Origin of the sequence: Streptomyces malaysiensis subsp. samsunensis (assembly GCF_024519315.1) — a bacterium.
Classification (GTDB): Bacteria; Actinomycetota; Actinomycetes; order Streptomycetales; family Streptomycetaceae; genus Streptomyces; species Streptomyces malaysiensis.
On the sequence record NZ_JANIIC010000014.1, the window covers coordinates 1 to 57,671 of the forward strand.

At 71.7% G+C, this 57,671-nt stretch carries 44 protein-coding genes, 3 pseudogenes and 1 riboswitch (1 of these 48 running past the window's edge); of the genes and pseudogenes, 15 read left to right on the top strand and 32 right to left on the bottom strand.

Going from position 1 to position 57,671, the window contains the following annotated elements; all coding sequences use genetic code 11:
* Positions 1–250 precede the first annotated feature (250 nt).
* The 3 genes from NQU54_RS14220 to NQU54_RS14230 all read right to left on the bottom strand — a co-directional run bounded on the left by NQU54_RS14220 (position 251) and on the right by NQU54_RS14230 (position 4,932).
* Positions 251–1,552 carry a M50 family metallopeptidase gene (locus tag NQU54_RS14220; protein ID WP_093703128.1) on the bottom strand — a complete coding sequence of 434 codons (1,302 nt, stop codon included), beginning with the start codon at positions 1,550–1,552 and terminating at the stop codon, positions 251–253.
* Positions 1,549–2,811: a 1-deoxy-D-xylulose-5-phosphate reductoisomerase gene (gene dxr, locus NQU54_RS14225; RefSeq protein ID WP_257631390.1), complete on the bottom strand. Its 1,263-nt coding sequence runs from the start codon at positions 2,809–2,811 to the stop codon at positions 1,549–1,551. Before dxr ends, NQU54_RS14220 begins: the two co-directional genes overlap by 4 nt.
* A 186-nt stretch (positions 2,812–2,997) precedes the next feature.
* Entirely contained in the window at positions 2,998–4,932 is a 1,935-nt protein-coding gene (locus NQU54_RS14230) for an acyl-CoA dehydrogenase family protein (RefSeq protein WP_257631391.1), read from the bottom strand.
* Positions 4,933–5,221: 289 nt separating this feature from the next.
* On the opposite strand from NQU54_RS14230, the gene NQU54_RS14235 reads away from it, so the two are divergent.
* Positions 5,222–6,238 (top strand): LacI family DNA-binding transcriptional regulator, encoded by a 1,017-nt coding sequence (locus NQU54_RS14235; protein WP_257631483.1) that lies wholly within the window; start codon positions 5,222–5,224, stop codon positions 6,236–6,238.
* A 94-nt stretch (positions 6,239–6,332) separates the two neighbouring features.
* Here the strand turns inward: NQU54_RS14235 and NQU54_RS14240 are convergent.
* Positions 6,333–7,034: pseudogene (locus NQU54_RS14240) on the bottom strand (glycoside hydrolase family 12 protein).
* 13 nt (positions 7,035–7,047) lie between these two features.
* Entirely contained in the window at positions 7,048–7,353 is a 306-nt protein-coding gene (locus tag NQU54_RS14245) for a Beta-galactosidase C-terminal domain (RefSeq protein ID WP_372505875.1), read from the bottom strand.
* Here NQU54_RS14245 and NQU54_RS14250 point away from each other — a divergent pair.
* Positions 7,286–8,583, top strand: a pseudogene (locus NQU54_RS14250) (glycoside hydrolase family 3 N-terminal domain-containing protein); the annotation flags it as partial. The gene NQU54_RS14245 and the pseudogene NQU54_RS14250 overlap by 68 nt on opposite strands.
* A gap of 125 nt (positions 8,584–8,708) precedes the next feature.
* Positions 8,709–8,882, top strand: a complete 174-nt coding sequence (locus NQU54_RS14255) for a carbohydrate-binding protein (RefSeq protein ID WP_441005744.1) — start codon at positions 8,709–8,711, stop codon at positions 8,880–8,882.
* An 85-nt stretch (positions 8,883–8,967) separates the two neighbouring features.
* On the opposite strand, the gene NQU54_RS14260 is transcribed toward NQU54_RS14255, so the two are convergent.
* The 3 genes from NQU54_RS14260 to NQU54_RS14270 form a co-directional block, all read right to left on the bottom strand.
* Positions 8,968–10,428 (bottom strand): aldehyde dehydrogenase family protein, encoded by a 1,461-nt coding sequence (locus NQU54_RS14260; protein WP_257631392.1) that lies wholly within the window; start codon positions 10,426–10,428, stop codon positions 8,968–8,970.
* 289 nt (positions 10,429–10,717) lie between these two features.
* On the bottom strand, positions 10,718–12,481 hold the full coding sequence (locus tag NQU54_RS14265; protein ID WP_257631393.1) for a PucR family transcriptional regulator: 1,764 nt from the start codon (positions 12,479–12,481) through the stop codon (positions 10,718–10,720).
* Between the two features lie 219 nt (positions 12,482–12,700).
* Positions 12,701–14,869: a type IV secretory system conjugative DNA transfer family protein gene (locus NQU54_RS14270; protein ID WP_257631394.1), complete on the bottom strand. Its 2,169-nt coding sequence runs from the start codon at positions 14,867–14,869 to the stop codon at positions 12,701–12,703.
* A gap of 373 nt (positions 14,870–15,242) precedes the next feature.
* Here NQU54_RS14270 and gabT point away from each other — a divergent pair, with 373 nt between their 5' ends.
* Together gabT and NQU54_RS14280 are read left to right on the top strand one after the other, a co-directional pair.
* Positions 15,243–16,592: a 4-aminobutyrate--2-oxoglutarate transaminase gene (gabT, locus tag NQU54_RS14275; protein WP_257631395.1), complete on the top strand. Its 1,350-nt coding sequence runs from the start codon at positions 15,243–15,245 to the stop codon at positions 16,590–16,592.
* A gap of 102 nt (positions 16,593–16,694) precedes the next feature.
* The gene (locus NQU54_RS14280) at positions 16,695–17,630 is read left to right on the top strand and encodes a phosphatase PAP2 family protein (RefSeq protein WP_257631396.1); all 936 of its coding nucleotides are present in this window, start codon (positions 16,695–16,697) and stop codon (positions 17,628–17,630) included.
* A gap of 59 nt (positions 17,631–17,689) precedes the next feature.
* On the opposite strand, the gene NQU54_RS14285 is transcribed toward NQU54_RS14280, so the two are convergent.
* From NQU54_RS14285 to NQU54_RS49285, 7 genes are all read right to left on the bottom strand, one after another.
* Positions 17,690–19,138, bottom strand: coding sequence for an NAD(P)/FAD-dependent oxidoreductase (locus tag NQU54_RS14285; RefSeq protein WP_257631397.1), 1,449 nt, complete (start codon positions 19,136–19,138; stop codon positions 17,690–17,692).
* Between the two features lie 5 nt (positions 19,139–19,143).
* Positions 19,144–19,941, bottom strand: coding sequence for an ABC transporter permease (locus tag NQU54_RS14290; protein WP_257631398.1), 798 nt, complete (start codon positions 19,939–19,941; stop codon positions 19,144–19,146).
* Entirely contained in the window at positions 19,938–20,993 is a 1,056-nt protein-coding gene (locus NQU54_RS14295) for an ABC transporter permease (RefSeq protein ID WP_257631399.1), read from the bottom strand. The genes NQU54_RS14290 and NQU54_RS14295 overlap by 4 nt, the downstream gene beginning before the upstream one ends.
* A complete protein-coding gene (locus NQU54_RS14300; protein WP_257631400.1) occupies positions 20,990–22,141 on the bottom strand; it encodes an ABC transporter ATP-binding protein in 1,152 nt (383 codons plus the stop codon). Before NQU54_RS14300 ends, NQU54_RS14295 begins: the two co-directional genes overlap by 4 nt.
* 21 nt (positions 22,142–22,162) lie before the next feature.
* Positions 22,163–23,410 carry a polyamine ABC transporter substrate-binding protein gene (locus NQU54_RS14305; protein ID WP_257631401.1) on the bottom strand — a complete coding sequence of 416 codons (1,248 nt, stop codon included), beginning with the start codon at positions 23,408–23,410 and terminating at the stop codon, positions 22,163–22,165.
* A gap of 66 nt (positions 23,411–23,476) precedes the next feature.
* Entirely contained in the window at positions 23,477–24,997 is a 1,521-nt protein-coding gene (locus NQU54_RS14310) for a gamma-aminobutyraldehyde dehydrogenase (protein WP_257631402.1), read from the bottom strand.
* A 330-nt stretch (positions 24,998–25,327) separates the two neighbouring features.
* Positions 25,328–26,233, bottom strand: a complete 906-nt coding sequence (locus NQU54_RS49285) for a DUF4190 domain-containing protein (protein ID WP_306278716.1) — start codon at positions 26,231–26,233, stop codon at positions 25,328–25,330.
* Positions 26,234–26,470: 237 nt separating this feature from the next.
* Here NQU54_RS49285 and NQU54_RS14320 point away from each other — a divergent pair, with 237 nt between their 5' ends.
* Together NQU54_RS14320 and NQU54_RS14325 are read left to right on the top strand one after the other, a co-directional pair.
* Entirely contained in the window at positions 26,471–27,493 is a 1,023-nt protein-coding gene (locus tag NQU54_RS14320) for an adenosine deaminase (protein ID WP_099015096.1), read from the top strand.
* Entirely contained in the window at positions 27,490–28,179 is a 690-nt protein-coding gene (locus NQU54_RS14325) for a glycerophosphodiester phosphodiesterase (RefSeq protein WP_257631403.1), read from the top strand. Before NQU54_RS14320 ends, NQU54_RS14325 begins: the two co-directional genes overlap by 4 nt.
* 150 nt (positions 28,180–28,329) lie before the next feature.
* On the opposite strand, the gene NQU54_RS14330 is transcribed toward NQU54_RS14325, so the two are convergent.
* On the bottom strand, positions 28,330–29,619 hold the full coding sequence (locus NQU54_RS14330; protein ID WP_257631404.1) for a hypothetical protein: 1,290 nt from the start codon (positions 29,617–29,619) through the stop codon (positions 28,330–28,332).
* A 77-nt stretch (positions 29,620–29,696) separates the two neighbouring features.
* Positions 29,697–31,148: an aminobutyraldehyde dehydrogenase gene (locus tag NQU54_RS14335; protein WP_167503522.1), complete on the bottom strand. Its 1,452-nt coding sequence runs from the start codon at positions 31,146–31,148 to the stop codon at positions 29,697–29,699.
* Between the two features lie 178 nt (positions 31,149–31,326).
* On the opposite strand from NQU54_RS14335, the gene NQU54_RS14340 reads away from it, so the two are divergent.
* Positions 31,327–31,800, top strand: coding sequence for an Lrp/AsnC family transcriptional regulator (locus NQU54_RS14340; RefSeq protein WP_069866389.1), 474 nt, complete (start codon positions 31,327–31,329; stop codon positions 31,798–31,800).
* Positions 31,801–31,802: 2 nt separating this feature from the next.
* The gene (locus NQU54_RS14345; protein ID WP_069866391.1) at positions 31,803–33,164 is read left to right on the top strand and encodes an aspartate aminotransferase family protein; all 1,362 of its coding nucleotides are present in this window, start codon (positions 31,803–31,805) and stop codon (positions 33,162–33,164) included.
* A 381-nt stretch (positions 33,165–33,545) separates the two neighbouring features.
* On the opposite strand, the gene NQU54_RS14350 is transcribed toward NQU54_RS14345, so the two are convergent.
* Positions 33,546–35,132 (bottom strand): PucR family transcriptional regulator, encoded by a 1,587-nt coding sequence (locus NQU54_RS14350; RefSeq protein ID WP_257631405.1) that lies wholly within the window; start codon positions 35,130–35,132, stop codon positions 33,546–33,548.
* Between the two features lie 228 nt (positions 35,133–35,360).
* Here NQU54_RS14350 and NQU54_RS14355 point away from each other — a divergent pair, with 228 nt between their 5' ends.
* The 5 genes from NQU54_RS14355 to NQU54_RS14375 all read left to right on the top strand — a co-directional run bounded on the left by NQU54_RS14355 (position 35,361) and on the right by NQU54_RS14375 (position 41,904).
* The gene (locus NQU54_RS14355; protein ID WP_257631406.1) at positions 35,361–36,836 is read left to right on the top strand and encodes a sodium:solute symporter family protein; all 1,476 of its coding nucleotides are present in this window, start codon (positions 35,361–35,363) and stop codon (positions 36,834–36,836) included.
* Positions 36,837–36,891: 55 nt separating this feature from the next.
* Positions 36,892–38,568: a thiamine pyrophosphate-binding protein gene (locus NQU54_RS14360; protein ID WP_257631407.1), complete on the top strand. Its 1,677-nt coding sequence runs from the start codon at positions 36,892–36,894 to the stop codon at positions 38,566–38,568.
* Positions 38,569–38,737: 169 nt separating this feature from the next.
* Positions 38,738–39,463, top strand: a complete 726-nt coding sequence (locus tag NQU54_RS14365) for an ABC transporter ATP-binding protein (protein WP_257631408.1) — start codon at positions 38,738–38,740, stop codon at positions 39,461–39,463.
* Positions 39,445–40,701 (top strand): hypothetical protein, encoded by a 1,257-nt coding sequence (locus NQU54_RS14370; protein ID WP_257631409.1) that lies wholly within the window; start codon positions 39,445–39,447, stop codon positions 40,699–40,701. Before NQU54_RS14365 ends, NQU54_RS14370 begins: the two co-directional genes overlap by 19 nt.
* Positions 40,702–40,806: 105 nt before the next feature.
* Positions 40,807–41,904 (top strand): LOG family protein, encoded by a 1,098-nt coding sequence (locus NQU54_RS14375; protein ID WP_257631410.1) that lies wholly within the window; start codon positions 40,807–40,809, stop codon positions 41,902–41,904.
* A gap of 131 nt (positions 41,905–42,035) precedes the next feature.
* On the opposite strand, the gene NQU54_RS14380 is transcribed toward NQU54_RS14375, so the two are convergent.
* The 9 genes from NQU54_RS14380 to rpsB all read right to left on the bottom strand — a co-directional run bounded on the left by NQU54_RS14380 (position 42,036) and on the right by rpsB (position 51,866).
* Positions 42,036–43,073, bottom strand: coding sequence for an ABC transporter ATP-binding protein (locus NQU54_RS14380; protein ID WP_257631411.1), 1,038 nt, complete (start codon positions 43,071–43,073; stop codon positions 42,036–42,038).
* Positions 43,074–44,687: an ABC transporter permease gene (locus tag NQU54_RS14385; RefSeq protein WP_257631486.1), complete on the bottom strand. Its 1,614-nt coding sequence runs from the start codon at positions 44,685–44,687 to the stop codon at positions 43,074–43,076.
* A gap of 104 nt (positions 44,688–44,791) precedes the next feature.
* On the bottom strand, positions 44,792–45,865 hold the full coding sequence (locus tag NQU54_RS14390) for a thiamine ABC transporter substrate-binding protein (RefSeq protein WP_257631412.1): 1,074 nt from the start codon (positions 45,863–45,865) through the stop codon (positions 44,792–44,794).
* A riboswitch (TPP riboswitch) is annotated at positions 45,861–45,965 on the bottom strand. Its footprint overlaps the gene before it by 5 nt.
* A gap of 73 nt (positions 45,966–46,038) precedes the next feature.
* Positions 46,039–47,145 (bottom strand): dual-specificity RNA methyltransferase RlmN, encoded by a 1,107-nt coding sequence (gene rlmN, locus NQU54_RS14395; protein WP_257631413.1) that lies wholly within the window; start codon positions 47,143–47,145, stop codon positions 46,039–46,041.
* Between the two features lie 72 nt (positions 47,146–47,217).
* A complete protein-coding gene (locus NQU54_RS14400; protein WP_257631414.1) occupies positions 47,218–48,396 on the bottom strand; it encodes a phosphatidate cytidylyltransferase in 1,179 nt (392 codons plus the stop codon).
* Positions 48,396–48,953, bottom strand: coding sequence for a ribosome recycling factor (frr, locus tag NQU54_RS14405; RefSeq protein ID WP_030834259.1), 558 nt, complete (start codon positions 48,951–48,953; stop codon positions 48,396–48,398). Before frr ends, NQU54_RS14400 begins: the two co-directional genes overlap by 1 nt.
* 104 nt (positions 48,954–49,057) lie before the next feature.
* Positions 49,058–49,840, bottom strand: coding sequence for a UMP kinase (gene pyrH / locus NQU54_RS14410; RefSeq protein WP_069866413.1), 783 nt, complete (start codon positions 49,838–49,840; stop codon positions 49,058–49,060).
* A gap of 155 nt (positions 49,841–49,995) precedes the next feature.
* Positions 49,996–50,832: a translation elongation factor Ts gene (gene tsf, locus NQU54_RS14415; protein ID WP_069866415.1), complete on the bottom strand. Its 837-nt coding sequence runs from the start codon at positions 50,830–50,832 to the stop codon at positions 49,996–49,998.
* Positions 50,833–50,942: 110 nt separating this feature from the next.
* Positions 50,943–51,866 carry a 30S ribosomal protein S2 gene (gene rpsB, locus NQU54_RS14420; protein WP_257631415.1) on the bottom strand — a complete coding sequence of 308 codons (924 nt, stop codon included), beginning with the start codon at positions 51,864–51,866 and terminating at the stop codon, positions 50,943–50,945.
* Between the two features lie 388 nt (positions 51,867–52,254).
* Here rpsB and NQU54_RS14425 point away from each other — a divergent pair.
* Positions 52,255–52,782 (top strand): annotated as a pseudogene (locus NQU54_RS14425) (peptidoglycan DD-metalloendopeptidase family protein); the annotation flags it as partial.
* A 47-nt stretch (positions 52,783–52,829) separates the two neighbouring features.
* Here the strand turns inward: NQU54_RS14425 and NQU54_RS50080 are convergent.
* From NQU54_RS50080 to NQU54_RS14445, 5 genes are all read right to left on the bottom strand, one after another.
* Positions 52,830–52,982 carry a hypothetical protein gene (locus NQU54_RS50080; protein WP_372505878.1) on the bottom strand — a complete coding sequence of 51 codons (153 nt, stop codon included), beginning with the start codon at positions 52,980–52,982 and terminating at the stop codon, positions 52,830–52,832.
* Positions 52,983–53,181: 199 nt separating this feature from the next.
* On the bottom strand, positions 53,182–53,721 hold the full coding sequence (locus NQU54_RS14430) for a TetR/AcrR family transcriptional regulator (RefSeq protein ID WP_257631487.1): 540 nt from the start codon (positions 53,719–53,721) through the stop codon (positions 53,182–53,184).
* Between the two features lie 93 nt (positions 53,722–53,814).
* Positions 53,815–54,648, bottom strand: a complete 834-nt coding sequence (gene whiG, locus NQU54_RS14435) for an RNA polymerase sigma factor WhiG (RefSeq protein ID WP_257631416.1) — start codon at positions 54,646–54,648, stop codon at positions 53,815–53,817.
* Between the two features lie 129 nt (positions 54,649–54,777).
* Entirely contained in the window at positions 54,778–56,190 is a 1,413-nt protein-coding gene (gene dprA / locus NQU54_RS14440; RefSeq protein WP_257631417.1) for a DNA-processing protein DprA, read from the bottom strand.
* Positions 56,190–57,671: the 3' portion of a YifB family Mg chelatase-like AAA ATPase gene (locus NQU54_RS14445; RefSeq protein WP_257631418.1), read on the bottom strand. It continues 141 nt past the right edge of the window; only the last 1,482 of its 1,623 coding nucleotides appear in the window; its start codon lies off the right edge, out of view; its stop codon occupies positions 56,190–56,192. Before NQU54_RS14445 ends, dprA begins: the two co-directional genes overlap by 1 nt.

Genomic DNA, 57,671 nt, shown 5'->3' on the forward strand with positions numbered 1-57,671 from the left:
TCGGCGCATCGCCACCCACGGGTACCGACCCCACCTGGATTTTCCGGCTGACCCTGCGCTCGGCGAGCTTGGCCGGTACGGACGGCATTCCTAGCGAAATCGCAGTCATCTGGTTCGTAACCCCAAGAAGGTGTGTGAGTTGCCGGAGATCAGCGGACTCCGATCTCCGAGATTACGTCACCGGCCATGGCGTGGGCACACCCCGCTCCTGAAGTCCACCCAAAGGTGAACTTCAGGACATCTCATGTCGTCAGGAGATTTTCACGGGGTTCACGACGTCCGCCACCAGGACGAGAAGGGTGAAGCAGATGAAAACTCCGGCGATCACGTACGCGACCGGCATCATCTTGGCGACGTCGAACGGGCCGGGGTCGGGCCGCCGGACCAGCCGGGCGGCATGGCGGCGGATGGCCTCCCACAGCGCGCCCGCGATATGGCCGCCGTCCAGCGGCAGCAGCGGAAGCATATTGAACAGGAACAGCGAGAGGTTGAACCCGGCGACCAGGAAGAGCATGGTCGCGATCCGCTGGGAGGGCGGGATGTCGAGGTTGGCGACCTCGCCGCCGACCCGGGCCGCGCCCACGACACCCATCGGGGAGTCCGCCTTGCGCTCGGCGTCCCCGAAGGCCGCGTTCCACAGGTCCGGGATCTTGGAGGGCAGGGCGATCATGGAGTCGATGCCGTCCTGGACCATGTTGCCCATACGGTCCACGGACTGCCCGAAGGACTGCTGGACCACGCCGTTGGCCGGGGTGAAGCCGAGGAAGCCGGCGGTGACGAACTCGCCCTCGACATAGCCGCCGTTACCGTCGGACTTGGCGACCTGGTTCTCTATGAGGTTGGCGTGCAGGGTCTTGCGGACGCCGTCCCGCTCGACGGTGATCGTGGCGGGGCCGGTGGTCCGGCGGATGTCCTGCTGGAGCGCGCCCCAGTCCGGGGTGCGGTGCCCGTTGAAGGCGACGATCTTGTCCCTGGGCTGGAGACCGGCGGCCTTGGCCGGGGAGTCCTTGGCGCCCTTGGGGCACTTGTCGGTGGAGGACGAGGCCGCGACCACGCACTGGGAGACCGTGCCCACACTGGTGGTCTGGGTGTTGACGCCGAAGCTCATCATCACCCCGACGAAGATCGCCACCGCGAGGATCAGGTTCATGAACGGCCCGGCGAACATCACGATCACGCGCTTCCACGGCTTGCGCGTGTAGAAGAGCCGCTTGTCGTCGCCGGGCTGGAGCTCCTCGAACGCGGCCGACCGGGCGTCCTCGATCATGCCGCGCCACGGAGAGGTGGAGCGGGCGGTGATCTTGCCGTCGTCACCCGGCGGGAACATCCCGATCATGCGGATATAGCCGCCGAGCGGGACCGCCTTGATGCCGTACTCGGTCTCGCCCTTCTTCCGGGAGAAGATCGTCGGGCCGAAGCCGACCATGTACTGCGGCACCCGGATACCGAAGAGCTTGGCCGTGGAGAGATGGCCCAGTTCATGCCAGGCGATGGAGATCAGCAGGCCGACGGCGAACACCACTATGCCGAGGACCGTCATCAGTGTCGTCATGCGCGATCCTCCGGGGTCGCCTTCGCCGCTCGGGCGGCCAGTTCCGTTGCGCGGGCGCGGGCCCATGTCTCGGCCTCGAGGACGTCCGCGACGGTGAGCCGGGTTCCCACGGCGGGGGTGCCGTGTTCGGCCACCACCTCGGCGACCGTATCGACGATTCCGTTGAAGGGCAGCTTTCCGTCAAGGAAGGCGTCCACACACTCCTCGTTCGCCGCGTTGAAAACGGCCGGGGCGGTGCCGCCGAGGTCGCCGACCTGGCGGGCGAGCCCGACCGAGGGGAACGCCTCGGTGTCGAGGGGGAAGAATTCCCAGGTGTGGGCCTTGGTCCAGTCGCAGCCGGGCGCGGCGTCCGGCACCCGCTCGGGCCAGCCGAGGCCGAGCGCGATGGGCATCCGCATATCGGGTGGGCTCGCCTGGGCGAGCGTCGAGCCATCGGTGAATTCAACCATCGAGTGGATATACGACTGGGGGTGGACCACCACCTCAATCCGTTCGAAGGGAATGTCGTACAGCAGATGGGCCTCGATGACCTCGAGGCCCTTGTTGACAAGGGTCGCGGAGTTGATCGTGACCACCGGGCCCATGTCCCACGTGGGGTGGGCCAGCGCCTGCTCCGGGGTGACCGAGGCCAGCTCCCGCTTCGTCCGGCCGCGGAACGGACCGCCGGAGGCGGTGACGACCAGCTTGCGGACCTCTTCGCGGGCGCCGCCGAGCAGCGCCTGGAAGAGCGCGGAGTGCTCGGAGTCGACGGGGACGATCTGACCGGGCTTGGCGACCGCCTTGACCAGGGGGCCGCCGACGATGAGCGATTCCTTGTTGGCCAGCGCCAGCACCCGGCCCGCCTCCAGGGCGGCCAGGGTCGGCGCCAGGCCGATGGAGCCGGTGATGCCGTTGAGCACGGTGTGGCACTGGGAGCGGGCGAGTTCGGTGGCCGCGTCGGGCCCCGCCAGGATCTCGGGGAGCGGCTCACCGGCGCCGTAGAGCGCGCTCAGCGCCTCGCGCACCTCGGGCACCGCCTCCGGACGGGCGACCGCGACCCTGTCCACCCGCAGCCGGTGGGCCTGCTCGGCGAGGAGCCCGGCCCGGCCCCCGGCGGCGGACAGGCCGGTCACGCGGAAGCGGTCGGGGTTGCGCAGCACCACGTCGATGGCCTGGGTGCCGATCGAACCGGTGGAGCCCAGGATCACGATGTCGCGCACGCTCGCCGCGGCGGTGGCCGCCGGATAGCGCAGATGCGGGTCAGCCAGGGATTCCGTCATTCCCCCATTGTGGCGGCAAGGGGTGACGGCTCGGTGACAAGCCCCGGGATCCGGCGATCGCGGGCCCCAGCGGCTGCTCAGCGCATGTTCCGGCGGCTCCTCCGCGGCTCTCCGGGCTCCTCGTCGGTTCCTCCGCGACTTCTCGGTGGCTCCTCTGCGACTTCTCGGTGGTTCCTCGCTGGTTCCTCAGCGGATGGGGCGGTGGACGTTCTGTTTGTCGGTCGGGCCGGGGGTGGCGTCGGCGATCCAGGGGCCGTCGCCGCTGGGGTCGAGAACGCCCTGCTCGAGCCATTCGTACGCCCCGGAGAGCACCCCGGAGACCACCTTGCGGTCAAGGTCGTCGGTGTTGGTCCACAGCCGTGCGAAGAGCTCGTCGGCGCGGATCCTGGCCTGCCGGCAGAACACATCGGCCAGCTGATAGGCGGCGGCGCCGTGGTCACCGCGGGAGCGCAGCATCTCGGCCCGTACACAGGCCGCGCTCATCGCGAACAGCTCCGCGCCGATGTCCACGATCCGGCTGAGGAAGCCCTGTTTGGTCTCCATCCGGCCCTGCCAGCGGGACATGGCGTAGAACGTGGAGCGGGCCAGCTTGCGGGCCGAGCGCTCCACATAGCGCAGATGCGGTGAGAGGTCCCGATGCCCCGCCGGGTGGAATTCGGGGTAGGCGCCGGGCAGTTGGCCGGGCCCGGTGAGCAGACCGGGCAGCCAGCGGGCGTAGAAGCCGCCGGCCTTGGCGGCCGCCTTGCCCTTGTCCTGGAGGGACTTGTCGGGGTCGATGAGATCGCCTGCCACCGACAGATGGGCGTCCACGGCCTCGCGGGCGATGAGGAGATGCATGATCTCGGTCGAGCCCTCGAAGATCCGGTTGATGCGCAGATCGCGCAGCATCTGCTCGGCGGGGACGGCCCGCTCCCCGCGGGCGGCCAGCGAGGCCGCGGTCTCATAGCCCCGGCCGCCGCGGATCTGGACCAGTTCGTCGGCCATCAGCCAGGCCATCTCGCTGCCGTAGAGCTTGGCGAGCGCGGCCTCGATGCGGATGTCGTTGCGCTCCTCGTCGGCCATCTGGGAGGCGAGGTCGATGACGGCCTCCAGGGCGAAGGTGGTCGCCGCGATGAAGGAGATCTTGGTGCCGACGGCCTCGTGCTCGGCGATGGGCTTGCCCCACTGCTCACGGGCGGCGGACCATTCGCGGGCGATCTTCAGACACCACTTACCGGCGCCCGCGCACATCGCGGGCAGCGACAGCCGTCCGGTGTTGAGCGTGGTCAGCGCGATCTTGAGCCCCGCGCCCTCGGGGCCGATCCGGTTGGCGGCCGGGACCCGGACCCGGTGGAAGCGGGTGACGCCGTTCTCCAGGCCGCGCAGCCCCATGAAAGCGTTGCGGTTCTCGACGGTGACGCCTTCGGAGGCGGTCTCGACGACGAAGGCGGTGATGCCGCCCTTACGGCCCTCGGAGCGCGGCACCCGGGCCATCACCACCAGCAGGTCGGCGACCACTCCGTTGGTGGTCCACAGCTTGACGCCGTCCAGGAGGTAGTCGTCGCCGTCCGGCACGGCGGTGGTGGCCAGCCGGGCCGGGTCGGAGCCCACGTCCGGCTCGGTGAGCAGGAAGGCCGAGATGTCGGTGCGGGCGCAGCGCGGCAGGAAGAGGTCCTTCTGCTCCTGGGTGCCGAAGAGCTTCAGCGGCTGCGGTACGCCGATGGACTGGTGGGCGGAGAGCAGGGCGCCGATCGCCGGGCTGATGGAGCCGGCCAGGGCCAGGGCCTTGTTGTAGTAGACCTGGGTGAGGCCGAGGCCGCCGTACTTGGTGTCGATCTTCATGCCGAGCGCGCCGAGTTCCTTGAGCCCCTTGATGGTCTCGTCGGGGATCCGCGCCTCGCGCTCGATACGGGCGGCGTCGACCCGGGTCTCGCAGAACTCGCGGAGCTTGGCGAGGAAGGTCTCACCGCGGCGCACATCGTCCGGGGCGGGGGCGGGGTGCGGATGGATCAGATCGAGTCGGAAGCGGCCGAGGAAGAGCTCCTTGGCGAAGCTGGGCTTGTGCCATAGCTGTTCGCGTGCGGCCTCGGCGACCTGGCGGGCTTCACGCTCGGACACCGGCCTGACGGAGGATGCGGTCATCGGTGCTCCCTTGCCGCGAATGACGATCTCGTGACATTACCGGCACGTACCGCTGCCAGTGTGCATCCGGTCCGACGGGACGGCAAAGCGGGAGGACGCCGGGATCCGGAAGTTGGCGCGAGATTGCCGCGGGAGCGGGCACCGGAAGGCATAGGCCGGGCGTCGAAGCGCTTCGACGACTATGGACACCCCTGCGCTATGGGTTTACCGTCAATCCACATGGCCAGCGGAAAGAGACTCGGCCATGCGTCGAAGCGCTTCACAATCCCATCGGATGGAGTCAGCCCGCATGGTCACCCTCGCCGAGGTCGCCCGCCACGCCGGAGTCTCCGCCAGCACGGTGAGCTACGTCCTCAGCGGCAAGCGGTCGATCTCCGCTCCCACCCGCGAACGCGTCGAGCACAGCATCAAGGAGCTCGGCTACCACCCCAACGCCGGAGCCCGCGCGCTGGCCAGCAGCCGCTCCAACATCATCGCGCTCATGGTGCCACTGCGGACCGATATGTATGTGCCGGTCATGATGGAGATCGCCATCGCGGTCGCCACCACCGCACGCTCCCACGGCTATGACGTCCTGCTGCTCACCGGCGAGGAGGGCCCGGCGGCGGTGCGCCGGGTGACCGGCAGCGGGCTCGCCGACGCCATGATCGTGATGGATGTGGAGCTGGAGGACGAGCGGCTGCCACTGCTGCACGCGGCCCGCCAGCCCACCGTACTGATCGGGCTGCCCGCCGACACCGTCGGCCTGACCTGCGTCGATCTGGACTTCACCGCCACCGGTGCACTGTGCGCCGAACATCTGGCGGAGCTCGGCCACCGTGAGATCGCCGTCGTCGGCGAGGCCCCGGCCGTCTACGAGCGCCACACCGGCTTCGCCGAGCGGACCCTGGAGGGGCTGCGCCGCCGCGCCGGTGAACTGGGGGTGCGGCTGCTGCACCGGGCGTGCGAGGGCAGCTACGAGTCCATGGACGGCACCCTCTCCCGGATCTTCGACGAGCGGCCCGGCACCACCGCCTTCGTGGTGCAGAACGAGGCGGCCATCGATCCGCTGCTCAGCCTGTTGCGCCGGCAGGGGCGCGCGGTCCCCGAGGACGTCTCGGTGGTCGCCGTCTGCCCCGAGCAGGTGGCCACCCAGGCGTCGGTGCGGCTCACCTCGGTGGCCATCCCCGCGCAGGAGATGGGGCGGCGCGCCGTGGAGCTGGCGGTGGCGAAGCTGGCGGGCGGCGCCCCCGAGGAGCAGGTGACCCTGCTCGCCCCGGAGCTGACCGTACGGTCCAGCTCGGGCCGGGCGCCCGGCGCGCCTTGACCCCGCCCCCGCGCCCGCCGTTCCCAGGCGGTGTACCCGGTGGCGTACTCGGTGACGTACCGCCGCCGTGCGGGACGGCGGCGGTACGCGGGCGTCAGCTCGCGTTCACCCCGAAGCTGTTGGTCCGGAAGTCCAGACCGCCGGACGAGGAGGTGATCTCATAGCCGAACTGGACGTCGCCGATGGTCACATCGCCGAACCAGCCCTTGGTGTTCTTGATCCAGTTCACGATGGGCTTGATGTCCACGGAGCCGGAGGTGGAGTTCGAGGTGCGGATGAACGAGAAGACCTCGTTGGCGCCGTTGCTGCCCTTGTAGACGCTCCAGGTATGGCCGCCGAGGGTGACATCGCCCTGGGCGGTGCCGAGCGGGCCGACCGGGCCGGTCTTGTTGACCCAGAGCATGATCTCGTAGTCGTAGTTGGTGTCCCAGATGTCGTACGAGGTGTTGTACGCGCCCGAGGACGGCACCGTGACGTTGTAGCTGCTGGTCAGGGTGGAGATGGCGCTGATCTACCTACCGACGACCTTCTTCGCGTTGGGGTAGGACTTGATACCGCCGGTGTTCGGGTGGTCGGCCCACACTCCCCAGTCGCTGTAGGAGTTGGCCCAGATGGTCTGGGATCCGGCGCCGGAGCCCCAGATGTTGTTGTAGAGGGTGTAGCCGCCGTTGGACCAGGTGCCCCACTGATCCGAGGAGGACCAGGTGGCGGCCTGGGCGGGGGCGGCGGCGAAGCCGATCAGCGCGAGTAACGCGATCAGCGGGGTCAGGAAGAGCGTTCGAGCGGCTCGTTGCACGGGACCTTCCCTTTCAGATGGCGGATTCGGGCGGAGCCAGGACCATGACCGCGAAGCGGTCCAGCCGGACGCCGGTGTGGTGCGTACGCCCGGTGAGCAGATCCGTCCGCGGGGACGGAAGGGGGACGGCCGCCGGGGTGCGGCCGTGGTTGAGGAGGAAGGGATACGGGCCGCGCCGCACCGCCTCGACGCCTTCGGGGAGTCCGGGCAGCGCGGGGGCCGGCCCCGCCTCCCGCCGGGGCGCACCGCGCTGGCGCACCGCGCCCGTCCTCAAGCACTGGCTGGCGCACAACAACGAGACCGACCGGGACACCACCACCTCCTCCTCGGTCCGGCCGCGAGTACTGCACGAATACGATCTGGCGGCCTTCCGCGGGGCGGTGCGGGCGGGTGCGGTGGCCGGGGTGATGCCCGCGTACAACCTGGTCAACGGGCGGCCCAACCATGTCTCCCCGTATTTGCGCGAGCAGCTGCGCACCTGGACCGACCAGGAGCTGGTGGTCTGCTCCGACGCGGGCGCTCCGTCCAATCTGGTCGACTCCGAGCACTACTTCGACACCCATGAGGAGGCCATCGCCGCGGCCCTGCGGGCGGGGGTGGACAGCTTCACCGACCACGACCAGGACGTGTCGAAGACGATCGCACGGGTGCGGGGCGCCCTGGAGCGCGGGCTGATCGACGCGTCGACGGTGGACACGGCGGTGCGGCGGCTGCTGACGATGCGGTGTGCGCTGGGCGAGTTCGACGAGGCCACCGGTGGGTCGGGGAAGGGCTTCGGCGGGCCGGGGCCGGGGGCGGGCGCGTCGGCGGATGGCTCCGGCGGCGCGACGGAGGGATCGGGGCACGGCTTCGACGGCGCCTTCGACACGCCCGCCCATCGCGCCCTCGCCCTGGGGGCCGCCGAACAGGCCGTGGTCCTGCTCACCAACGACGGTCTGCTGCCGCTCTCCGAGAGCGCCGTACGCACCCTCGCCGTCGTCGGTCCACTCGCCGACGAGTGCAAGCTGGACTGGTACAGCGGCAGTCTGATCCGCCGCAGTTCGCCGCGCGAGGCGCTGGCCGAGCGGCTCGGCGCGGACCTGGTGGTGTTCGCGGAGGGCCCGGACACCGTACGGCTGCGTGCGGCGGCCGGTTGGGTGCGGGTGCCGGACGCGGCGGCGGGGGACGGGGGCTCGGAGGAGGGTTCGCTCGACCCCGCGCATCCGGCGGGCCGTACCGATCTGCCGCCGCTCACCGTGGGCGACACCCCCACCGAGCTGTCCCTGGCCGACTGGGGCGGCGGTGTGCTCACCCTGCGCGCGCCCTCCGGGCGCTATCTGACCGTGGCCGAGGACCGCTTCGTCCGCGCGACGGCCGAGCGGCCCGGGGGCTGGGTGGTCCAGGAGACGTTCACGCTCGAAGCGCACCGCGACGGACACCTCCTCAGACACTTGGGGACCGGTGGCTACGTCTGTGTCGCCGCGGGCGGGCTGAAGGTTGCCGAGCGTGACAGCGGCGAGGAGGGGCCGTCTTCCGGCTGGAGGTCGTCGAGCGTGGCGAGGACGCGGTGCCTGCCGTGCCGACGCGGTCGGCCGCCTGCTCTTCCGCGTCTGCGACTTCGGCGCGGGGGCCACGTCCCTGACCGTCGAGGCCGCGAACGCCCCGGCCGGGGCGGGGGACGGTGCAACGGTCGCGGTGCATCTGGCCGACGGCACCGCGCTGGCCACCGCCGTCCCGCCCACCGGCGGCCCCTACGCCTACACCACGGTCCGCGCCGATCTGCCCACGCCGCCGGCCGGAGTGCGGGACCTGCACCTCACGCTGCGCGGCGGCGGTCTGAGACTGGCCCGTCTCGGCTTCTCCGGTTGAGGGTCCGGAGCGGCCGGGACGGGTCTCGCCCATGCGTCGGGCCCCGCCGTGGGGGCGGGGCCCGGCCGGGGACCGGCGGGGTGGCTCAGAGGTCGAGGCCGGTGAGGACCATGACCCGCTCGTAGGTGTAGTCCTCCATCGCGTACCGCACGCCCTCGCGGCCGACACCGGACCGCTTGGCGCCGCCGTACGGCATCTGGTCGGCGCGGTACGAGGGCACATCGCCGACGATCACGCCACCGACCTCCAGCGCGCGGTGGGCGCGGAAGGCGGTTTGCACCTCGCGGGTGAAGACGCCCGCCTGGAGGCCGTACTTGGAGTCGTTGACGGTCGCGAACGCCTCGTTCTCATCCGTCACCTTGTGCAGGGTGAGCACCGGGCCGAAGATCTCCTCGCAGGAGACGGCGACATCCGCGGGGACGTCCGCGAGCACGGTCGGGGCGTAGCCGGAGCCCTCGCGCTTGCCGCCGGTCAGCACCCTCGCACCGGCCCGGACGGCCTCGTCGACCCAGGACTCGACGCGCTTGGCGGCGTCCTCGCTGATCAGCGGGCCGACATCGGTGGCGTCATCGGTCGGGTCGCCGGTGACCTGCGCCTCGACGGCCGCGACGATCTTCGGCACCAGCTCCTCGTAGACGGACGCGTCCGCGATCACCCGCTGTACGGAGATGCAGGACTGTCCGCCCTGGTAGTTGGAGAACGTGCCGATGCGGGTGGCCGCCCAGTCGAGGTCGGCGCCGGAGGAGTAGTCCGACAGGACGACCGCGGCGCCGTTGCCGCCGAGCTCCAGGGTGCAGTGCTTGAGCGGCACCGACTCCTTGATCGTGTAGCCGACCTTCTCCGAACCGGTGAAGGAGATGACCGGCAGCCGCTCGTCCTGGACCAGCGCGGGCATCCGGTCGTTGGGCACCGTAAGGACGCTCCAGGAGCCCGCCGGGAGCTCGGTCTCGGCCAGCAGCTCGCCGAGGATCAGCGCGGACAGCGGGGTCGCGGGCGCCGGCTTGAGGATGATCGGCGTACCGACGGCGATCGCCGGGGCGACCTTGTGGGCACTCAGGTTCAGCGGGAAGTTGAACGGCGAGATGCCGAGGACGGTGCCGCGCGGGAAGCGGCGGGTCAGCGCGAGCCGCCCGGTGCCACCGGCGTCGGTGTCCAGCCGCTGGGCCTCCCCGCTGTTGAACCGGCGGGCCTCCTCGGCGGCGAACCGGAAGACGGAGACGGCGCGGCCGACCTCACCGCGCGCCCACTTGATCGGCTTGCCGTTCTCGTCCGAGATCAGCCGGGCGATCTCCTCGCCGCGCTCGGCGATACGGCGCGACACATGGTCCAGCGCGGCGGCCCGGACATGGGCGGGAGTCGCGGCGAACTCCTCGCGCACCGCGTCGGCCGCGGCGACGGCCTCCTCGATCTGCGCGTCGGTGGGGACGCTCACCACGCCGACGCGGCGGCCGTCCCAGGGCGAGGTGACCTCGATCGTGCTCTCGCCCGTCGCCTCGCGGCCGGCGAGCCAGAACGCATGGGTGACAGCTTCGTTTGTGTCTGGCACAGCGGATCCCGACCCTTCTGAAGTGGTATCTCTCCTTCCACCGTAGGCGCGCCCGGCCCGCTCGGCGTTTGTCCGAGGCGTAGCAGTCGAGGCCGCACGCGCTCCGCTATGGCGTGCCCGGTTCGGGAGAGACCGTGCCCGATTCGGGAGAGACGGGGACGAGGTGGTCGGGTCGGGGGTGAGGTGGTTGGGGGCGAGGTGGCCGGGGGCGGGCGGGGCGAGGTGGCCGGGATGTGGTGGCCGGAGCCGGGCGGCGCGAGGCGGTCGGCTGGTGGCGGAGGTGCGCGTTTCAGGCCGAGGTGCCGGAGGCCGTGGCCTTGAGGGCGAGCCACAGCTCCATGCGGACGTCCGGGTCGTCCAGGGAGCGGCCCAGGATCTCCTCGACGCGGCGCATCCGGTAGCGCAGGGTGTGCCGGTGGACGCCGAGGTCGGCGGCGGCCGCGTCCCATTGGCCATGCCGGGAGAGCCAGGCGCGCAGCGAGGCGACCAGATCGCCCCGGCCGGTGGCGTCGTGCTCGTGCAGGGCGCGCAGCATGCCGTCGGCGAACGCCCTGACGGCGTCGTCGGCGAGCAGGGGCAGTACGGAACCCGCCGCGACCTGCTCATGTTCGACCAGCATCCGGCCGCGGCGGCGCGCCACCGACAGCGCCTGCTCCGCCTGGCGGTAGGCGGCCGCGGCGGCGATGGGGCCCGCGGGGGCGGACAGCCCGATGACGAGCTCGTCACCGCTGGGCGCGGCGGCGGTGCGGCCGCGGGGGCGGGCCTTGGTGCCGCGGCGGCCCTCGACGGTCCGGGCGTGCTCGGCGCATGCCGTGACCGCCGCCCCGCCGTCGGGGGCCAGCACGATGAGCCGCCCACCGTCGGGGACGACCAGCACGGACTCGCCGGTGCGGGCCGCGGCCGCCTCCATGATGTCGATGAGCGTGGCGAGGGGGTCGCACGCCTCGGCTTCGCCCGCGGCCGTGCCGGCGCTCGTGCTCGCGGTTGTGGTCGTTGCGGCTTCCGTGGGGGCCTCGTCCGCGGCGGAGGGCGCGGCGTGGGGCTGCTGGGCCGCGCCGCCGCCGGACGGCACCTCGGCGACCAGCATCCGGAACGGCGCGTCGAGCAGCCCGCCGTACAGCCGCCCGGCGACCGCCCGGGCATGGTCGGGTTCGCCCGCGAGCAGCATCCTCAGCACGGCGCCGCCGAGCCGCTGCTCGGCGTCCTGTAGGGCGCGGGAGCGCTCGGTGGTCAGGGTCAGCAGCGCGACCGCGGAGTGCACGGCGTAGCGCTCGGCGGTGCCCAGCGGCGCGCCGGTACCGACCGCGAGCACACCGCGGATGCGGCGCCCGGTGCCCAGCGACTGGAGCTCCACCCGGTCGGCGACGGCCGTGTCCTCGGCCGGTTCGGCGCCCGCGGCCCCGGCCGCGCAACCCCCGCCGACCACGATGCTCGCGGGGCCGGGGCGGGAGCGCAGCCGTTCGACGTCGGCGGTAAGGCGAGCGGCGCGGCGGGCGGCCCAGTCGGGGGCGGCGGCGACCACGGAGCCGGAGGCGTCGTAGAGCGCGGCCCAGCCGTCGAGGTGGGCGGCGAGCCGGGCGAGCAGCGCGGTGGGCCCCTCGGCGCCGATGGCGGCGCGGGTCAGCTCGCGCTGCGCCTCGAACCCGGCGGTCACGGCCCGGTACTGGTCGGCGGCTATGGCCGCGGAGACGGCCTTGCTGATGGCGATGAAGGGGGTGGGGCGGGGCACGCCGATCAGCGGCAGCCCCTCCTCCTTGGCCGCCGCGGCGAGCGCGGGCGGCACCTCGGCGTACTTGACGCCGAGCGCGAAGCCGAGCCCGACCACACCCGCGCCCACCAGCCGCCGCACATAGCGACTCATCTCCTCCGGGTCGTCGGCCTCGATCTGCATCGCGGTGATCAGGAGCAGTTCGCCGCCATCCATATAGGGCACGGGGTCGGCGAGCTCGCTCACATGCGCCCAGCGCACGGGCGTCTCCAACCGGTCTTCGCCCGCGAGAACGGACAGCTTGAGACCGGGGTGGCGGACCAGTGAGGCGAGCGTGGGAGGCATGGCACCTTCGATGCGAATGCGACGACTTCACCGTCCCGTATGAACGGCTACTGCCGATTCTGCCTCAATGGAGGAATACGCGGAATTGACGGCCTGATTTCGCCATCGGTCTGGCCGTGACGCTGCGGTTCCGGTTGCCCCGGCCGCCGGTGAACGGGGCAACCGGGGCGGGACACCCAACCACGACGAACAGGACGAACGGGACGACCGGGCATCAGGTCATCCCCGGAGGTCCACCAGCACCGGCGGCCCGCCCTCGCCCCTTACGGAGGTCACCGACAGCACCGCATGCCCGGCGGGAACCGCATGGGCCAGTTCGGAGGCGGACCAGCGCTCGCGCTCCACCGTCCGTACGGTCACCGACTGGGTGGTCACCGCCTTACCGGTGACGACCTTACGGATGAAGTGCAGCACCTTGGTGAACGGTTCGTCGGCGATGATCTGCCGGTCGGTGACATCGCGCGTCTCGACCCACTCCGTGCCCCACACCTCCGCGAACCGCGCCCCGTCCCAGGTCGTCACCCCGGCGCAGGCCATCCGGCAGCCCACCGCGCCGAGCAGGGCGCTGCGCAGTCCCTCCGGGACGTCGTCGAGGGTGCGCAGGGTGAGCACCGCGCCCGCGTGGGCGGAGCGGAGCCGCTGGATACCGCGCAGGGCCTCGGGGGTGATGGTGTGCGAGGCGTCGTCGAGGACCAGGCAGGCGAACAGCGAACGGTCGGCGCGGCCCACCGCGCACTCGGTGAACTGCGCCAGGACCAGCCGCGCCAGCATCCGCGACGCCTCCGCGTGGCCGCGCTCGGGCAGATCGATACGGACCCGGAGGGGGTGCTCGAGGGCGCGGAGGGAGAACGGACGGCGGTCGCCGGTGGTGTCGAAGAACTCGGCGAACGCGGGCCGGTCCAGCAGCGCGATCCGGTCCGCGAGCAGCGCACCCGCGTCCCCGGGCGTGCCCGACTGCCGCACCCGCGCCTCCAGCTCGCGGGCCTGCGCCCGCTCCCCGGCCTCCTCCAGCGCCTCGCGCAGCGCGTTGACGGCCGTCTTGGAACCGTCCAGCAGCTCCCGCAGATCCGGGACGGACGGGAAACGGCCGTGGGCGGCGCGGTAGGGGCCGAGCAGCTGGGCCAGCGCGGTGGCGGCGCGCCGGCTGTCCCCACCGGGCAGCGAGGCGGCCATGTCGCCGATCAGGGCTTCGGCGAGGATGCCCGCGGCCTCGTCGGGGTCGGTGGTGCCGCCGTAGAGGTCGAAGTCGTAGCCGGAGTCGGGCCGGCCGATCTTCACGACGACGTCGAACGCCTCATCCGCCCCGAGCCCGGCCCCCGCCGCCCCGACCGCCACGACGGCGACCTGTCCGGCGAGCGCCTGAAGACACAGCGACTCCACGACGGGCCGCACCACCCGCCCGGTCTTCCCCGAACCGGGCGGTCCCACCGCCAGCAGCGAGGTGCCGAGCACATCGGGATCGAGCGCGAGCCCGACGCCGCGGTGCTGGTAGGGGTTGCGGGAGTCTTCGAGGGCGGTGCCGAGGCGGACCTGATGGGCGAGGAGATCATGACGCGCGGTCCGGGCGGGCAGATCCCGCGCCCCGGACGGGTGGCCGTACGAGGCGGCGCCGTGGCGCAGCACGGTGTCGGTGAACGACGCGAGGGAGTTCCGCCCCGCCCGCACGGACTGCCAGGCGCGCTCGATCCGGGCGTGGTCGACGTCGTTCATCGCCCCCGCCCGCGCGTCCGCCGCCAGCCGATCAGCCGCACTGTGCGCCCCCGCGGCCCGCAAGTGCGGCCACTCCACCGGATCCCCCTCCGGCCGCCTCGCGACGGCCGCCTCGGGATCGGGCTCGTCCCAGGCCCGCCGGAAGAGGGGCGCGACGTAACGGCGCCAGACTTCGGGCCAGTGGCCGACGCGACCGAAGATCACGGCGAGCACCCCTGCGAAGATGACCTGGTAGATGCGCCAAGCCCAGACGAACGCCATTTTGTCGCCACCTTCGACCCAGGACTCCGGGGTCAGCAGGTACAGCGGCCAGAGGTAGAAGCTGCCGAAGTACTCGTAATAGATCAGCGACCAGACCAGCCAACCGCACAAAGCCGAGATCAGCGCCCCGCCCAGCAGCCGCTGCCCCGGGATCCGATCCGGCTCCTCCGGTGCCCTCGTCTTGTGCTCGTACGTCCACACTCCCGGCGCCGCCTCGGGCCGCGGAGCGCGCAGCCAGGCGACGAACGACGGCCGGGCGGCGGGCCCCGGGGCCTGGGCCGCGCCGGGGGCCGCCGGGGGCACGGTCGGCGGCATCGGCGGTGGGGCCGTGGGGAAGGAGGGCGGGGATTGCGGGGGCGGGGGTGGGAGGCGGTCGTGGCGTGCGCTGCGTGGGTCGAACGTGCCCTCGGTGTCCATGTGCTGCCCCTTGCCCCCTGACCGGCTGTTCCTCGGCTTTCGCGCCATCGCTCAATCTAGTGTTCCCGCGCGGGGAGTTCAGCGACCCGGGCGGTGCCGTCTCACTCGCGGGGCCCGTAAAGCGGTCATGGGACCCGTAATGCGCTCACGCGGTCCGGTAAGGCGCCCGCGGCGGTCCGGTAAGGCCGTCACGCGGTCCGGTAACGCGCTCGCGGCGTCCGTAAGACGGCCGCGCGATCCGTAAGGCGGCCGCCGGGCTATGGCCGTCGCGGACAAGGCAACACGCGCACTGCTCCCGAACGGAACATGCCTCATCCGCCGCGGCGCCCCTAGCCTGCGATTAAAGCCCCCGTACTTTCCCCTGGAGCCCCTCATGACCGAACTGTCCGGAGGCCCGTCCCTCCCCCAGGAGCGTCGCGTCGTCACCGCCATTCCCGGCCCGAAGTCGCAGGAGCTGCTCGCCCGTAAGAACGCCGCGGTCGCCGGCGGGGTGGGGAGTGTGCTGCCGGTCTTCACCGTGCGCGCGGGCGGCGGTGTGATCGAGGACGTGGACGGCAACTCGCTGATCGACTTCGGTTCCGGTATCGCCGTGACCTCCGTCGGCTCCTCCGCGGAGGCCGTCGTGCGCCGGGCGTCCGCACAGCTGGCGGACTTCACGCACACCTGTTTCATGGTCACGCCGTACGAGGGCTATGTGGAGGTCTGTGAGGAGCTGGCGCGGCTCACGCCCGGCGACCACGCCAAGAAGTCGGCGCTGTTCAACTCGGGCGCCGAGGCGGTGGAGAACGCGGTGAAGATCGCCCGTTCGTACACCAAGCGCCAGGCGGTCGTCGTCTTCGACCACGGCTACCACGGCCGGACCAACCTCACCATGGCGCTCACCGCCAAGAACATGCCGTACAAGCACGGCTTCGGCCCCTTCGCGCCCGAGGTCTACCGCGTTCCGCTCGCCTACCCCTACCGCTGGCTGACCGGCCCGGAGAACTGCGCCGAGGAGGCCGCGGCCCAGGCCATCGACATGATCAGCAAGCAGGTCGGGGCGGAGAACGTGGCCGCGATCATCATCGAGCCGGTGCTCGGCGAGGGCGGCTTCATCGAGCCCGCCAAGGGCTTCCTGCCCAGGATCGCGGAGTTCGCCAAGGCCAATGGCATCGTCTTCGTCGCGGACGAGATCCAGTCCGGATTCTGCCGCACCGGCCAGTGGTTCGCCTGTGAGGACGAGGGCATCGCCCCGGACCTGATCACCACCGCCAAGGGCATCGCGGGCGGTCTGCCGCTCGCCGCCGTCACCGGCCGCGCGGAGATCATGGACGCGGCGCACTCCGGCGGTCTCGGCGGCACCTACGGCGGCAACCCGGTGGCGTGCGCCGCGGCGCTCGGCGCGATCGAGACGATGCGCGAGCTGGACCTCAACGCCAAGGCCAAGCGCATCGAGGAGGTCATGAAGGGCCGCCTCGGCGCGATGCGGGAGAAGCACGACATCATCGGCGACCTCCGCGGCCGCGGCGCCATGATCGCCATCGAACTGGTGAAGTCCGGCACCAAGGACCCCGACCCCGAGGCCACGGCCGCCGTCGCCAAGGCGTGCCACTCGGCCGGGCTGCTGGTGCTGACCTGCGGAACCTACGGCAATGTGCTGCGTTTCCTGCCGCCGCTGGTGATCGGCGAAGATCTCCTGAACGAGGGTCTCGACATCCTCGAGAGCGCCTTCGCCGAGCTGTGACTGTGAGTGATCGATGGGTGGCGTGAAGAAGATGTGCGGGGCCGATGACAGGTGGGTGATCGGTCTGTCCGCCGGGGCTTCGCTGCCGTACGGTCATTGCAGATGAGAGAAACACCCCGCTCGCAGGGGACTGCGGGCGACGCCGAGCCGGTGCTTCCCCAGCCCCGACCCGGCTGTGCCCTCGCGCACACCACTGGAGCCTCCGGCTCCGGATCTCCTCACCGATCGGACGGCCGCCCGCCCCAAACCCCCCGGGGCGCGCGGCACACCGGTCGCCACGGCGGCCCCGGAACCACCCCCCCTGTTCCGGGGCCGCCGACTGTTCACCCTCCTTCCGCGCCACGGGCGCCCTTCCGCGCGCCCCTCGCGCTGAGCGCACCGCCTCTCGCGCTGATCGCGCCCCTCGTACCGATCGCGCTGCTCGCGCTGTGCACCTGGCAGATCGCCGCCCACGGCCCCCTGCGGACCTACGACGAACGGCTCGGCCGCGCGCTCGCCGGCTCGGCGTTCCCCTCCCCCGTCGCCGAGTTCCTCGCCGACCTCGGCAATACGGCGGTGGCGGTCCCCGTCCTCGCCGTCGCCCTCGGCCGGGCGGCGTGGTGCGCCCGGCGCGCGGCAGAGCCGCGCTGGTGGCTGCCGCCGCTGGCCGCCGCGGTGGCGATGGCGGTGGTTCCGGCCCTGGTGGTTCCGTTCAAGGCGCTGATCGACCGCCCCGGGCCGCCCGGCCCGCTGTCGGGCGAGAGCGGATTCTTCCCCTCCGGCCATGCCGCCACGGCCGCCGTCGCCTACGGCGCGGCGGCGCTGCTCCTCCACCCGTTCCTCCGCCCGCGGCTGCGGCGGCCCCTCCTGGTGGCCGTCGCCGTGCTGAACGTCGCCGTGGCCGCCGGGCTGGTCCGGCGCGGCTACCACTGGCCGCTGGACACCGTCGCGAGCTGGTGCCTGTGCGGTCCGCTGCTGTGGACGGTGCTCAAGGTGACCTGGTCGGGCCGCTCGGGCCATGTGGACCGGTCCCGGGCCATACGGGACGCCTCGGGGTAACCGCACCGCGGCCCGCCCACAGCAACATCCGGGCGCCGACCATCAGCTGACGACGGCCCTCAGCTGTCGAAGCCCAGCCCCACCTTGTCCATCGCCTTCAGCCACAGATTGCGGCGCCCGCCGTTCTCGTCGGCCCGTGTCATGGACCACTGGGTGATGCCGATGCCCGCCCAGCGCACCGGCTCCGGCGGGAAGGGCAGGGGTTTGCTGCGGACCATCTCCAGGCGGGTGCGCTCGGTGCGCTCGCCCGCGAGCAGATCGAGCATCACCTCGGCGCCGAAGCGGGTCGCCCCGACGCCCAGGCCCGTATAACCGAGGGCGTAGACCACCCTCCCCCCGTGCGCGCTGCCGAAGAACGCGGAGAAGCGCGAGCAGGTGTCGATGGCGCCGCCCCAGGCGTGGCTGAAGCGCACGCCCTCCAGCTGCGGGAAGCAGCGGAAGAAGTGCTCGGCGAGGGTGCGGTAGGTGGCGGGGTGGTGATCGTATTCGGCGCGCACCCGTCCGCCGTAGCGGTACACGACGTCGTAGCCGCCCCACAGGATGCGCTGGTCGGCGGTGAGCCGGAAGTAGTGGAAGTGGTTGGCGGTGTCGCTGAGTCCCTGCCGTCGCCGCCAGCCGATCGCGTCGAGCTGCTCCGCGGTGAGCGGTTCGGTCATCAGCGCGTGGTCGTAGACGGGCGCGATGTACGGGCGGACGCGGCGCACCAGGGAGGGAAAGGCGTTGGTGGCGAGCGCCACCTGGCGGGCGCGGACCCGGCCGTAAGGGGTGCGGACGGCCATGGCCGCCCCGCTGCTCGCCAGCCGTTCGGCCGGGGTGTGCTCGTAGATCCGTACGCCCATCTCGGCGCAGGCCCGGGCCAGGCCCCAGGCGAGTTTGGCGGGGTGCACCATGGCCACGCCCCGGCGGTCCCACAGCCCGGCGAGGAAGGTGGGCGAGTCGACCTCGGCGCGTACCGCGTCACGGTCGAGGAATTCCTGCTCGCCGACGCCGAGTTCGGCCGCCAGCTCGGCGGCCTCGCGCAACTCCGCCACCTGGTGGGGCGCGGTGGCCACGTCGATCTCGCCGGTGCGTTCGAAGTCGCAGCCGATGCCGTAGCGCTCGACGGCGGACTCGATGGCGTCGAGGTTGTGGTGGCCGAGCCGTTCGAGTTCGGCCAGTTCATCGGGCCAGCGGGCGGCGCCGTTGCCGAGGCCGTGGGTGAGGGAGGCGGCGCAGAAGCCGCCGTTGCGCCCGGAGGCGGCCCAGCCGATCTCCTGGCCCTCGACCAGGACCACCTCGCGGTCGGGGTCGCGCTCCTTGGCGATCAGGGCGGTCCACAGCCCGCTGTAGCCGCCGCCGACGACGAGCAGATCGCAGCGCTCCTCGCCGACGAGGGCGGGGCGGGGGCGGGGCCGGCCGGGGTCGTCCAGCCAGTACGGCCGGTATGCGGCGTCGGCCAGGGACTTCAGGGCGGACGGGTCGGGGGCGCCGTCGCCCCCGGACGAGCGGGTCATGGCGTCCGTGGCCATGGTTCTCAGCTCCTCTTGCGGCGGGCGCCGGCCAGTTGGCCGACGAGTACGCACAGCACCGCGACGGCGAACATCGCCGTTCCGATCACATTGATCTGCACGGGCGTGCCGCGCTGCGCGGATCCCCAGACGAACATGGGGAAGGTCACGGTCGAGCCGGCGTTGAAGTTGGTGATGATGAAGTCGTCGAAGGAGAGCGCGAAGGACAGCAGCGCGCCCGCGGCGATGCCGGGCGCGGCGATCGGCAGGGTGACGCGCAGGAAGGTCTGCGCCGGGGAGGCGTAGAGGTCCTGGGCGGCCTGTTCCAGCCGGGGGTCCATGGACATCACCCGTGCCTTGACGGCCGTCACCACGAAGCTCAGACAGAACATGATGTGGGCGATGAGGATCGTCCAGAAGCCGAAGTCCACGCCCATGTTGAGGAAGAGGGTGGCCAGCGAGGCGGCCATGACGACCTCGGGCATCGCCATCGGCAGGAAGATCAGGCTGTTGACCGCGGGCCGGGCCCGGAAGCGGTAGCGGGCCAGCGCGAAGGCGATCATCGTGCCGAGGACAGTCGAGCCGATCGTCGCCCATACGGCGATCTTCAGGCTGAGCGAGAGCGAGCCGCACAGGTCGGCGACGCCGCACGGATCGGTCCACGCGTCGGTGGAGAACCGCTGCCATTCGTAGTTGAAGCGGCCGTTGGGCTTGTTGAAGGAGAAGACCAGGACGACGACGTTGGGCAGGATCAGATATGCGAGGGTGCCGATCCCCGCGATGATCACCAGGTTCCGCCGTATCCAGCGAGTCAGGGCCGTCACACCAGGTCCTCCGTCCCGGACTTGCGGATGTAGACGGTGACCATCGTGAGGATGGCCGCCATGAGGATGAAGGACATCGCCGCCGCCGTCGGATAGTCCAGCACCCGCAGGAACTGCGACTGGATGACGTTGCCGATCATCTTCTGGTCGGTGGAGCCCAGCAGTTCGGCGTTGATGTAGTCGCCCGCGGAGGGGATGAAGGTGAGCAGCGTGCCCGCGACGACGCCCGGCATGGACAGCGGGAAGGTCACCTTCCGGAAGGTGGTGAAGGGCCGGGCGTAGAGGTCCCCGGCGGCCTCGTGCAGCCGGGGGTCGATGCGCTCCAGGGAGGTGTAGAGCGGCAGGATCATGAAGGGCAGGAAGTTGTACGTCAGCCCGCAGACCACCGCGAGCGGGGTGGCCAGCACCCGCTGCCCCTCGGTGATCCCCAGATAGCTGGTGACGTCCAGGATGTGCAGCGAGTTCAGCACGCCCACCACCGGGCCGCTGTCGGACAGGATGGTCTTCCAGGCGAGGGTGCGGATCAGGAAGCTGGTGAAGAACGGCGCGATGACCAGGATCATCACCAGGTTGCGCCAGCGGCCCGCCCGGAAGGCGATGAGGTACGCGAGCGGATAGCCGAGCAGCAGGCACAGCACGGTGGCGGTGGCGGCGTAGAGCACCGAGCGCAGGAACTGCGGGTAGTACTCGCTCAGCGCGTCCCAGTAGGTCTGGAAGTGCCAGGTGACCTTGAAGCCCTCTTCGAGGGAGCCGGTCTGGACGGAGGTCGACGCCTGGTAGATCAGCGGCGCGGCGAAGAAGATCAGCAGCCAGAGGATGCCGGGGAGCAGCAGCCAGTAGGGCACCAGCCGCTTGCGGACCGCGGGCTTGATCAGGGGCGGCTTCTGTACGGGCCCGGCGTCCGGCGCGGTTTCGGGAGCGGCCGTAACCGACCCCCCTGCCCGCTCGGTCCCGGCGCGCTCCGACGCGCGGGCTTCCCTCGTCACTGCTCGCTCCTTCGTCGCTGCGCGGCTCCTCAGTCCAGCCCACGCGGCGCGCCGGGACACGCTCATGGGGCCTCCTCGTCCAGCTCCGTACCGGCGTCGATGTCCTGGGCCGCGTCGAGGCCGAAGGTGTGGGCGGGGTTCCAGTGCAGAACGACCTCGGCGCCGGGGACGAGCCGGGCGTCGCGCTCGATGTTCTGCTCGTAGACAGTGATGTCGGGGGAGCCCGGGGTGGTGATGAGGTACTGGGTGGAGACGCCGATGAAGCTGGAGTCGGCGATCCGTCCGGTGATCCGGTTGCGTCCCTCCGGCACGCTCCCGGCGTCCTCGGCATGGGCCAGGGTGATCTTCTCGGGGCGCACTCCCACCAGCACTTTCCCACCCGTGCGAACGGGAGCGCTACATCGGTCGGCGGGCAGCGAGAGCTTGCCGCCGGCGGCGGTGAGCACGAGGTCGCCGCCGCTCTTGTCGGTGATCTCGGCCTCGATGAGGTTGGAGGTGCCGAGGAAGTTGGCGACGAAGGTGGTGCCGGGGTTCTCGTAGAGCTCGGCGGGGGCGCCGCGCTGTTCGACCCGGCCGCTGTTCATCACCGCGACCGTGTCGGCCATGGTCATGGCCTCTTCCTGGTCGTGGGTGACATGGATGAAGGTGATGCCGACCTCGGTCTGGATGCGCTTGAGCTCCAGCTGCATCTGACGGCGCAGCTTGAGGTCGAGCGCGCCCAGCGGCTCGTCGAGCAGCAGCACCTGGGGGTGGTTGATCAGCGCGCGGGCCACGGCCACGCGCTGCTGCTGGCCGCCGGAGAGCTGCTGTGGTTTGCGGCGGGCGAAGTCACCGAGCTGGACCAGCTCCAGCATCTCCTCGACCTGCTTCTTCACCGATTTGATGCCGCGCCGGCGCAGTCCGAAGGCGACGTTCTCGAAGATGTCGAGATGCGGGAAGAGGGCGTAGCTCTGGAAGACCGTGTTGACGGGCCGCTTGTGGGGCGGGAGGTCGGTGATGTCCTCACCGGCGAGCCGGACCGTTCCGGTGGTGGGGTCCTCCAGGCCCGCGATCATGCGCAGGGTGGTGGTCTTGCCGCAGCCGGAGGCGCCCAGCAGGGCGAAGAAGGAGCCGGCGGGTATGTGCAGATCGAGCGGGTGGACGGCGTTGAAGGACCCGTAGGTCTTGCTGATCCGATCGAGCCGGACATCGCCGCCGGAGGTGGGCTGGGTCATGACGGTGCGCTTCCTCGCTTGTCAGGCTCCGGTGAGCTTGGCGAACTTGTCCTCGAATGCCGTCTCTTCCTTGCTCGAGAGCGAGCGGAAGGCGTGGGACTTGGCGACCATCTCCTCGTCCGGGAGGATCAGCGGGTTGTCCGCCAGCGCCTTGTCGATCTTCGCGAGCTCCTCGCGCACCCCGTCGACCGGGCAGACGTAGTTGATGTAGGCGGCGATCTTCGCGGCGACCTTGGGCTCGTAGAAGTAGTCGATGAGCCGTTCGGCGTTCCTCTTGTGGCGCGCCTTGTTGGGGACCAGGAGGTTGTCCGTGGCCGTCATATAGCCGGCGTCGGGGATCGTGAACTCGATCTCGGGGTTGTCCGCCTGGAGCTGGATCAGGTCCCCGGCCCAGGCCATACAGGCGGCGATGTCGCCCTTGGTGAGGTCGCCGGTGTAGTCGTTGCCGGTGAAGCGGCGGACCTGGCCCCGGTCGGACGCCTTCTGGAGGCGGGCGATGGCGGCGTCGTAGTCGTCGGCGGTGACCGTCTCGGGGCGCTTGCCCATGTCCAGGAGGGTCAGCCCGACGGTGTCGCGCATCTCGGTCAGCAGCCCGACCCGGCCCTTGAGCTTGGGGTCCTCCAGCAGCTGGGAGACGGAGGTGACCTTACGGCCGCCGGTGGCCTTCTTGTTGTACGCGATGACGGCGGGGATGCCGCTCCATGCGTAGGAGTGGGCGCGACCCGGGTCCCAGTCCGGAGTGCGAAAGGATTTCGCCAGGTTGGTGAAGGCATGGGGCAGCTGCGCGGGATCCAGCGGCTGTATCCAGCCGAGCCGGATCATCCGGGCGGCCAGCCAGTCGGTGACGCAGATGAGGTCGCGGCCGGTGTCCTGGCCCGCGGCGAGCTGCGGCTTGATCTTGCCGAAGAACTCGACGTTGTCGTTGATGTCCTCGGTGTACTTGACCTTGATGCCGGTGCGGCGGTGGAACTCGTCGAGCGTCGGATGGCGGTTGCCCTTGCCGACGTCTATGTACTCGGTCCAGTTGGAGAAGTTGATCCTCTTCTCCTCGGCGGAGTGGTCGTCGGACGCGTTGTCCACCTCGGTACGTCCCGCCGGCGGGATACCGCAGCCGCCGAGCGCCCCGAGCCCGCCGACGGCGATCGCCCCGGCGCCACCCGCACGCAGCAGGGAGCGGCGGGTGAGTGCCATACGGCCGCTGGTCAGGGAGCGCCGTATCGCGGCGATCTGCGGTGGGGACAGGCTCTCGGCCTCGTGCCGTTCTTCCATAAGCTGTGCCTTTCGAGGGTGTCGGCCGGTGGGGCCGGCCGAGGCCACGCGGAGGTGGCCGCACATTCAGGTCTGTCGGTCCCCGAAGACCGTGCGGTGCCAGTCCTTGCGGACCACCGCGGTGTTGTCGAACATCACATGCTTGACCTGCGTGTACTCCTCGAAGGAGTACGCCGACATGTCCTTGCCGAAGCCGGACGCCCGCACACCGCCGTGCGGCATCTCGCTGATGATCGGGATGTGGTCGTTGATCCAGACGCAGCCCGCCCGGATCTCGCGGGAGGCGCGGCCCGTCCGGTAGACATCGCGGCTCCAGGCGGAGGCGGCGAGGCCGTACGGGGTGTCGTTGGCGAGCGCGATGCCCTCGTCGTCGCCGTCGAAGGGGAGGACGACCAGGACCGGGCCGAAGATCTCGGACTGGACGATCTCGCTGTCCTGGGGCGCGCCGGTGATCAGCGTGGGCCGGTAGTAGGCGCCCTTGGCGAGGTCGCCGCCCGGGGCTTCGCCGCCGGTGACGACGGTGGCGTAGCCGCGGGCCCGGTCCACGAAGCCCGCCACCCGGTCGCGCTGGCGGTGGGAGATCAGCGGGCCCAGGTCGGTGTGCGGATCGAAGGGGTCGCCGAGCCGTACGGACGCCATGAGATCGGCGACGGCGGCCACGAACGCGTCGTACAGCGGGCGCTGCACATACGCGCGGGTGGCCGCGGTGCAGTCCTGTCCGGTGTTGATCAGCGCGCCCGCGACGGCACCGTGCGCGGCGGCCTCCAGATCCGCGTCGTCGAAGACGACGAAGGGCGCCTTGCCGCCGAGTTCGAGGTGGATCCGCTTGACGGTGGAGGTGGCGAGTGCGGCGACCCGCTTGCCGACCGCCGTCGATCCGGTGAAGGAGGTCATCGCCACGCCGGGGTGGGAGACCAGATGCTCGCCCGCCCCGGGGCCGGTGCCGCTCACCACGTTGACGACACCGTCCGGGAGGCCCGCCTCCGTGGCCGCCTGCGCGAACATCAGCGAGGTCAGGGGCGTCAGTTCGGCGGGCTTCAGCACGATGGTGTTGCCCGCGGCGATGGCCGGGAGGACCTTCCACGCCGCCATCTGGAGGGGGTAGTTCCAGGGGGCGATGGAGCCGACGACGCCGATGGGCTCACGGCGGACGTACGAGGTGTGGTCACCGCTGTACTCGGCGGCGGCCTTGCCCTCCAACTGGCGGGCTGCGCCCGCGAAGAAGGCGGTGTTGTCGATGCTGCCGGGCACGTCGAACTCGGTACTGAGCTTGATCGGCTTACCGCATTGCAGCGACTCGGCGTGGGCGAGGTCGTCCGCCCGCTCGGTGAGCGCCGCGGCGAAGCGGTGCATCGCGTCGGACCGCTCACCGGGGGTGGCGCCCGCCCACTCGGGGAAGGCGGCCTCGGCCGCGGCCACGGCGGCGTCGACATCGGCCGCGCCCGCGAGCCGATAGCCGAACACCTGCTCACCGGTGGCCGGGTCGACGACCGGGTGCGTCTCCTCGGAGCCGCCCTGGCGCAGACGGCCCGCGATGTACTGGGCACCGTCGGCGAACCGCTCCGTCACGTCGAACCGCTGATCCATCGCGCTCTCCTCCGCCGGTCCGCCCCGAAAGAGGCGCGGCGTAGCTCCAACCGGAATCGAAGGCCGATCCTGACAGAGAGACTCCGCATCAACAAGGGATTCCGTTGTTGCTTTTTGGTTTCGCGACGGATTCAGTGCTCAGAGTGGCTCTGGCGTCACCGTTTCCGAGCCGGATTCGGGTCCTGGCTACGGGATCCGGACTGCGGGATGGGGCGGCCGGGGCCGGAGCGGTGGGAGCGGCCCGGGGGCCGATCGCGCCGCTGGAGACGATGGAAGGCGGCTGGAGGTGCTGGGAGACCCAGGAGAAATACGGGAGACGCCGGAAGCGCGTCAGCGGCTGATATCGGCGGGCGAGAGCACCTTCGCGGCCGAGACATCGGCATAGCCCGGATCGTCGTCCCCGTCCGAACCGTCGTCCCCGGTGGCTATATAGACAAAGATCATGACGACGCTCACCACCACGGCGACCGCGCCGAGGATCACCCCGGCGAGCGCGGAACCCCCGTTGGTCGCCTCACCGCTTTTCGCCCTGGAGCGGCCGAGCACCCCGAAGATGATCGCGAGCACACCGAGGACGATGCCGAGCACGATGCTCGCGAAGAGGACCAGGCCGATGATGCCGAGCACGAGGGCGGCCGTGCCATGGCCGTTGTTCGGCACATACGTCCCGCCCGGCCAGCCCTGGCCGTACGCCCCTCCGGGATAGCCGGTGCCGGGATAGCCGGTGCCCGGGTAACCGGAGCCGGGGTAACCCGTGCCCTGGTAGGCGGTGGCCGGGTAGCCGTAGCCGGGGTGGCCCGGCGCCCCTCCGTACGGGGCGGGCCGCCCGTGGGGCGTCTGCTGCCCGTAGCCGGTCTGGGCGTGCCCGGCCGACGCGTATCCGGTCGGCGCGTACCCGGGCGCGTAGCCCGCGGGGCTGTACGGACCGGCCTGGTACGCGCTGGGCGTGCCAGGGCCGGTCGGCGCGGGCGGCGGAGGCGGCACCGCGCCCGGCGGGGTCACCGGGCCCCGTGGCCGCGCGGCGCTCGGCGGGGGCGGCGGAGGGGGCGGGAGCGTCGGGCCCGGCATGGCGGGGTGGGAGGTGAGGGTCGGCTGCTCGGCCACCGGGTGCCGCGGAGCGGGATTCTCCGGTTCGCCCACCGCCCGGCCCGTCGCCTTGTCCATCGCCTTGTCCGTCGCGTGTTCCGGCGCCGCGCCCTGGTCCGCCGCGCCGTTGCCCGTCCGACTGTTCTCCATTTTCTCCATCGCGACCCGCTGCGCCGGCGGAGCCCAGGGATCGCGGTCGAGCGGCTCGGGCTGCCTCGGCTGCCCGGGTCGCCGCGTCACATCCTGCGGCTCGGACGGTTCGCGCTGGTCGGCCATGGAGCTCCCCACAAAGACGTTCGCCCATGCTACGGCCTATGGCGAGGCTGTCGGCGCCACACAATACGATGACCGGAACCCGCCATCGGCGGGCGTCTCCCGGAGGTTTTGTTGACCGATCTGACCACCTTCATCGCCGGGCTGCCCAAGGCGGAGCTCCATGTGCACCACGTGGGATCCGCCTCACCGCGCATCGTGGCCGAGCTGGCCGCCCGCCACCCCGACTCCAAGGTGCCCACCGATCCCGAGGCCCTCGCCGACTACTTCGTCTTCCGGGACTTCGGGCACTTCATCGAGATCTATCTCTCCGTGGTGGACCTGATCCGCGACGCCGAGGACGTCCGGCTGCTGACCTTCGAGGTCGCCCGCGACATGGCCCGGCAGAACATCCGCTACGCCGAGCTGACCGTCACGCCCTTCAGCTCGACCCGGCGCGGCATCCCGGACACCGCCTTCGTCGAGGCGATAGAGGACGCCCGTAAGGCGGCCGAGTCGGAGTTCGGCACGGTGCTGCGCTGGTGCTTCGACATCCCCGGCGAGGCCGGTCTCGAGGCCGCGGAGGAGACCACCCGGATCGCCTGTGAGCTGGGCCCCGAGGGGCTGGTCGGCTTCGGCCTCGGCGGCCCGGAGATAGGGGTGCCGCGCCCCCAGTTCAAGCCGTACTTCGACCGGGCCATCGCCGCCGGGCTGCACAGCGTGCCGCACGCGGGCGAGACCACCGGGCCGCAGACGATCTGGGACGCCCTCACCGAGCTGCGGGCGGAGCGCATCGGCCATGGCACCAGCGCCGCGCAGGACCCGAAGCTGCTCGCCCATCTCGCGGAGCACCGCATTCCGTTGGAGGTCTGCCCGACCTCCAACATCGCCACGCGCGCCGTCGCCACACTCGCCGAGCACCCGCTGAAGCAGATGGTCGAGGCCGGGGTGTTCGTCACGATCAACAGCGACGACCCGCCGATGTTCGGCACCGACCTCAACACCGAGTACCAGGTCGCGGCCCAGCTGCTGGATCTGGATGCGGCGGGCGTCGCGGCCCTCGCGAAGAACGCCGTCGAGGCGTCCTTCCTGGACGCCGAGGGCAAGGCGCGGCTCTCGGCGGAGATCGACGCCTACACCGTCATCGCCGGCCGATGAGGGCGGCGGGGGCGGGATGTATTCCGATCGGCCACCGCGGCGACCCCTATGTGTGCCGTGAGAACACCCTGCCCTCCCTCCGCTCCGCGGCGCGCGCGGGGGCGGGCGCGGTCGAGATCGACGTACGGCTGACCCGCGACGGTGTACCGGTGCTGCTCCACGACGCCACGCTGAAGCGGCTGTGGGGCCATGACCGGCCGCTGTCCGGACTGACCGCCGACGAGGTGCGGCGGCTGACCGGCGGGGGCGTGCCGACCCTGCGCGAGGCCCTCGCGTGCGCCGACTCCACCCGGCTGCTGATCGATCTGCCGGACGCGTCGGCCGCGCCCGCCGCCGTGGCCCAGGTGCGGGAGAGCGGGGCGGGCGATCGGGTGTACTACTGCGGCGCCCTGGCCGCCCTGCACGCCGTGCGCCGCGCGGATCCGGACGCCGAGATCGCGCTGACCTGGACCACGCTCGCCCCGCCGCGTCCGGCGCTGCTGGCCGCGCTGCGCCCCCGCTGGCTCAACTACCGCTTCGGACTGGTCTCCCGGGAGCTGGTCGCCCGCCATCACACCGACGGGCTGCTGGTCTCCGCCTGGACCGCGGACACCCGGCGGTCGATGTCCCGGCTGGCGCGGGCGGGCGTCGACGCGATCACCACCAACCGGGTCGGCGCCCTGGCGACCCTGCTGCTGAGCGGCTGATCGCGTACTCGGCGGCTGCCCCTCAGTGGCTGTGTGCCTCTCAGTGGCTGCGTGCCTCTCAGCAGCTGTACGTGTGCTCAGCGGCCGTACGCGTGCTCGGCGGCTGATCCGCTCGGTGGCCGGGTGTGTACTCGGCAGCTGTACGTGCGCTCAACGGCCGCTCGCGCGGCGGCCGGAGGTGCCGCCCACCCATAGGTCGTTGCTGCCCGCTATGACGACCTTCCCGTCGGCGCGGGTGGTGATGGCCGAGGGCAGGGAGTCGCCACAGCCCAGTTCGGCCTGCTCGGCGTCCTCGCCGAAGCCGCCGGTCCACACCATGCCGCAGAAGACGTGGTCCCCGCTGCGGAGGCCGAGGAGCACCAGCGTGCCCGAGCCGTCGACCGTGGCGCCCCGGATCCGCCCCTCGCCCAGCGCCGGGGTGTCCTCGGTCCTCCAGTGCAGACCGTCCGCGCTGGTCAGTACGGAGGGCCGGTCGGGCTTGCCGTAGTCCGCACGGCCGCCGTAGGACCGGGCGCCATAGGCGATCCACCGGCCGTCGTGCCACAGCACGCCGCTCAGCGGGGCGTAGCCGTGCAGCCGCGGGGTGAGCCCGGTGCGCCAGGTGCGCCCGCCGTCCGTGGACGCCCACACCGGCAGCCGCGGCCGGCTCTGGCCCCGGGCGTTGCCGCCGATGACCACGATCCGGCGGCCGTCGGCGGCCATGGCCAGCACGCCGGTCCCGGTGAAGGAGGCACCCGCGGCGCCGTCCGGCGCCGGGAGCCGTTGGCGCCGGACGGTCCTCCCACGGTCCGTGGAGATCCACACCGTCGGCACGAGCCGCCGCTGCTCGGTCACCGAACCGCCGAGGACCAGCCGCTGTCCACTGCGCACCATGACGGCCGCGCCGCCCGGATTCCGGGCCCCTGGTTCGGCGTCCGGATCCGGTTCCACGGGCGGGACCTTCAGGTCGGCCAGCCGCTGGACGCGCCCCGAGCGGTCGAGGCGGGAGAGGGACGTGCCGGCCGCGTACACCGAGCCGTCCTCGCCGGGCAGCACCGCCCTCCCCATGAGCCCACCGCCGCCCCAGCCCTCGGCGCCGTTCCCCGGAGCCATGTCCCCGGGCACCTCGCCGGGGGTGGCCCCGGTCTCCGGCGCCGGATCGAGCGAGAGCTTCGTACAGGCCGCGTCGCCGGTCCAGTTGACGCCCACGTCGCGGTGGCCGTTGCTGTATGTGCCGATGCCGAGGACGCAGTCGCCGTACGGCACGAGCGTGTCGAGGCCGTGCTCACCGCCGCTGTCCTTGGTGATCGCGGGGTACTGCACCGCCCCGGCGTAGTGCCGGAACCCCGTCTCGGACGCGGCCGGGCCGCCCGCCTTACGGTCGCCGCAGCCCGCGACGGCCGGCAGCAGTGCGGCGGCCGTCGCGACCCACAGCAATCCCGATTTCCCCCACTTGGTCATGACAGGAGATCCTGCCATGACCAACTGACAAGCCCCGCGCAGCGCTACGCGGGCATCGGCCCGACACCGGCCCGGCGTCAGCCCAGCGACGTCATGACGTGCTTGATACGGGTGTAGTCCTCGAAGCCGTACGCGGAGAGGTCCTTGCCGTAGCCGGACTTCTTGAATCCGCCGTGCGGCATCTCGGCGACCAGCGGGATGTGGGTGTTGATCCATACGCAGCCGAAGTCCAGGGCCCTGGACATCCGCATCGCGCGGGCGTGGTCCTTGGTCCACACCGACGAGGCGAGGGCGTACTCCACACCGTTGGCGTAGGAGATCGCCTGCGCCTCGTCCGAGAAGGTCTGCACGGTGATGACCGGGCCGAAGACCTCGTTCTGGATGATCTCGTCGTCCTGCTTGAGCCCGGAGACCACGGTGGGTGCGTAGAAGAAGCCCTTCTCGCCGACCCGGTGGCCGCCCGCCTCGACCTTGGCGTGGGCGGGGAGCCGGTCGATGAAGCCCGAGACCTGGGCCAGCTGGTTGGCGTTGTTCAACGGCCCGTACAGCACGTCCTCGTCATCGGGCGCGCCGGTCCTGGTCTCGGCGGCGGCCTTGGCGAGCGCGCTCACGAACTCGTCGTGGATCGACTCGTGGACCAGCACCCGGGTGGCGGCCGTACAGTCCTGGCCCGCGTTGAAGAAGCCCGCGACCGAGATGTCCTCGACCGCTTTGGGGATGTCGGTGTCCTCGAAGACCACGACGGGGGCCTTGCCGCCGAGCTCCAGATGCACGCGCTTGACGTCCTTCGAGGCGCTCTCCGCGACCTGCTTGCCGGCCCGCACCGAGCCGGTGATGGACGCCATGGCGGGCACGGGGTGCTCGACCATCAGCCGGCCGGTCTCGCGGTCGCCGCAGATCACGTTGAAGACGCCCTGCGGATGGCCCAGCTCCGCCAGCACCCCGCCGATGATCTCGGCGATCAGCACGGTGGAGGCCGGCGTGGTGTCCGAGGGCTTGATGACGACCGTATTGCCCGCCGCCAGCGCCGGGGCGAACTTCCACACGGCCATCATCATCGGGTAGTTCCACGGTGCGACCTGGGCGCACACCCCGACCGGCTCACGCCGGATGATCGAGGTGAGCCCCTCCATGTACTCACCGGCCGAGCGGCCCTCCAGCATCCGGGCCGCGCCCGCGAAGAAGCGGATCTGGTCGATCATCGGCGGGATCTCCTCGTCCCGCGTGAGACCGAGCGGCTTGCCGGTGTTCTCGGACTCGGCGGCGATCAGCTCCTCCGCCCGCGCCTCGAAGGCGTCGGCGATCTTGAGCAGTGCCTTCTGGCGCTCTCCGGGCACTAGGTCGCGCCAGGCCGGGAACGCCGCCTCGGCGGCGGCCATCGCCGCGTCCACGTCCGCCGCGCCCGAAAGCGGCGCGGTGGCGTAGGGCTCGCCCGTGGCCGGGTTGACCACCTCCGTGGTCCGCCCGTCCGCGGCGTCCCGGAACTCTCCGTCGATGTAGTTGCGCAGACGACGCAGTTCGGTGGTCACGTGCCACCCCTCCTGTCAGCTGTCCGATGGGTGAGACACCCACAGTAGTCGCCGGTGCTGCGTTTTCAACATACCCGCCACACCAGAACAACGGATTCAGTGTTTTACAGGTCTCATGACGACGAAATTCATCGATGAAGGGTTGCGACACGGACGAGGCTCGTGCACAGTGAGGGTCGTGGCCACACCTGACAAGAACGGCACAGCGACCCTCGACTCCGTATCCCTGGCGATCATCGAGCAGCTCCAGGAGGACGGTCGCCGGCCGTACGCCGCCATCGGAAAGGCCGTTGGGCTCTCCGAGGCGGCCGTGCGGCAGCGCGTGCAGAAGCTGCTCGACCAGGGCGTGATGCAGATCGTCGCCGTCACCGATCCTCTCACCGTGGGGTTCCGGCGGCAGGCGATGGTCGGCATCAACGTCGAGGGCGATCTCGACCCGGTCGCGGACGCGCTGACCGCCATGGACGAGGTCGAGTACGTGGTCGTCACCGCGGGTTCCTTCGATCTCCTGATCGAGATCGTCTGCGAGGACGACGACCATCTCCTCGAAATGATCAACAAGCGGATCCGCACGCTGCCCGGTGTGCGCTCCACCGAGAGCTTCGTCTACCTCAAGCTCCGGAAGCAGACCTATACCTGGGGAACGAGATAGCAATGAGCGCCGACCTCTCCAAGACGGCGTACGACCACCTGTGGATGCACTTCACCCGCATGTCGTCGTACGAGAACTCCCCCGTGCCGACGATCGTGCGCGGTGAGGGCACGTACATCTACGACGACAAGGGCAAGCGGTACATCGACGGCCTGGCCGGCCTGTTCGTGGTCAACGCGGGCCACGGCCGGGTCGAACTGGCGGAGACGGCCTACAAGCAGGCCCAGGAGCTCGCCTTCTTCCCGGTGTGGAGCTACGCCCACCCCAAGGCCGTCGAACTCGCCGAGCGGCTCGCGGGCTACGCCCCCGGCGACCTGAACAAGGTCTTCTTCACCACCGGAGGCGGCGAGGCCGTCGAGACCGCCTGGAAGCTGGCCAAGCAGTACTTCAAGCTCGTCGGCAAGCCCACCAAGCACAAGGTCATATCCCGGGCCGTGGCCTACCACGGCACCCCGCACGGAGCTCTGTCGATCACCGGCCTGCCGGGGCTCAAGGCCCCCTTCGAACCGCTGGTCCCCGGCGCCCACAAGGTCCCCAACACCAACATCTACCGCGCCCCGATCTTCGGCGACGACCCCGAGGCGTTCGGCCGCTGGGCCGCCGACCAGATCGAGCAGCAGATCCTCTTCGAGGGCGCGGACACCGTGGCCGCGGTCTTCCTGGAGCCGGTGCAGAACGCGGGCGGCTGCTTCCCGCCGCCGCCCGGGTACTTCCAGCGGGTCCGCGAGATCTGCGACCGCCATGATGTGCTGCTCGTCTCGGACGAGGTCATCTGCGCCTTCGGGCGGCTGGGCACGATGTTCGCCTGCGACAAGTTCGGCTATGTCCCGGACATGATCACCTGCGCCAAGGGGATGACCTCCGGCTACTCCCCGATCGGCGCGTGCATCGTCTCCGACCGGCTCGCCGAGCCCTTCTACGAGGGCGACAACACCTTCCTGCACGGCTACACCTTCGGCGGCCACCCGGTCTCGGCCGCCGTGGCCCTGGCCAACATCGAGATCTTCGAGCGCGAGGGCCTCAACCAGCATGTGCTGGACCAGGAGGGCGCGTTCCGCTCCACCCTGGACCGGCTGCTCGATCTGCCGATCGTCGGCGATGTCCGAGGGAATGGTTTCTTCTACGGCATCGAGCTGGTGAAGGACAAGGTCACCAAGGAGACCTTCGACGAGGAGGAGACCGAGCGGATCCTCTACGGCTTCCTCTCCAAGGCGCTCTTCGAGAACGGGCTGTACTGCCGGGCCGACGACCGCGGCGACCCGGTCGTCCAGCTGGCGCCGCCGCTGATCGCCGACCAGGCCGTGTTCGACGAGATCGAGCAGGTGCTGCGGACGGTGCTGACGGAGGCGTGGACCAAGCTCTGAGCCCCGCCGGGGGCCAGCCCCCACGTCGGCCGCCACCGGGCCCGGCCCACCCGCGACCGGGCCCGGCCCACTCGCCGCCGGGCACGGCTGTCCCCGCCGGGGTGCTCCCGGTGGGAGGTGCCCCGGTGGGAGGTGCGCCCGGCGGAAGGTGGCCCCGGTGGCCGCTGGGCGGCCCAGGCGGACGCGGGGCGGGCGGACGCGGCACCGGGGCGACGCGGGACCGGGCCGACACGGGACCGGGCCGACACGGGACCGGGCCGACACGGGACCGGGCCGACACCGCGCTGGGCCGACACGGCGCTGGGCAGCTCAAGCCCGCCTGATCGAGACCTACTTGGTGGCTAAGGCCCACTTGAGGGCTCAGGCCGCCCACTCGGTGGCTCAAGCCCACTTGAGGGCGAACCACAGCTCCATCCGGACGTCCGCGTCGCCCAGGTCCACATCCAGCAGGGCCTCGGCGCGGGCGATCCGCTGACGAACCGTATTGCGGTGCACCTCCAGTGCCACCGCCGTACGGTCCCAGCTGCCGTGCAGCGACAGCCACACCCGCAGCGTCTCCAGCAGCGCCGGTGCGCCCTCGATCGGCGCGAGCAGGGCCCGGCCGTGCGCCCCCGCCTCGGCCGGGTCCACCAGCGAGACGACCCCGGCGGCGCGGGTCCCGTGCCGTACCAGCGGCACCCGCCCGGCGACGGCCCGCCGCAGCGCACGCGCGGCGTCGGCGCCGCCGCGCGCCAGGTCCGCGGCCGGTACGGGCGCCCCGGTGCCCAGGGTCCAGCCGGGCTGCGCCCGTACCTCCGCCTCGCCCGGGACGAGCGCGAGCAGCGCGTCCCCGTCGAGGTCGACCAGTGGCGTGCCGAGCCCGGCCGCGAGCGCCGCGGTGGCCAGCAGCCCGTCGTCCCGGCCGCGGCCGCGCCGCCGCCCGTGCACCACGGTCCACAGCCCGCCGTCCTCAAAGGGCTCGGCGGGCGCCCCCGGGGCCTCGGTTGGCATCCCCGACTGCCCCTGCTGCTCCCGCTGCCCCGACTGACCCTGTTGCCTTTGCGAGCGGGCCAGCAACCCCGCCACCCGCGCCGGTTCGGCGCCCAGCATCAGCCGCACCAGCGCCGATGTGCGCTCGGCCTCGGCCCCGACCACCCGCCGCGCCGTCAGCAGCGACAGCAGCACCACGGCCACCCCCACGATCGCCCCTTCCGCCCCGTCCCGCCGAGGGGCGCAGACGCCGAGCGCGAGCCGGTCCTCCGGCCCCGCCGGGCCGCCCAGTCCGTACGCGGTCAGCTGAAGCTCCTCACCGGCCGCGCCGGCCGCCCTGCCCGCCGCCGAGGACGGGCCCGAGCGCAGCCGCCCCGCGAGCGCGCCGAGTGCCGTACGGGCCTGCCCCGGCGGCCGCGGTCCCGCGGCCGCCAGCTCCGCGCCGTCCGGGCCGTAGAGCACCGTCCACGCCCCGAGGTGCTGGCTCAGCTGGCGCAGCACGGCCGGTACCGGGTGCGGGCGCGCCGCGGCCGTCGCCAGCGACTGCTGCGCCTCGGTGACGCTCCGCAGCTCATGGTGGCGGCGCTCGGCCATCGCGTCCCATACGGCGCTCGCCACGGCCGTGAAGGTCGTCTGCCGGGGCACCTCGACCAGCGGCAGCCCATGCCGGTCGCACGCCTCGACCAGCGCGCGGGGCACCGTCTCGTGCACCGGCGCGATGCCGAAGCCGAGCGCCGCCGCGCCCGCCTGGACCGTACGGGCCACATAGCGGTCCCAGTAGGTGCCGGCGCCCGCCGCCTCCGGGCAGTGCACCCCCGCGCTGAGCAGCAGCTCGCCGCCCAGCAGATACGGGACGGGGTCCTCCATCTCGCTGGTGTGGACGAAGTAGACGGGCGTGTCCACCTCGCGCTCGCCCGCGACCTGCCGCAGCCCGAGGGCGGGGTGGCCGAGGAGGGCGGAGAGCGGAACGGGGGCCGTCGGGGGTACGCGGTCGTTCATCACGGCGGGCCTCGCGCGGGGACGGTTCGTACATCCCGGGGATCGGGAGTGGAGGAAACGTACACTTCCCGGACGCTCCGGCGACACCTAGGGTCTCCGTCACTCCCCACATTCCCCACCTCCCGGGACTCGATCCCCGCGGACCGCCGGGACCTCCCCGATCCCACGCGTCTCCGCCCGCCCGACCTCCCGACCGCTGCCCGCCCCGCCGGACCGAGGAGCACCGCCATGACCGCTGTCGACTACACCGTGATCGTCGTCTATCTCGCGGGCATGCTCGCGCTCGGCTGGTGGGGGATGCGCCGCGCCAGTTCCACCAGCGACTTCCTGGTCGCGGGCAGGCGGCTGGGGCCGTTCATGTACTCCGGGACGATGGCCGCGATCGTGCTCGGCGGCGCCTCCACCATCGGCGGCGTGGGGCTCGGCTATCAGTACGGGCTCTCCGGCGCCTGGATGGTCCTCACCATCGGGCTCGGGCTGCTGGCGCTGTCGGTCTTCTTCTCGGCGCGCATAGCCCGGCTCAAGGTCTACACGGTCAGCCAGATGCTGGATCTGCGCTACGGCGGCTCCTCCGGGCTGATCTCGGGCATCGTGATGTGGGCCTACACCCTGATGCTGGCGGTCACCTCGACCATCGCCTACGCCACCATCTTCGATGTGATCTTCGGCCTGGACCGGGTCGTCGCCATCGTGCTCGGCGGGGCGATCGTGGTCTGCTACTCGACGCTCGGCGGCATGTGGTCGATCACCCTCACCGACATGGTGCAGTTCGTGGTCAAGACGGTGGGCGTGCTGCTCCTGCTGCTGCCGATCGCGGTGGTGAAGGCGGGCGGCTTCGGCGCGATGAAGTCCGAACTCCCCCACGGCTACTTCTCCCCCATGGGCATCGGCGCCCAGACGGTCTTCACCTATGTGCTCATCTACTCCTTCGGCATGCTGATCGGCCAGGACATCTGGCAGCGGGTCTTCACCGCCCGCGATGACCGGGTCGCCCGCCTCGGCGGCACCGCGGCCGGTACGTACTGTCTTGCCTACGCGGTCGCGGGCGCGATCATCGGCACGGCGGCCAAGGTGCTGTACCCCAAGCTGGGCGCCCCGGACGACGCGTTCGCCACCATCGTCAAGGACGCCCTCCCGGTGGGCGTCAAGGGGCTGGTGCTGGCCGCCGCGCTGTCCGCGGTGATGTCCACCTCCTCGGGGGCGCTCATCGCCTGCGCGACGGTGGCCAACAACGACATCTGGGCCCGGCTGCGCGGCCGTACCCTCCGTACGTCCGGCTCCTCCCATGACGAGGTCGGCGGCAACCGCGTCTTCATCCTCCTCATGGGCGTCGCCGTGATCGGCATCTCCGTCGTGCTCAACGATGTGGTCGAGGCGCTGACCGTCGCCTACAACGTGCTGGTCGGCGGGTTGCTGATGCCGATCCTGGGCGGACTGCTGTGGAAGCGCGGCACGGGCGCGGGCGCACTGGCCTCGGTCGGTGTCGGCGGCCTTACGGTCGTCGCGCTGATGGGGTGGAAGGGCATCCTCGCCAACGAGCCCATCTACTTCGGGCTGCTGGCCTCGCTGGTGGCGTATGTGGCGGTCAGCCTCGCCACCAAGCCGACCGACGCGGCGATCCTCGATGTGTGGCGGCGCCGGCTCGCCGGTGAACCCGCCGCCCCCGTCTCCGAGACCACCAGCCCGGCCACCACGGGCGCCTGACATAGCCTCACCTCGCATATCCGCATCCCCCCATTCGTCAGAAAGGCACCGATCCATGCCCAGCGCACAGCGCGCGCGTCACGGCGGCGATCTCGTCGTGGAGTCCCTCACCGCGCTCGGGGCGAGCACCGTGTTCGGGCTTCCCGGACAGCACGCTCTCGGCGCGTTCGACGCGCTGAGGCGGTCCGGACTGGCCTATGTGGGACTGCGGGTGGAGAACAACGCCGGGTTCGCCGCCGACGCCTTCGCGCGCGTCACCGGCACGGTGGCGCCGCTGTTGGTGTCCACCGGGCCGGGGGCGCTCATGACGCTCGCCGCGCTGCAAGAGTCGGCGGCGGCCTCGGCGCCCGTCCTGGCCATCGGCAGCCAGGTGCCGACCGCGGGGCTCGGCGGCGGGCGCAAGGGCTATCTCCATGAACTCGTCGACCAGAAGGCGTCGTTCCGCGATGTCGTCAAGTCCGTCCATACGGTCCGTACCGCCTCCCAGATCCCCTCCGCGGTCGCCGCCGCCTGGGCGTCCGCGCTGGAGGCCCCCGCCGGGCCGGTGTGGCTGGAGATCCCGCAGGACGTGCTGCTCGCACCGGTCTCCGTGCCACCGGTGACCTCCCTGCGCGCCGAGCCCCGGCCGCTGCCGCCCCGGCCCGAGCTGGCGGCGGAGGCCGCGCGGCTGCTGAGCGCCGCCGAGCGCCCGGTGATCCTGGCCGGCGGCGGAGTCATGCGCGCCGGGGCGCGGCAGGAGCTCAGGGCGCTGGCCGAGGCACTCGACGCGCCCGTGGCGACGACCTTCGGCGGCAAGGGCGCCTTCCCATGGGACCATCCGCTCTCCCTCCAGTCCTGGCTGGAGGACGCACACACCACCGAGTTCCTGGAGGACGCCGATGTCCTGCTGGTCATCGGCTCCGGACTCGGTGAACTCTCCTCCAACTACCACACGTTCCGCCCCCGCGGCCGCCTGATCCAGGTCGAGGCCGACCTCGGCAAGCTGGAGTCCAACCACCCGGCGCTCGGTATCCACGCCGACGCCCGCGAGGCGCTGGCCGCCCTCGCCGAGGCCATCACGCCCCGCCCGCCGGGCACCGGGGCCAAGGCCGCGGCCGGGCTGCTGACCCGGGTGCGGGAGCGGATCGACGCCCAGGGCCTGGAGCTGGAGCGGCGGGTGCTGGGCGCGGTGCGGAACGCGCTGCCCGACGACTCCCCCAGCTTCTGGGACATGACGATCCTCGCCTACTGGGCCTGGTCCGCCTTCGATCCGCGTGCGGGCGCCCTGCACTCGGCGCAGGGCGCGGGCGGCCTCGGCTACGGCTTCCCGGCCGCCCTGGGGGCCGCCGCCGCGGACCGTCGCAGGCCGGTGCTGGCCGTGTCCGGCGACGGCGGCGCGATGTACTCGATCGCCGAACTGGCCACTGCCCATCAGTACCAACTCCCTGTTACCTGGCTGATCGTGGACGACGGCGGCTACGGCATCCTGCGCGAGTACATGACGGACACCTTCGGCGAGGCGACCGCCACCGAGCTGTCCCGCCCGGACTTCGCCGCGCTGGCCGAGTCCTTCGGCGTCCCGGCGGTCCGTACCACACCCGAACGGCTGCGAGCGGACCTCGCGGCCGCCCTCGCGGCCCCCGGGCCGTCGGTCGTGGTGCTGCCCGCGCTGCTGCGGATGTTCGCGCCCACCCACCTCGACCGACTCGCCGCCGGCGGCCCCGACAGCGGTCCCGGGCTCGATCAGCCCTGATCGGAGCCCGACTCCGATCAGGGCTGATCGGAGGAAATGGGGGCCACCCGCGCCGAGCCTGGGCGCGGGCCCCCAGCCGAGTCCTTACCGTGCCAGTGACCCATTGGCTTCGCGCTCGTTCACCCAACCGGGGGAATGAGACGATCGCAGGTAAGGCGAGGTGCTCGGGATGGTGGCTCCGCCGGACGACGACATGCTCGCGGCACGCACCGTGTCGTATGCCTACGGCGGCTCGCCCGCCCTCATCGGGGTTTCCGTCGCCGCCCGGGAGGGTGAGATCCTCGCCGTCACCGGTCCGCGCGGCTGTGGCAAGACCACCCTCCTCACATGTCTGGCGGGCCAACTCACCCCGGACGGCGGGGAAGTGTGGTTCAAGGGCGTCCCCGTGCACTCCCTCCCCCCGCTCGGGCTCGAACGGCTGCGGCGCGACCACTTCGGCTGGATCGGCACCGAACCCCAACTCATCCCCGAGCTCACCGCCTGGGAGAACGCCGCGCTCGCCCTGATGCTGCGCGGCACCGGCCGGCGCGCCGCCAAGAGCGCCGCATGCGAGTGGCTGGAGCGGCTCGACGTCGGCGAATGCGCTCGGGCGCGGCCCGCCGCACTGCTCCAGTCCCAGCGCCAACGGGTCGCGATCGCCCGTGCGCTGGCCGCCGGGCCCAGCGTGCTCTTCGCCGACGAACCCACCGCACCGCTGCACCAGGCCGACCGCTCCCAGGTGCTGCGCACCCTCACCTCGGCGGCCCGCTCCCACAGCATCACCGTCGTCCTCGCGACGCACGACCGGGAGGTGGCCACCCTCGCCGATCGCACCGTCGCCCTGCTCGACGGGCGCCGGGTGGGCCCTGACCCCTCCGAGGCGGAAGGCAGGGCCGCGTGCTCAGCCTCCGCCTAGCCCGCGGCGCCCGCCCTTCGGTGCTGGTGCGGCGGTCGCTGGTCACCGTCGCGGCGGCGGGCGCGAGCTTTCTGCTGCTGAGCGCCCTTGGGTTCGCCTCCGGCCATCCGGCCGACTCGCAGGGCGCGGTGGGGCGGCTGCTGTGGTGCCTGGTACCGCTGGCGGCGACCGTCCAACTGGCCCTCGCCGTGTGCCGCGCCGACCCCAGCACCGGGCCCGGCGCCGGTTTCGCCGCGGCCGGACTCGGCCCGGCCCGTGCGGCCCTGCTCTCTGCCTCCTCGATGGCGGCGGCCTGTGCGCCCGGCGGTGTGCTGGCGCTGCTGACCTTTCTGCATCTGCGCGGCGACCTCGGTGGCTCCTGGCTGGACTGGGCGGGAAACGGGACGGCCGGCCGACAGCTCGGCGGCGGTCGGCCGCTGCCGCTGGCGGGTACGGTCACACTGCTCGCCGTCGTCCCCGTACTGGTGGGCGCGGCGTGTGCGGCCGCGCTGTGGCCCCGGCGGCCGCGGGCGGGGCACCAGCCGGTCCGCGGACCACGGGGCGCCCGCCGTCCGTCGATCCCGGCCCCGCCCACCGTTGTGACGGGGCCGGTCGCGCCCCGGCCCCACCAGGCCACCTCCGCCCTTCCATGGGGCATCGCCCTGACCGCGGCCGGACTCGCCCTCCAGGCGTACGCGAGCGGCGACTCGCCCCCGCGCCCCGACGCCCTGCTCGCCATGCCGGGCCGGCTCGGCGGCAACCCGCCCGGTGTGGTGGGCGGCTGGGCGCTGGCGGCGCTCGGGCTGGTGCTCGCCGGGCCCGGTCTCACCCATCTGTGCGGCAGACTGCTGGCCGCCGGACGGCCGGGGGTGCTGCGGCTGCTGGCCGGGCGCGTGCTCCAGCAGGAGGCCGGGCTGATCGGACGCCCGGTCGGCGCGCTGTGCGCCCTGGCCTCCGCCGCGTACACCGTCATGGAGCTGTACGGAAGGGCCTCCGGGCCGTCCGGCGCCCATGCCTTCGGTCCGCTCACCGGTCTGGGCGCGGCTCTGGTCACGCTGTGCGCCGGGGCCACGACTCTGACGGCGGCGGTGGAGGCGAGGAGCGCGCGCGAGCGCACGACGGCCGCCCTGCTCCGTCTCGGCGCCCCGGCCCGGCTGCTCCGCGGGGCGGCGGCGCTGCGCGGGGCGGCCCTGCTGGCGCTCCTGGTGCCGCTGGTGTGGATGGTGGCGCATCTCACGGCGATGCCGTTCCACCGCTGAAATTCTCGGGTGTTGGTGTGCATGCCTGGATTGTGCGACCACCCGGCCCGGTCATGATTGCCACAATCCACAGACCCCTATCACCGGTGTGATTAGCATGTCGGCGTGCGTGAACCAGACCGGGAAATAGAGTCCATCGAGGAGTTCGACCAGGTCGTCGCCCGCGGCACCCTGGCCGGGTTCCGGGTCCAGTCCGTGGACCTGACAAGCCGTACGGCCCAGCTCCTCTTCACCGACACCAGCGAAGCGGTCTTCCTCGGCTGCCCGATGGAATCCGAGGCGGCGGCGAAGGTACGGGCCGGGGGCGCGCTGGTGTTCCCGCCGGTGCCGGATCTGCCGTTCGATCCGTACCGCGGCACCCTCTACTCACCCATGGAGCTCTTCGAGGACCTCACGGAGCACGGTTACGCGCGGACGCCGGACGCCCTCGCCTACGCCTGGTTCCAGCGGACCAAGACGGACGGCGACATCTTCGCCTCGATGCTGCGCTCCATCCACGACGACGCGGTCTCCGACGCGCTCGACGAATTCCTCGTCGGGACGCGGGTGGTGGGCGTCATGGGCGGTCACGCGCTGGAGCGCGGCTCCGACGGGTACGCGGGCGCCGCACGCCTCGGGCGGGCCCTGGCGCGGACCGGTCTGACGGTCGCGACGGGCGGCGGACCTGGCGCGATGGAGGCCGCGAACCTGGGCGCTTACGCGGCCCCGCACGAGGACGCCATGCTGGACGAGGCGCTCGAACTGCTCGGCAAGACGCCCTCCTTCCGGCCGTCCATCGGGGCATGGGCCGAGGCGGCCTTCACCGTGCGCGAGCGCTGGCCGGACGGCGGGGCGTCGGTCGGCATCCCCACCTGGTTCTACGGACACGAACCGCCGAGCGCGTTCGCCTCCCACATCGCCAAGTACTTCGCCAACGCCACCCGCGAGGACGGGCTGCTGGCACGCTCGACCGCTGGCGTGGTCTTCCTGCCGGGCGCCGCCGGGACCGTCCAGGAGATCTTCGACAACGCGACGCCGAACTATTACGAGTCGCGCGGTGAGCCGACTCCGATGGTGCTGGTGGACCGGAACCACTGGACCCGGCGGCTGCCGACCTGGCCGCTGCTCGAAGCGCTCGCGGAGGGACGGTCCATGAAGGCCCGTATCGCTCTGGTGGACTCGGTGGACGAGGCGCCCGAGGCCCTGGTGTCGCTGCTGGGCTGAGCCGATGTCAAAAGGCGTTGACGCGCGGCAGCAAAGGCTCTGACGTCAGGGATCGGGGTGCCGGAGACCCTGCGAACCCCATCGCCACAGCCCCGGCCGGGAACCCGGCCTCACGACCCCGAACCCCCACCTCAGAGCTCGGGGTCCAGCAGCACCACGTCGGCCGGGTCGAAGACCGCCCCGACCCGGGCGCCCGCCTCCGGGGCGTCCCGCAGGGCGCAGGACGCCTCCAGATGCGGCGCGGCCGGGTCCGACAGCCGCAGGATGAGCGCCACATGGTCGCCACGGAAGGTGCGCGCCGCCACGGTGCACTCCAGCCCCTTCTCTGGATCGGTCAGCCGTACCCCGGCCGGGCGGACCAACAGCCTTCGGGGGCCCGGCCGGGAGCCGGGCGGCACGGGGAGCTCGCCCCAGCAGGTGTCGGCGACCTCACCGTGGACGATCGCCTCGACCACATTGTCGAAGCCGAGGAAGCGGGCGACGAACTCGGTGGCGGGCCGCTGCCACACCTCCAGCGGGGTGCCGGTCTGGGCGATCCGGCCGTTCTCCATCACCACCACCCGGTCCGCGAGCGCGAACGCCTCGCCCTGGTCATGGGTGACCGCGAGCACGGTGGTCCCCAGGCGTTCGAAGAGCTCGCGGAGCTCCACCACCAGCCGCTCCCGCAGCCCCCGGTCGAGCTGGCCCAGCGGCTCGTCCAGCATCAGCAGCTTGGGCCGCGGGGCCAGCGCGCGGGCGAGCGCCACGCGCTGCTGCTCACCGCCGGAGAGCGAGTCGACGGGGCGGCGCTGGGCGCCCGGCAGCCCCACCAGCTCCAGCAGTTCGGCGACCCGGCGATCCGCCTCCGCGCGCCCCACCTTGCGCATCCGCAGCCCGAAGGCGACATTGCCGCCCACGTCCCGCTGCGGGAACAGCTGGTGGTCCTGGAACATCAGCCCCACACCGCGCCGATGTGTGGGCACCCCGCTCTGGTCGCGTCCGGCGAGCCACACCCGGCCGGTGTCGGCGCGCTGTAGCCCGGCCACCACGCGCAGCATGGTGGACTTGCCGCTTCCGCTCGGGCCCAGCACACAGACCGTCTCGTGTTCGGCGACCGCCAGCTCCACGGCGTCCAGCGCGTCGCGCCGACCGAACCTTACGGTCACCTCGTCCAGTCGCAGCAGCGTCATTCAGAACTCTCCGGAACGGTCGGTGCGGATGCGCTCGAGCGCCAGCAGCGATCCGGCGCAGACCAGCATCAGGATCGTGCTCAGGGCCATCGCCTGCCCGTAGGTGAGCTGTCCGGCCCGGCCCAGGAACCGGGCGATGGCCACCGGGAGGGTCGGATGGTCGGGGCGCGCGATGAAGACGGTCGCCCCGAACTCGCCCAGGGAGACGGCGAACGCGAAGCCCGCCGCGACCGCCACGGCCCGTCCGACCAGCGGCAGGTCCACCTCCCGCCAGACCCGCCACGGGGACGCCCCGAGCACGGCCGCCGCCTCCCGGAGCCGGTGGTCCACCGCCCGCAGCACCGGCAGCATGGTCCGTACGACGAAGGGCACGCCCACCAGGGCCTGGGCGAGCGGCACCAGAACCCAGGAGGCACGCAGGTCCAGCGGAGGCTCGTCCAGGGCGATCAGGAACCCGAATCCCACGGTGACGGCCGAGGTGCCCAGCGGCAGCATCAGCAGCGCGTCGAAGCCCCGTACCAGCCTGCCCGGCCTACGGGTGAGCGCGGCGGCGGCGAGACCGCCCACGACGAGGGCGAAGACGGTGGCGACCGCCGCGTACCAAAGGGAGTTCCCGACGGCCTCCAAGGGGGCCACGAAGAAGGTGCCTCCACTGTCGGCGGCCGACCGCAGCGCCTCGTAGTAGGTGAATCCGTAGCCGTCCGGTCCGTTCAGCGAGCGCTCCACCAGCACCGCGAGCGGTGTCACGATCAGCAGCGCGACCACCGCCAGCACGCCCCACAGCAGCGCCCACTGGGCCGGGCCCTTAGGGCGGCGCGCCGTGCGGCCGGGGTCGACGAGCCGCAGGGCGCTCTCGCGGCGCCTTACGGTCCACGCGTGCAGGGCCAGTACGGCCGCGACCGCGGCGAACTGAATGAGCGTGAGCACCGCGGCCGTAGGCAGGTCGAGCAGCTGCGCGGTCTCCCGGTAGATCGCCACCTCCAGCGTGGCGTAGCGGGGGCCGCCGAGGATCTGGATCACGCCGAAGGAGGTGAAGGTGAACAGAAACACCATCAGCGCGGCGGCGGCCACGGCGGGGGCCAGCGCGGGCAGCGTCACCCGGCGCCAGGCCGACAGGCGGCTCGCGCCGAGCACCCGCGCGGCCTCCTCCTGGCGCGGGTCGAGCTGGGCCCACAGCCCTCCGACTGTCCTTACGACGACCGCGTAGTTGAAGAAGACATGGGCCAGGAGGATCGCCCAGACGGAGGTGTCGAACCGCATCCCCCATAGCTCGTCCAGCACCCCGCCCCGGCCGAGCAGCGCCAGGAAGGCCGATCCGGCGACGACGGTCGGCAGCACGAACGGCACGGTCACCACGGCCCGCAGCAGTCCCTTGCCGGGGAAGTCGAAGCGCGCGAAGACATAGGCGCCGGGCAGCGCGACGGCAAGCGTCAAGGCGGTCGACGCGACCGCCTGCCAGCAGGTGAACCACAGGACGTCCAGTGTCGCCGGATCGGTCACCACCTCGCCGATCCGGCCGAACCGCCACTGCCCGCCGACGCGCAGTCCCCGGGTGACGATGGCGGCCACGGGATAGGCAAAGAAGACCGCGAAGAAGGCGAGCGGCACCGCCATCAGGGCGAGCCGGAGCGCGATCGCGCGACGGCCGCCGCCGTCTGCCTTACCGGCCGTACCGGCCTTACGGTGGCCGCCGGCCGCCTTACGGTTCTCGCGGGGCTCTACAGGACCAGCGAGGACCATGTCTTGACCCACGGCTCACGGTTCTTGGCGATCTTCTGCGGCGCCAGGGTGGCCGAGTCGGCGATCCTGACCCCGTATCGGCTGAACAGCTCCGGCAGCTTGGCGTCCTCGCGCACCGGGTTGACGTACATGTTCAGCGGGACGTCCTCCTGGAACCGCTTGCTCAGCAGGAAGTCCAGCAGCGCCTTGCCGCCCTTGGTGTTCCCCGCGCCGTTCAGCAGCCCGGCGAACTCCACCTGCCGGAAGCAGGTTCCGGTCGCCACCCCGGTGGGGGCCTGGCCGGGCTTGGTCTTGGCGTCGGCCACCTCGGCGGGCGGGCTCGAGGCATAGGAGACCACGAGCGGCCGGTCGCCCTTGCCGCCCCCTGCCGAGCCGGAGAAGCGGTCGTAGTACGCCTGCTCCCAGCCGTCGACCACCTCGACACCATTGGCCCGCAGCTTCTTCCAGTAGCCCTGCCAGCCGTCGTCGCCGTACTTCGCGGCCGTGGCGAGGAGGAAGCCGAGCCCGGGGGACGAGGTGGCCGCGTTCTCGGTGACGAGGAGGTTCTTGTAGGCGGGCTTGGTCAGATCGTCCAGTGTCCGGGGCGGTGTCAGCTTCTTGTCGGCGAAGTACTTACGGTCGTAATTGACGCAGATGTCGCCGAAGTCGACGGGGGTTACGCGGTGCTCGGCCCGGTCGAGCTGAAGGGCCGCCGGGACCTTGTCCAGACCCTTGGCCGTGTAGGGGCTGAACAGGTCGTTGTCGAGCGTGCGGGACAGCAGGGTGTTGTCGACGCCGAAGAACACATCGCCCTGGGGGTGGCCCTTGGAGAGGATCGCCTGGTTGACGGCGGCTCCGGCGTCGCCCCCGGCCTGCACCCGCACCTTGTAGCCGGTCTCCTTGGTGAACTCCTTGAGGACCGCCTTGGAGGCCGCGAACGAGTCGTGCGTGACCAGGGTGACCGTCTTGGAGTCCGAGCCGCTTTTGGTGTCCTCGCCGCAGCCGACGAGCGCGCTCAAGGCCAGTGAGCCGAGGACGGCGGCTGAGATGACACGCCGAAGCTGGCTGTTCATGATGATGCTGACTCCCTACGCCGGTATGACCCGGATCAGGTCCGAGGGTCTGCGGCCATGCCGCACTCTCAGCGCTCTGAGCGCTCCCCTGTCGGAATGTTCACTTATACGGATGTGCACTTTGCTGACGATCGCATGATGCGACGATGCTCAGGCACCGTATCAGCCGGTCCTCAGCGCTCAGAAGCCGCCAGCTGCCCGCAGGCCCCGTCGATCTCCTGGCCCCGGGTGTCGCGGACGGTCACCGACACCCCATGGGCCTCCAGGGCCGCCACGAACGCCTTCTCGTCCTCGGGCCGGGACGCTGTCCACTTGGAACCGGGCGTCGGGTTGAGCGGGATGAGGTTCACATGCACCCGGCGGCCCTTGAGCAGCCGGCCGAGCAGATCGGCGCGCCACGCCTGGTCGTTGATGTCCCTGATCAGCGCGTACTCGATGGAGACCCGGCGGCCGGACTTCTCCGCGTACTCCCACGCGGCGTCCAGGACTTCGCGCACCTTCCAGCGGGTGTTGACGGGCACGAGGGTGTCGCGCAGCTCGTCGTCGGGCGCGTGCAGCGACACCGCGAGCCGGCATTTGAACCCCTCGTCGGCGAACCGCAGCATCGCCGGGACGAGGCCCACGGTGGAGACGGTGATGCCGCGCTGCGACAGCCCGAGCCCGTCGGGCTCGGGGTCGGTGAGCCGGCGGATGGCGCCGACGACGCGGTTGTAGTTGGCCAGCGGCTCGCCCATGCCCATGAAGACGATGTTGGACAGCCGGGCCGGCCCACCGGGGATCTCACCGTCCCGGAGGGCCCGCATCCCGTCCACGATCTGGTGCACGATCTCGGCGGTGGACAGATTGCGGTCCAGCCCCGCCTGGCCGGTGGCGCAGAACGGGCAGTTCATCCCGCAGCCCGCCTGAGAGCTGATGCACATGGTGACCCGGTCCGGGTACCGCATCAGAACCGACTCCACGAGCGTGCCGTCGAAGAGCCGCCACAGAGTCTTGCGGGTGGTGTCGTCGTCACAGCTGATGTGCCGCACCACGCTCATCAGCTCCGGCAGCAGCCCGGCGGCCAGCTTCTCGCGCGCGGCGGCCGGGATGTCGCTCCACTGAGCCGGGTCGTCGACATAGCGCGCGAAGTAGTGGCGCGACACCTGCCCGGCCCGGAAGGGCTTCTCCCCGAGGGCGGCGACGGCCTCCCGGCGCTCGGCGGGCGTGAGGTCGGCGAGATGCCGCGGGGGCTTCTTGGCCCCACGCGGCGCGACGAAGGTGAGTTCTCCGGGCTTAGGCATGGTTCACCCAGTGTCGCAGACGTACGAAGGGCCCCGCGCCGGGAGTGGCGCGGGGCCCGTGGGCCGGGGGTGTCAGCCGCCGCCCACGAAGATCACCAGCAGGAGCCACACCACCGGCGCGGTGGGCAGCAGCGAGTCGAGCCGGTCCATGATGCCGCCATGGCCGGGCAGCAGCTTGCCCATGTCCTTGATGCCGAGGTCCCGCTTGATCATGGACTCGCCGAGGTCGCCCAGGGTCGCGCTGACCGCGGCTGCGAGGCCGAGCAGCAGGCCCTGCCACCAGACGCCGTCGTCGATGAGGTACTGCATGCACAAGGCGCCCGCGACCATCGCGAAGCTCACCGCGCCCAGCAGTCCCTCACGGGTCTTGCCTGGGCTGATGCGGGGTGCCAGCGGATGCTTGCCGAAGCGCCAGCCCACCGCGTACGCACCGGTGTCGCTGACCACGGTCAGCAGCAGGAAGGTCAGGACCCGCCACGGACCGTCCCCGGTGTCGAGCATGAGCGCCACGAAGGTGGCCAGAAACGGCACGTAGAACGCGGCGAAGACACCCGCCGTGACATCCCTGAGGTAGTTGTCGGGCGGTTCGGTCATCCGCCAGACCAGCACCGCGAGCGCCGTAAGGGCAACCGCCACCACCGCGCCCTGGGCGCCGCGCACATAGCCGGCGACGACCATGGCGACGCCGCCGACGGCGAGCGGGACCAGCGGGACCCGGATGTCCTTGCGCTCGGTGAGGCGCGAGGTCAGCTCCCAGAGCCCGACCACCACCGCGACCGCCACCACGCCGACGAATACGGGCTTGTAGATGAAGAGCGAGGCCACGATGATCACGCCGAGGCCGACGCCCACCCCTATCGCGGCGCGCAGATTCCGGCCCGCGCTCTTCTTCCCCTGCCCGGCACCGGCGCCGCGTGCGCCGCCGTCGGCGGAGGCCGGGTCGGGCGCGGGGTCGGGGGGCGTCGGCGGCCGCCCGGCGGGCGGCCGGGGTCCGGGCTGCGGCTCCCGCTCATCGCGGAAGAGGGGGCCGCTCAGCCGAGCGGCCCCCCGGTCACGGTCGGCGGCCTCGCCGGAGTCGCCGCCTGCGTGAGGCACGGTGGGCATGGGGCGAGTCTGCGCCGCCTCACCCACCTCGTGCGCGGGACCCGCCGAAGAAGTGGGCACCTCCCAGCCATAGCCGGGGGAGGTGCCCTGACCGCCCGGTCCCCGGAGTCCGGCGCTCGGTGGGACCCCCCAGGAAGAGTCGTTCATCAGACCTCGAGCAGCTCGGCTTCCTTGTGCTTGAGCAGCTCATCCACCTGCGCGACATACTTCGCCGTGGTGTCGTCGAGCTCCTTCTCCGCGCGGCGCCCCTCGTCCTCGCCGACCTCGCCGTCCTTGATCAGCTTGTCGATGGACTCCTTGGCCTTGCGGCGGACGCTGCGGATCGAGATCTTCGCGTCCTCGCCCTTGCCCTTGGCGACCTTGATGAACTCCTTACGGCGCTGCTCCGTGAGCTCGGGGAACACCACCCGGATGATGTTGCCGTCATTGCTCGGGTTGACGCCCAGGTCGGAGTCCCGGATCGCCTGCTCGATGTTGCGGAGCGCGGTCTTGTCGAACGGCGTGACCACGGCCATCCGCGGCTCCGGCACCGAGAACGACGCCAGCTGATTGATCGGCGTCAGCGCACCGTAGTAGTCCGCCACGATCTTGTTGAACATCGCCGGGTGCGCACGCCCGGTGCGGATCGCGGCGAAGTCCTCCTTGGCGACCACAACGGCTTTCTCCATCTTCTCCTCGGCCTCGAGGAGGATCTCTTCGATCACCACTTGCTCCTGGTGTTATCAGTAAGCAGAGCCTCGCCCCTGCGTGCGTCTTCTCCTGCACGGTGTCCGACCGGCAGGCCGTTGTCCATCCCCCGTTCGAGCCGTCAGGCCCGGGAGCCCTGGTCGCTCACAAGCGTGCCGATCTTCTCACCCTTCACCGCACGCGCGATATTTCCTTCGGCCAGGAGCTCGAAGACGAGGATGGGCAGCTTGTTGTCCCGGCAGAGGGTGATCGCGGTGGCGTCGGCGACCTTGAGGTCCCGGGTGATCACCTCGCCGTACTCCAGGGCGTCGAACTTGACCGCGTCGGGGTTGCGGGCGGGGTCGGAGTCATAGACCCCGTCCACGCCGTTCTTGCCCATGAGCAGGGCCTGCGCGTCGATCTCCAGCGCCCGCTGGGCCGCGGTGGTGTCCGTGGAAAAGTACGGCATACCCATACCCGCCCCGAAGATGACCACACGCCCCTTCTCGAGATGGCGCACCGCACGCAACGGAATGTATGGCTCCGCGACCTGGCCCATGGTGATGGCGGTCTGGACGCGGGAGTCGATGCCCTCCTTCTCCAGGAAGTCCTGGAGGGCGAGGCAGTTCATGACGGTTCCGAGCATGCCCATGTAGTCCGAGCGGGCCCGGTCCATACCGCGCTGCTGAAGCTCCGCCCCGCGGAAGAAGTTACCGCCGCCGATCACGATGGCGATCTCGGCGCCGTCCCTGACCACGGCGGCGACCTCGCGGGCGATGGCGTGGACGACATCGGGGTCGACGCCGAGCCCCCCACCTCCGGCGAACGCCTCGCCGGACAGCTTCAGCAGGAAGCGACCGTGTTTGGCCGCGCCGTGCGCCTTCTTGTCATCGGCGGCCTGTTTGACGTCCGCGCCGTGATTCATTGGAGATCTCCTCGTGCACATACGAAGAAGGCCACTGCCGGACGGGTCCTGTTACGACCTCTGCGGCAATGGCCTCCTCGTCACATCTGCGGCCGACCGGTCGACGGTTGGCTGCCTACGACCCTATCGGGGTCGCCGGTTATTCGCTGCTAGGCTCAGACGCCGACGCGGAAACGGGCGAAGCGCTTGAGCGAGACACCGGCCTCGTCGAGGACCTTCTGGACGGACTTCTTGTTGTCCTTGGCGAACGGCTGGTCCACCAGGACGTTCTCCTTGAAGAAGCCGGTGACGCGACCCTCGATGATCTTCGGCAGGGCACCCTCGGGCTTGCCCTCCTCGCGAGCGGTGGCCTCGGCGACCCGGCGCTCGTTCTCGACCGTCTCGGCCGGGATCTCGTCACGGGTGAGGAACTTCGGGGCGAAGGCGGCGATGTGCTGCGCGACGTCCTTGGCGACCGTGGCGTCTTCCTTGTCCAGCTCGACCAGGACGCCGACCTGCGGCGGCAGGTCCGGGCTGGTGCGGTGCATGTACGCCGCGACGTAGCCACCGGAGAACTGCGCGAAGCGGTCCAGGACGATCTTCTCGCCGAGGGTCGCGTTGGCCTCGTCGACGAACGCCTGAACGGTCTTGCCCGCCTCGATCTCGGAGGACAGCAGGGCCTCCAGATCGGCCGGGGAGGTCTTGGCGACGTGGGCGGCGATGGCGTCGGCGAGCACCACGAACTTGTCGCCCTTGGCAACGAAGTCGGTCTCGCACTTCAGCTCGACCAGCACGCCGGAGGACTTGTCGTCCGCGATGAGGGAGACGACGGCACCGTTCTCGGCGCTGCGGCCCTCACGCTTGGCCACACCCTTCTGGCCCTTGACGCGCAGGATCTCGACGGCCTTGTCGACGCTGCCCTCGGCCTCGTCCAGCGCCTTCTTGCAGTCCATCATGCCGGCGCCGGTCAGCTCACGGAGCTTCTTGACGTCAGCGGCGGTGAAGTTCGCCATGATCTGTGAATCTCTTCTCGAAAGTCGAAAGCTCTACGGGTGAACGACGGGGGCGGCGCCACTGGCACCGTCCCCCGCCGTCATACACCGTCTGAGTGACGTCTTAGTGGTCAGCCCTGCTCGGTGCCCGCGGCGGGGGCCTCGGCAGGCTTGGCGTCCTCGGCGGGCTTGTCCGCGACGGCCTCGGCGGACTTGGCGTCCTCGGCAGGCTTGTCGGCGGCGGCCTCGGCCGGCTTGGCCTCGGCCTCGTCGGCCTTCTTCTCGCCCTCGAGCAGGTCGCGCTCCCACTCGGCGAGCGGCTCGCCCGCGGCCTTGTCGGCCTTCTCGTCACCGGTGGCGACGCCGGAACGGGCGATCAGGCCCTCGGCGACGGCGTCGGCGATCACCCGGGTGAGCAGGGTGACGGAGCGGATCGCGTCATCGTTGCCGGGGATCTTGTAGTCGACCTCGTCCGGGTCGCAGTTGGTGTCGAGGATCGCGACGACCGGGATCCGGAGCTTGCGCGCCTCACCGACGGCGATGTGCTCCTTCTTGGTGTCCACGATCCAGACGGCGCTCGGCACCTTCTGCATCTCGCGGATACCGCCGAGGGTCTTCTCCAGCTTGGCCTTCTCGCGGGAGAGGACCAGGAGCTCCTTCTTGGTGAGGCCGGAGGCGGCCACATCCTCGAAGTCGATCTGCTCGAGCTCCTTCAGGCGCTGGAGGCGCTTGTAGACGGTCGAGAAGTTGGTGAGCATGCCGCCCAGCCAGCGCTGGTTGACGTACGGCATGCCGACGCGGGTCGCCTGCTCGGCGATGGCCTCCTGCGCCTGCTTCTTCGTGCCGACGAACATGATGGAGCCGCCGTGGGCGACGGTCTCCTTGACGAACTCGTAGGCGCGGTCGATGTACGACAGCGACTGGAGCAGGTCGATGATGTAGATGCCGTTGCGCTCGGTGAAGATGAAGCGCTTCATCTTCGGGTTCCAGCGGCGGGTCTGGTGCCCGAAGTGGACGCCGCTCTCCAGCAGCTCCCGCATCGTGACGACGGCCATGGCCGTACTCCTTGAAGTGCTCGGTTCCACGGCGGCCGGGCGGCCGCCGCTCCTGACGTCCCGGCGCGCCTGCCACGGACGGAGGCCCTTGCGGGAGGTCGTCCGAGGACCGAGGGGCGCGGCCACCGAGCTGACCGATGCGCGATCGGAGCGCCGGTGGCGGGGCGTGCGAAGTCGATCCGGTGACCCGGATCGCCATAAGAAGTGTACGGGACCGGTACGGTGCCGGGTGACGGCGTTATCCACAACCGGTGAGTAGTCCACCGATTCCGTCCATGATCCACCCGTTTCAGGCCGCCGGGCCACCGTGGAGTTCATGCGAAGGCTTGTGGTGGGGTGGGCGCTTGCCCTGGTGATTCTGGCGCCGTCGGTGCTGATGGCGTCCTCGATGCCGAGGGTGTCGGCGGCGCTGCCGGTGTCGGCGGCGCGGACAGCGACTCTTCCGGCGGTACCTCTTCCGGCGGCGCGGGCCGCGGCGGCGGGTTCGGGCGCGGTGGGTCCGGGCGCGGCGCGGGAACCGGGGCCGGGGGCACGCGCACCGGCTCCGGGGCCGGAGACAAGGCCGAGAGGGGAACGGTCGAGGCCGGACGGGGAGCGATCATGGCCGGTCGACGGCGCGCCGGGCGCGGTGCGGCCGGCCGTGCTGAGGGGCTGGCAGCCGCCTCCGGCGCCCTGGGCGGCGGGGCATCGCGGGGTCGACCTCGCGGCGCGCCCGGGCGAGCGGGTCCGGGCGGCGGCCGCGGGACGGGTGAGCTTCGTGGGCCCGGTCGCGGGCCGTGGGGTGCTGGTGATCGAGTTGTCCGGGACCGGCTCGCCTCCACTGCGCACCACCTACGAACCGGTGCGCGCCACGGTGGGCAAGGGGGAGCGGGTGGCGGCCGGGCAGGTGGTCGGCGTGGTGGCACCGAGCCCCTTCCACTGCCCGCCGGGCTGTCTGCACTGGGGGCTGCGGCGCGCCGACCACTACGTCGATCCCCTGTCGCTGCTGCCGCCGTCGATGCTGCGGGGCGGGCCGTCCCGGCTGCTTCCGGTGTTCGCGGTGCGCGACGCGCCCATGATCTCCGCGCTCGCCTCCCCCGCCGGGGACACCCGTCTGCCGACGGCTGCTGCGCTCATGGCGGTGTCCCTCTGGGCCCGGATCCGTCTGGGGCGCCCGAGTGCGTCCAGGCTGCGGCGCCCGCGGCCTGGATGCATTCGGATCCGTTCGCGCCGCGGCGCCCCGCGCACCCGGAGTCGTCCGGGCCACGCCCCGCGCGCCCCAGGGGCCCCGCACGCTCAGTGGGGCGGGTGGGGCGGTGGAGAGGACCGGCGGGGGTCAGCCCTGGACACCGCGCAGGGCCATGGCGACGGCCGCATCGGTGATCCGCTCGGGGTCCTCGGCCGCGCCGAGCTCGATACGCCGGACCGCCGCGTCCACGACGCCCTGGAGCAGCACGGCCGAGAGCCGGGGCTGCTCATGCCCGAGGGCCGCGAGGGCCTCGACCACCATGGCGATCAGCCCACCATGGGCGGCCCGGATCTTCTCCCGCGCGCCCGCGTCCAGCTCACCGGCGGAGATCGCCACCACCGCACGGTGCCGTCGGTCGCCGACGAGCGCCAGCTGCCGACGGACATACGCCTCGACCTTCGCCTCCGGCCCGTCGGCCCGCTCCATGGCGGCCTCGACCTCGGCGGCCCAGACCGGGAAGTCGACGGCGCACAGTTCCTCGACCACGGCGGCGCGGGAGCGGAAATACTCATAGACGGAGGACCGTGCCAGTCCCGTGTGCTCGGCGAGGGCGGGGAAGGTCAGCGCCTCCGTACCGCCCTGGGACAGCAGGGTGCGGGCGGCCTCCAGAAGGGCCGCGCGCTGCATCGTCCGGTGCTCGGCCACTGAGGCCGCTCGAATCCTGGGCACGCGAACACTCTACGGAAAAGGGCACCCGGAGGGCGATGCCGAAGGGACGATTCAGCGTCCGACGTCGGCGAGTTTCGCCCGCAGCTGGAGTACCGATTTGGTGTGGATCTGGCTGACCCGGCTCTCGGTGACACCGAGCACCTGGCCGATCTCGGCGAGCGTGAGCCCCTCGTAGTAGTAGAGCGTGACCACGGTCTTCTCCCGCTCCGGGAGAGTGTTGATCGCTCGGGCGAGCAGCCGCCGCAGCTCCCGGTCCTCGGCCACCTCGACCGGGTTGTCGGCGGCGGTGTCCTCGAGGGTGTCCATGAGGCTGAGCCGGTCGCCGCCCTCGCCGCCGACGTGCAGCAGCTCCTCCAGCGCGACCACATTGGCGAGCGACAACTGGCTGAAAACGCCGTGCAGTTCCTCGAGGCTGATGCTCATCTCGGCGGCCACCTCGGCCTCCGAGGGGGTGCGGCGCAGCTGAGCCTCCAGCGTGGCGTACGCCCGCTCCACGGCCCGGGCCTTCTGACGGACCGACCGCGGGATCCAGTCCAGCGCCCGCAGCTCGTCGATCATCGCCCCGCGGATCCGGGTGATGGCGTAGGTCTCGAACTTGATGGCGCGCTCGGGGTCGAACTTCTCGATGGCGTCGATGAGTCCGAAAACCCCGGAGGAGACGAAGTCCGCCTGCTCGACGTTGGAGGGCAGCCCGACGCTGACCCTGCCGGCCACATATTTCACCAGCGGTGAGTAGTGCAGGATCAGCTGCTCCCGCAGCCGACCGTCGCCCGTGGTCTTGTACGACCGCCACAGCTCGTCGAGCGATGAGGGCGCGGCGGGGTGCACCGCGCCGCGGACCGCGGGCGGCGCCGCGCTGTCAGACCCGGAGATGTGCTGGGGCATTCGTCGCCTTGAGCCGTTCTGCCATGACATGGGTGAGGACGTACGCTTCCGCCGGAAACCTTGTGAGCGTAGCGTGACTACGGCGTCGCGGTATGCGAAGGGCGTCGGCTCGGCGGTGTGCGGATACGGTCATCGCCTCAACCCTTTCACCCGATTGCCCCGATTCGGGGGATCGCCTCGCCGTACGCCGCCGCTCGGGCGCCCGGGACGGACCAACTCCCATCGATCGCCATGTCGTTCGACAAAGCCCAGGGCGAGCAGTTCATGGAGCCGGCCCAGGGCCTCGTCACAGCCGGTCCCGGAGTCCCGGGCCACATCCCGCAGGTCGTTACCGCCTCGTGCCGACAACGCTTCCAGCACCCGCGCCGTCACGGGATCGAGCAGGTCCCGCTCGACCAGCGGCCCCCGCCGCTCCGGGGCGAGGTCCCCGATACCGCCGACGAGCTCGGCCACTTCGGCGGCGTCGGAGACCAGGACGGCCTCGCCGCGCAGCAGTTCATGCACCCCGGCGGAGAGCCCGCTGGTCACCGGCCCCGGCACCCCCATGGTGGACCGCCCGAGCTGTTGTGCCCGGCGCGCGGTGACCAGTGATCCGCTGCGGTACTGGGCCTCGACCACGACCGTGCCGCGGGTGAGGGCGGCGATGACCCGGTTGCGGAGCACGAATCTGGCGCGTGTCGGATGGGCTCCGGGCGGCAACTCGGCCAGCACCAGGCCCTGTTCCCCGATGCGCTCGATCAACTCGGCATGCCCGCGCGGATAGGGGACATCCACACCGGAGGCGAGCACCGCGATGGTGGCCCCGCCCGCGGCGAGCGCCCCTCGGTGAGCCGCGCCGTCCACGCCGTGGGCCGCGCCGGAGACGACCACCCAGCCCCGCTCGGCGAGTCCGGTACCGAGGGCCGCCGCGACATGCGCGCCGTAGTCGCTGCAAGCCCGTGCGCCCACCACGGCGACCGAGCGCAGCGCCCACATCCGCAGCCCGGCCGGGCCGCGCACCCATAACCCCACCGGGCGAGCGTCGCCGAGATCGTCGAGCTGACCTGGCCAGTCCAGATCCCCGGGGCAGATGAAGCGCCCTCCGCACCGGGCGATCAGCGCAAGGTCGGCGACCGGGTCCACTCCGGCCGCCCGGAGGGCGCATCCGGCCAGCCGGTCCCCGGTGGCTCCGGGCGGGGGCTTGCCCTTCCCGGTGAGCGCCCGCCACAGCGCCACCGGGCCCATGCGGCGCAGCCAGCGCCCCACCCCCTCGTCCCCGGGCTCCACGAGCCGAGTGAGCGCCGCCCGCGCCAGACGCTCCTCATCCGGAACGCCCCGCCCCTCGGGGAGCCGCTGACCGTCGTCCGCGACGCCCTGCCCCTCCGGGTGTCCCTGGCCCTCATCCGCGACGCCCCGCCGCTCTGGGAGCCCCTGCCGCTCGTCCGGGGTCCCCCACCCCTCCGGGAGCCCCTGACCCTCGTCCGCGACGCCGTCCCTCTGCCAGAGGTCGGAGAACAGGGCGGGGACGGTGCCACGGTCGCCGCCCGCCGCAGGAGTGGACATCAGTGCTCCCCCGCCGCGACGGGCACCCCGCGGCTGATCCCGGTGCGCAGTTGCAGCGCCTGGGCGATGTCCGGCGCCATGGGCCGGTCGTGCCCGGCAAGGTCGGCGACGGTCCAGGCGACCCTCAGCACCCGGTCGAGCCCCCGGGCGGTGAGCAGCCCGCGCTCCATATCGCGCTCGGCCTCGCGCAGCGCACCGGGGACCGGCTGCCAGCGGGTGCGCAGCTCATGGCCCGGCACCTCGCTGTTCAGCCGCCAGGGCGTGTCCAGGAGGCGGGCGGCGGACCGCTCACGGGCCTCCTGGACCCGGGCCGCGACGGACTCGCTGCTCTCCGCCCCGGCATGCCCTCCCGTGAGCTCGGTCCGGCTCACCGCCTCGACACGGACCCGCAGGTCCACCCGGTCCAGCAGCGGTCCTGACAGCCGTGACTGATAGCGGCGGACCGTGGCGGGCGAGCATTCGCAGACGTCGCCCAGCAGCCCATGGCGCCCACAGGGACAGGGGTTGGCCGCGAGCATCAGCAGGAAGCGCGCCGGCATCCGCATCATCCCGGCGGAGCGGGCCACCACCACATGCCCCGACTCCAGGGGCTGCCGCAGGGCGTCCAGCGCCTTCCCGCTGAACTCGGGAGCCTCGTCCAAAAAGAGCACTCCGCGGTGGGCCAGCGAGACCGCGCCGGGTCTGGGCAGGCCGTTTCCCCCGCCGACCAGCGCGGCCATGGTCGCCGAGTGATGCGGGGCGCAGTACGGCGGGGTCTGCACCAGCGGCTGCCCCGGCGGGAGGACACCGGCGACCGAATGGACCGCGGTGACCTCCAGGGCCTCCTGCTGGGTGAGCGGCGGCAGCAGCCCCGGCAGCCGCTCGGCCAGCATGGTCTTCCCGGCGCCCGGAGGCCCGCTGAGGAAGAGATGGTGCCCGCCCGCGGCCGCGACCTCCAGCGCGGTGCGCGCGGCCCGCTGCCCGGCGACGTCGGCCAGATCGGGCCGCCCCGCCCCCGCCCCGGGCACCGCGGCGACGACGGTGCCCATACCGGCGCCGGGCACGGTGAGCCCCGCGAGCATCGGATCGGGGCGGCCCAGCTCCTGGGGCTCCTCCTCCGCGGGCACCGGCGCGTCCGTCAGCACCGCGATCAGCTGGCGCAGGCTCCGCACGCCCAGCACCGAGACGCCCGGCACCAGGGCCGCCTCGGCCGCCGTCTGCTCGGGGACCACGACCTGGCGGTAGCCCGCCTCGGAGGCGGCGAGCACGGCGGGCAGCACCCCACGGACCGGCCGCACCCGGCCGTCCAGGCCCAGCTCCCCGATCATCATCAGGTCGGCGATCTGGCGCGGGTCCACCCGCTCGGCCGCGCCGAGCACCGCACAGGCCACGGCCAGGTCGAAGCCGCTGCCGCCCTTGGGAACGGAGGCCGGGCTGAGGCCGACGGTGAGCTTTCTCTGCGGCCACTCGCCGCCGGAGTTGACCACTGCCGCGCGAACCCG

Excerpts from the sequence above, each read along its gene's own strand:
- NQU54_RS14220 (WP_093703128.1), bottom strand. The coding sequence starts at position 1,552 with ATGACGACACTGATGACGGTCCTCGGCATAGTGGTGTTCGCCGTCGGC.
- dxr (WP_257631390.1), bottom strand. The coding sequence starts at position 2,811 with ATGACGGAATCCCTGGCTGACCCGCATCTGCGCTATCCGGCGGCCACC.
- NQU54_RS14230 (WP_257631391.1), bottom strand. The coding sequence starts at position 4,932 with ATGACCGCATCCTCCGTCAGGCCGGTGTCCGAGCGTGAAGCCCGCCAG.
- NQU54_RS14235 (WP_257631483.1), top strand. The coding sequence starts at position 5,222 with ATGGTCACCCTCGCCGAGGTCGCCCGCCACGCCGGAGTCTCCGCCAGC.
- NQU54_RS14265 (WP_257631393.1), bottom strand. The coding sequence starts at position 12,481 with ATGCCTCCCACGCTCGCCTCACTGGTCCGCCACCCCGGTCTCAAGCTG.
- NQU54_RS14270 (WP_257631394.1), bottom strand. The coding sequence starts at position 14,869 with ATGGACACCGAGGGCACGTTCGACCCACGCAGCGCACGCCACGACCGC.
- gabT (WP_257631395.1), top strand. The coding sequence starts at position 15,243 with ATGACCGAACTGTCCGGAGGCCCGTCCCTCCCCCAGGAGCGTCGCGTC.
- NQU54_RS14280 (WP_257631396.1), top strand. The coding sequence starts at position 16,695 with ATGAGAGAAACACCCCGCTCGCAGGGGACTGCGGGCGACGCCGAGCCG.
- NQU54_RS14285 (WP_257631397.1), bottom strand. The coding sequence starts at position 19,138 with ATGGCCACGGACGCCATGACCCGCTCGTCCGGGGGCGACGGCGCCCCC.
- NQU54_RS14295 (WP_257631399.1), bottom strand. The coding sequence starts at position 20,993 with ATGAGCGTGTCCCGGCGCGCCGCGTGGGCTGGACTGAGGAGCCGCGCA.
- NQU54_RS14300 (WP_257631400.1), bottom strand. The coding sequence starts at position 22,141 with ATGACCCAGCCCACCTCCGGCGGCGATGTCCGGCTCGATCGGATCAGC.
- NQU54_RS14305 (WP_257631401.1), bottom strand. The coding sequence starts at position 23,410 with ATGGAAGAACGGCACGAGGCCGAGAGCCTGTCCCCACCGCAGATCGCC.
- NQU54_RS14310 (WP_257631402.1), bottom strand. The coding sequence starts at position 24,997 with ATGGATCAGCGGTTCGACGTGACGGAGCGGTTCGCCGACGGTGCCCAG.
- NQU54_RS49285 (WP_306278716.1), bottom strand. The coding sequence starts at position 26,233 with ATGGAGAACAGTCGGACGGGCAACGGCGCGGCGGACCAGGGCGCGGCG.
- NQU54_RS14325 (WP_257631403.1), top strand. The coding sequence starts at position 27,490 with ATGAGGGCGGCGGGGGCGGGATGTATTCCGATCGGCCACCGCGGCGAC.
- NQU54_RS14330 (WP_257631404.1), bottom strand. The coding sequence starts at position 29,619 with ATGACCAAGTGGGGGAAATCGGGATTGCTGTGGGTCGCGACGGCCGCC.
- NQU54_RS14345 (WP_069866391.1), top strand. The coding sequence starts at position 31,803 with ATGAGCGCCGACCTCTCCAAGACGGCGTACGACCACCTGTGGATGCAC.
- NQU54_RS14350 (WP_257631405.1), bottom strand. The coding sequence starts at position 35,132 with ATGAACGACCGCGTACCCCCGACGGCCCCCGTTCCGCTCTCCGCCCTC.
- NQU54_RS14355 (WP_257631406.1), top strand. The coding sequence starts at position 35,361 with ATGACCGCTGTCGACTACACCGTGATCGTCGTCTATCTCGCGGGCATG.
- NQU54_RS14360 (WP_257631407.1), top strand. The coding sequence starts at position 36,892 with ATGCCCAGCGCACAGCGCGCGCGTCACGGCGGCGATCTCGTCGTGGAG.
- NQU54_RS14365 (WP_257631408.1), top strand. The coding sequence starts at position 38,738 with ATGGTGGCTCCGCCGGACGACGACATGCTCGCGGCACGCACCGTGTCG.
- NQU54_RS14380 (WP_257631411.1), bottom strand. The coding sequence starts at position 43,073 with ATGACGCTGCTGCGACTGGACGAGGTGACCGTAAGGTTCGGTCGGCGC.
- NQU54_RS14385 (WP_257631486.1), bottom strand. The coding sequence starts at position 44,687 with ATGGCGGTGCCGCTCGCCTTCTTCGCGGTCTTCTTTGCCTATCCCGTG.
- NQU54_RS14390 (WP_257631412.1), bottom strand. The coding sequence starts at position 45,865 with ATGAACAGCCAGCTTCGGCGTGTCATCTCAGCCGCCGTCCTCGGCTCA.
- rlmN (WP_257631413.1), bottom strand. The coding sequence starts at position 47,145 with ATGCCTAAGCCCGGAGAACTCACCTTCGTCGCGCCGCGTGGGGCCAAG.
- NQU54_RS14400 (WP_257631414.1), bottom strand. The coding sequence starts at position 48,396 with ATGAACGACTCTTCCTGGGGGGTCCCACCGAGCGCCGGACTCCGGGGA.
- pyrH (WP_069866413.1), bottom strand. The coding sequence starts at position 49,840 with ATGAATCACGGCGCGGACGTCAAACAGGCCGCCGATGACAAGAAGGCG.
- tsf (WP_069866415.1), bottom strand. The coding sequence starts at position 50,832 with ATGGCGAACTTCACCGCCGCTGACGTCAAGAAGCTCCGTGAGCTGACC.
- rpsB (WP_257631415.1), bottom strand. The coding sequence starts at position 51,866 with ATGGCCGTCGTCACGATGCGGGAGCTGCTGGAGAGCGGCGTCCACTTC.
- NQU54_RS50080 (WP_372505878.1), bottom strand. The coding sequence starts at position 52,982 with ATGAGCGCAGCAGCCGTCGGCAGACGGGTGTCCCCGGCGGGGGAGGCG.
- NQU54_RS14430 (WP_257631487.1), bottom strand. The coding sequence starts at position 53,721 with ATGCAGCGCGCGGCCCTTCTGGAGGCCGCCCGCACCCTGCTGTCCCAG.
- whiG (WP_257631416.1), bottom strand. The coding sequence starts at position 54,648 with ATGCCCCAGCACATCTCCGGGTCTGACAGCGCGGCGCCGCCCGCGGTC.
- dprA (WP_257631417.1), bottom strand. The coding sequence starts at position 56,190 with ATGTCCACTCCTGCGGCGGGCGGCGACCGTGGCACCGTCCCCGCCCTG.